Source organism: Moorena sp. (assembly GCF_982860115.1).
Genome location: NZ_CEYLVT010000003.1, coordinates 1 through 48,990, shown reverse-complemented (window position 1 = coordinate 48,990; position 48,990 = coordinate 1). Strand labels below are relative to the sequence as shown.

General features: G+C 42.6%; 37 protein-coding genes and 1 pseudogene. 23 read left to right on the top strand and 15 right to left on the bottom strand.

From position 1 onward, the window contains the following. Positions 1-88: 88 nt before the first annotated feature. The 5 genes and pseudogenes from AC4II3_RS01150 to AC4II3_RS01130 all read left to right on the top strand — a co-directional run. A pseudogene (locus AC4II3_RS01150) lies at positions 89-163 on the top strand (pentapeptide repeat-containing protein); the annotation flags it as partial. 200 nt (positions 164-363) lie between these two features. Continuing rightward, positions 364-2,628, top strand: a complete 2,265-nt coding sequence (locus AC4II3_RS01145; RefSeq protein ID WP_488029088.1) for a transglutaminase TgpA family protein — start codon at positions 364-366, stop codon at positions 2,626-2,628. Between the two features lie 105 nt (positions 2,629-2,733). Beyond that, complete coding sequence (locus tag AC4II3_RS01140) at positions 2,734-3,621, top strand: AEC family transporter (RefSeq protein WP_488007163.1); 888 nt, start codon at positions 2,734-2,736, stop codon at positions 3,619-3,621. Positions 3,622-3,873: 252 nt separating this feature from the next. Next, on the top strand, positions 3,874-4,113 hold the full coding sequence (locus tag AC4II3_RS01135; protein ID WP_488007161.1) for a hypothetical protein: 240 nt from the start codon (positions 3,874-3,876) through the stop codon (positions 4,111-4,113). A gap of 390 nt (positions 4,114-4,503) precedes the next feature. Continuing rightward, on the top strand, positions 4,504-5,418 hold the full coding sequence (locus tag AC4II3_RS01130; protein ID WP_488007159.1) for an MvdC/MvdD family ATP grasp protein: 915 nt from the start codon (positions 4,504-4,506) through the stop codon (positions 5,416-5,418). Positions 5,419-5,490: 72 nt separating this feature from the next. Here the strand turns inward: AC4II3_RS01130 and AC4II3_RS01125 are convergent, their stop codons facing one another. Then, positions 5,491-5,931, bottom strand: a complete 441-nt coding sequence (locus AC4II3_RS01125; RefSeq protein ID WP_488007157.1) for a surface-adhesin E family protein — start codon at positions 5,929-5,931, stop codon at positions 5,491-5,493. A gap of 98 nt (positions 5,932-6,029) precedes the next feature. After that, positions 6,030-7,166, bottom strand: coding sequence for an SGNH/GDSL hydrolase family protein (locus tag AC4II3_RS01120; protein ID WP_488007155.1), 1,137 nt, complete (start codon positions 7,164-7,166; stop codon positions 6,030-6,032). A gap of 360 nt (positions 7,167-7,526) precedes the next feature. Here AC4II3_RS01120 and AC4II3_RS01115 point away from each other — a divergent pair, with 360 nt between their 5' ends. From AC4II3_RS01115 to AC4II3_RS01075, 9 genes are all read left to right on the top strand, one after another. Further along, on the top strand, positions 7,527-7,775 hold the full coding sequence (locus AC4II3_RS01115) for a hypothetical protein (RefSeq protein WP_488007153.1): 249 nt from the start codon (positions 7,527-7,529) through the stop codon (positions 7,773-7,775). After that, a complete protein-coding gene (locus tag AC4II3_RS01110) occupies positions 7,772-9,841 on the top strand; it encodes an AAA family ATPase (RefSeq protein ID WP_488007151.1) in 2,070 nt (689 codons plus the stop codon). The genes AC4II3_RS01115 and AC4II3_RS01110 overlap by 4 nt, the downstream gene beginning before the upstream one ends. Positions 9,842-10,323: 482 nt before the next feature. After that, positions 10,324-10,950, top strand: a complete 627-nt coding sequence (locus tag AC4II3_RS01105) for a hypothetical protein (protein ID WP_488007149.1) — start codon at positions 10,324-10,326, stop codon at positions 10,948-10,950. A 383-nt stretch (positions 10,951-11,333) separates the two neighbouring features. Next, the gene (locus AC4II3_RS01100) at positions 11,334-12,734 is read left to right on the top strand and encodes a TldD/PmbA family protein (RefSeq protein WP_488007147.1); all 1,401 of its coding nucleotides are present in this window, start codon (positions 11,334-11,336) and stop codon (positions 12,732-12,734) included. Positions 12,735-12,906: 172 nt separating this feature from the next. Next, positions 12,907-13,713: a 16S rRNA (uracil(1498)-N(3))-methyltransferase gene (locus tag AC4II3_RS01095; protein ID WP_488007173.1), complete on the top strand. Its 807-nt coding sequence runs from the start codon at positions 12,907-12,909 to the stop codon at positions 13,711-13,713. Between the two features lie 496 nt (positions 13,714-14,209). Then, entirely contained in the window at positions 14,210-14,644 is a 435-nt protein-coding gene (locus AC4II3_RS01090; RefSeq protein WP_488007145.1) for a helix-turn-helix domain-containing protein, read from the top strand. After that, entirely contained in the window at positions 14,637-14,819 is a 183-nt protein-coding gene (locus AC4II3_RS01085; RefSeq protein ID WP_488007143.1) for a hypothetical protein, read from the top strand. The genes AC4II3_RS01090 and AC4II3_RS01085 overlap by 8 nt, the downstream gene beginning before the upstream one ends. A 1,356-nt stretch (positions 14,820-16,175) precedes the next feature. Beyond that, positions 16,176-20,594, top strand: coding sequence for a two-partner secretion domain-containing protein (locus AC4II3_RS01080; protein WP_488007141.1), 4,419 nt, complete (start codon positions 16,176-16,178; stop codon positions 20,592-20,594). A 1,071-nt stretch (positions 20,595-21,665) separates the two neighbouring features. Next, positions 21,666-22,775, top strand: a complete 1,110-nt coding sequence (locus tag AC4II3_RS01075) for a tetratricopeptide repeat protein (protein ID WP_488007139.1) — start codon at positions 21,666-21,668, stop codon at positions 22,773-22,775. A gap of 8 nt (positions 22,776-22,783) precedes the next feature. Here the strand turns inward: AC4II3_RS01075 and AC4II3_RS01070 are convergent, their stop codons facing one another. After that, a complete protein-coding gene (locus tag AC4II3_RS01070; RefSeq protein ID WP_488007138.1) occupies positions 22,784-23,278 on the bottom strand; it encodes a hypothetical protein in 495 nt (164 codons plus the stop codon). Positions 23,279-23,762: 484 nt separating this feature from the next. Here AC4II3_RS01070 and asnS point away from each other — a divergent pair, with 484 nt between their 5' ends. Beyond that, the gene (asnS, locus tag AC4II3_RS01065; RefSeq protein ID WP_488007136.1) at positions 23,763-25,151 is read left to right on the top strand and encodes an asparagine--tRNA ligase; all 1,389 of its coding nucleotides are present in this window, start codon (positions 23,763-23,765) and stop codon (positions 25,149-25,151) included. A gap of 95 nt (positions 25,152-25,246) precedes the next feature. Here asnS and gifA read toward each other — a convergent pair whose 3' ends face one another. The 4 genes from gifA to AC4II3_RS01045 all read right to left on the bottom strand — a co-directional run bounded on the left by gifA (position 25,247) and on the right by AC4II3_RS01045 (position 29,323). Beyond that, complete coding sequence (gene gifA / locus AC4II3_RS01060) at positions 25,247-25,447, bottom strand: glutamine synthetase inactivation factor IF7A (RefSeq protein ID WP_488007134.1); 201 nt, start codon at positions 25,445-25,447, stop codon at positions 25,247-25,249. 123 nt (positions 25,448-25,570) lie between these two features. After that, positions 25,571-26,662, bottom strand: a complete 1,092-nt coding sequence (locus tag AC4II3_RS01055) for a glycosyltransferase family 4 protein (protein WP_488007132.1) — start codon at positions 26,660-26,662, stop codon at positions 25,571-25,573. A 164-nt stretch (positions 26,663-26,826) separates the two neighbouring features. Beyond that, the gene (locus tag AC4II3_RS01050) at positions 26,827-28,062 is read right to left on the bottom strand and encodes a HEAT repeat domain-containing protein (RefSeq protein ID WP_488007130.1); all 1,236 of its coding nucleotides are present in this window, start codon (positions 28,060-28,062) and stop codon (positions 26,827-26,829) included. 283 nt (positions 28,063-28,345) lie between these two features. Continuing rightward, the gene (locus AC4II3_RS01045; protein WP_488007128.1) at positions 28,346-29,323 is read right to left on the bottom strand and encodes a DMT family transporter; all 978 of its coding nucleotides are present in this window, start codon (positions 29,321-29,323) and stop codon (positions 28,346-28,348) included. A gap of 330 nt (positions 29,324-29,653) precedes the next feature. On the opposite strand from AC4II3_RS01045, the gene sppA reads away from it, so the two are divergent. Beyond that, the gene (gene sppA / locus AC4II3_RS01040; RefSeq protein WP_293020347.1) at positions 29,654-30,478 is read left to right on the top strand and encodes a signal peptide peptidase SppA; all 825 of its coding nucleotides are present in this window, start codon (positions 29,654-29,656) and stop codon (positions 30,476-30,478) included. Positions 30,479-30,553: 75 nt separating this feature from the next. After that, on the top strand, positions 30,554-30,940 hold the full coding sequence (gene aroH, locus AC4II3_RS01035; protein ID WP_488007171.1) for a chorismate mutase: 387 nt from the start codon (positions 30,554-30,556) through the stop codon (positions 30,938-30,940). A gap of 214 nt (positions 30,941-31,154) precedes the next feature. Here aroH and crtR read toward each other — a convergent pair whose 3' ends face one another. From crtR to AC4II3_RS01015, 4 genes are all read right to left on the bottom strand, one after another. Continuing rightward, positions 31,155-32,057 (bottom strand): beta-carotene hydroxylase, encoded by a 903-nt coding sequence (gene crtR / locus AC4II3_RS01030; RefSeq protein ID WP_488007126.1) that lies wholly within the window; start codon positions 32,055-32,057, stop codon positions 31,155-31,157. Between the two features lie 487 nt (positions 32,058-32,544). After that, positions 32,545-32,688 carry a hypothetical protein gene (locus AC4II3_RS01025; RefSeq protein ID WP_488007124.1) on the bottom strand — a complete coding sequence of 48 codons (144 nt, stop codon included), beginning with the start codon at positions 32,686-32,688 and terminating at the stop codon, positions 32,545-32,547. Between the two features lie 622 nt (positions 32,689-33,310). Next, positions 33,311-33,478 (bottom strand): hypothetical protein, encoded by a 168-nt coding sequence (locus AC4II3_RS01020; RefSeq protein WP_488007122.1) that lies wholly within the window; start codon positions 33,476-33,478, stop codon positions 33,311-33,313. An 82-nt stretch (positions 33,479-33,560) separates the two neighbouring features. After that, on the bottom strand, positions 33,561-33,830 hold the full coding sequence (locus AC4II3_RS01015; RefSeq protein WP_488007120.1) for a 1-acyl-sn-glycerol-3-phosphate acyltransferase: 270 nt from the start codon (positions 33,828-33,830) through the stop codon (positions 33,561-33,563). A 560-nt stretch (positions 33,831-34,390) separates the two neighbouring features. Here AC4II3_RS01015 and metG point away from each other — a divergent pair. The 3 genes from metG to lptC all read left to right on the top strand — a co-directional run bounded on the left by metG (position 34,391) and on the right by lptC (position 38,696). After that, positions 34,391-36,007 (top strand): methionine--tRNA ligase, encoded by a 1,617-nt coding sequence (gene metG, locus AC4II3_RS01010; RefSeq protein ID WP_488007169.1) that lies wholly within the window; start codon positions 34,391-34,393, stop codon positions 36,005-36,007. A 106-nt stretch (positions 36,008-36,113) separates the two neighbouring features. After that, a complete protein-coding gene (locus AC4II3_RS01005) occupies positions 36,114-36,716 on the top strand; it encodes a LabA-like NYN domain-containing protein (RefSeq protein WP_008182130.1) in 603 nt (200 codons plus the stop codon). Between the two features lie 837 nt (positions 36,717-37,553). Then, positions 37,554-38,696 carry an LPS export ABC transporter periplasmic protein LptC gene (lptC, locus tag AC4II3_RS01000; protein ID WP_488007117.1) on the top strand — a complete coding sequence of 381 codons (1,143 nt, stop codon included), beginning with the start codon at positions 37,554-37,556 and terminating at the stop codon, positions 38,694-38,696. Positions 38,697-38,975: 279 nt separating this feature from the next. Here the strand turns inward: lptC and AC4II3_RS00995 are convergent, their stop codons facing one another. Continuing rightward, positions 38,976-40,307, bottom strand: coding sequence for a D-alanyl-D-alanine carboxypeptidase (locus AC4II3_RS00995; protein WP_488007115.1), 1,332 nt, complete (start codon positions 40,305-40,307; stop codon positions 38,976-38,978). Between the two features lie 298 nt (positions 40,308-40,605). On the opposite strand from AC4II3_RS00995, the gene plsX reads away from it, so the two are divergent. Then, positions 40,606-41,655, top strand: a complete 1,050-nt coding sequence (plsX, locus tag AC4II3_RS00990; protein ID WP_488007113.1) for a phosphate acyltransferase PlsX — start codon at positions 40,606-40,608, stop codon at positions 41,653-41,655. A 201-nt stretch (positions 41,656-41,856) separates the two neighbouring features. Then, positions 41,857-42,855 (top strand): beta-ketoacyl-ACP synthase III, encoded by a 999-nt coding sequence (locus tag AC4II3_RS00985; protein ID WP_488007111.1) that lies wholly within the window; start codon positions 41,857-41,859, stop codon positions 42,853-42,855. A gap of 98 nt (positions 42,856-42,953) precedes the next feature. On the opposite strand, the gene AC4II3_RS00980 is transcribed toward AC4II3_RS00985, so the two are convergent. The 3 genes from AC4II3_RS00980 to AC4II3_RS00970 all read right to left on the bottom strand — a co-directional run bounded on the left by AC4II3_RS00980 (position 42,954) and on the right by AC4II3_RS00970 (position 45,898). Further along, positions 42,954-43,718, bottom strand: coding sequence for an energy-coupling factor ABC transporter ATP-binding protein (locus tag AC4II3_RS00980; protein WP_488007167.1), 765 nt, complete (start codon positions 43,716-43,718; stop codon positions 42,954-42,956). A gap of 372 nt (positions 43,719-44,090) precedes the next feature. Next, positions 44,091-44,927 (bottom strand): energy-coupling factor transporter transmembrane component T family protein, encoded by an 837-nt coding sequence (locus tag AC4II3_RS00975; protein ID WP_490722756.1) that lies wholly within the window; start codon positions 44,925-44,927, stop codon positions 44,091-44,093. 806 nt (positions 44,928-45,733) lie between these two features. After that, positions 45,734-45,898, bottom strand: a complete 165-nt coding sequence (locus tag AC4II3_RS00970; protein WP_488029089.1) for a hypothetical protein — start codon at positions 45,896-45,898, stop codon at positions 45,734-45,736. A 289-nt stretch (positions 45,899-46,187) separates the two neighbouring features. Here AC4II3_RS00970 and AC4II3_RS00965 point away from each other — a divergent pair, with 289 nt between their 5' ends. Continuing rightward, complete coding sequence (locus AC4II3_RS00965; RefSeq protein ID WP_488016107.1) at positions 46,188-48,896, top strand: ABC transporter transmembrane domain-containing protein; 2,709 nt, start codon at positions 46,188-46,190, stop codon at positions 48,894-48,896. Positions 48,897-48,990: the final 94 nt, after the last annotated feature.

The following is a 48,990-nucleotide window of genomic DNA, read 5'->3' as shown; positions in this document are numbered from 1 at the left end:
TTAACAGGTTGCAGGTTAACAGGTTGCAGGTTAACAGGTTGCAGGTTAACAGGTTAACAGGTTCCAGGTTAACAGGTTAACAGGTTCCAGGTTAATAGGTTGCAGGTTAACAGGTTGCAGGTTAACAGGTTGCAGGTTAACAGGTTGCAGGTTAACAGGTTAACAGGTTCCAGGTTAATAGGTTAACAGGTTGCGTATTAATAACTTAATAACTTAATAAGTCGCAGGTTATAACCTTGGCCAAAAGGCCACGCTACGCGAACAACATTCCAACCTTCAACATTCCAACCTTCAACATTCCAACCTTTAACATTCTAACCTTTAACATTCCAAACTTGACATATAACCTATCACGCATCTACCATGGTGAGTCAGTTTTGGCAGCGTCTTGAGGCGAAGCCATTGCCTCCTATAGAGGAGTCGATTTCGTTAAGGGTGTTGGTACAGGCACTGGTAGTAGTAGGAATTGTGGCTGTTGATGTTGCCGCATCTACCTTCTGGAGTCTTTGGGCAGTACCCTTAAGTATTGTGGGAGCAACCTGGAGTTGGTATCGTCGTCGCCAACGTAACATTGCTCTGAAATTCTTGCTGGCATTGGGGATGTTGCTGGCATTGGGAGCCTTTTTGGGCAATGTGTTCAGTCAGCTCAATGATACCCGTTTGGCTCTAGCTCAGTTGTTAGTTCAGCTGCAGATTCTCCATAGCTTTGACTTGCCCCGCCGCAAGGATTTGGGCTATTCGATGGTAATTGGGCTAATCCTGTTGGGGGTCGCTGGTACTGTGAGTCAGACTCTGGCGTTTGCCCCTCTGTTGTTAGTATTTTTAGCGATCGCATTACCGGTTCTTGTCCTGGATTACCAGTCACGCTTGGGTATATCTACGGTTAAAAAAAGTAAAAAATTCTACGGGTTTAGTCCCAACTCCTCACCCATACCCCTAAAGCGTCTCATTTTATTTATCGGGGTAATTATGGCGCTAGGGTTAACGATTTTTGCTCTGATGCCTCGTTTCCCTGGCTATCAAATCCAGATGTATCCCGTCAGTGCTCCTGGGGAAATGGCAAACAGGAGATTTGATTCACAAAATAGGTTAATTGTTAACCCTGGCTATGTGAGTGAAGGTAAACAGCAAGGGGAAAATGGTAGCGGTGGCTCTCAAAACGCTACGGGCTCCGGTGAGTTGGATGAGACATTTTACTATGGGTTTAATAGCAAGATTAACCAGAATCTGCGGGGAGAACTGAAACCTAAGGTAGTGATGCGGGTGCGTTCTCAAGCAGCAGGATTTTGGCGAGTGCTAGCGTTTGACCACTACACGGGTCAGGGTTGGGAAATTTCTCGGGATAATCAGGTCCAGAAAATAACTCGACCAAGCTGGTCCTATCGCTTCCAACTCTTACCTGCATTGATCACAGGTCAAACCAAAAAGATAATTCAAACCTATACAGCTGTATCAGAACTGCCCAATCTGATTCCCGCTTTGGCGTATCCTAGCGAATTATTCTTTCCGTCCCGGGAAATCGGTATTGGGCCAGAAGGCAGTTTGCGATCGCCTTTAGGTTTAGTAGAAGGACTGACCTATACCGTAATATCAGAAGTTCCATTTCGCGATCGCACTAAGTTGCAGCAAGCTGGCGATAACTACCCCAAGTCGATTCAAAACTACTATCTGGATATTTCCCCCCAAATTGCAGTGAGGGTCAGGCAACGTACTGAAGAACTCCTAGCCACTTCAGAGAAACCTCTTACCTCTTCCTATGAAAAAGCCTTGTATCTAGCCCAGGCGGTTAAGCAGCGTTATCGCCTCCCCCAAGACCCCTCACAATTCCCTTTTCTAGAAGAAAATCAAGATTTGGTGGAAGCCTTTCTCTTCAAGTATCAAGGTGGTTATCCCGACCACTTCTCCACCACCCTCACGATGATGCTCCGTTCCATAGGCATCCCAGCCCGATTAGTGGCTGGATTTGGCACTGGCGAATTTAACCCCTTTACCGGGTTTTACATCGTCCGGAATACTGATGCCTATGCCATGACTGAGGTTTATTTCCCTAAATACGGTTGGTTTGCCTTTGATCCCATCCCAGGTCATGAATTGCTGCCCCCCTCCGTCGAGCAATATCAAACCTTTAGTGTCTTGCGGCAGTTTTGGCAGTGGGTAGCAGGTTGGCTCCCCTCACCAATAACTGGTTTACTCAGCAACCTATGGCATTTCACCATTGGTACCATTATCCGAATATTTGTTGGATTGTGGAAGATGGTATCTAGTGGTTGGTTAGGTATGTTTAGCGGCTTGATATTAGCGATCGCATTTGGTTTTCTGAGCTGGCTAGGTTGGCATCAGTGGAAAAACTGGCGCTATCGTTTCTGGTTGGCAACATTGCCACCAATGGAACAGATTTACCAGCAAATGATCAAGATTTTAGCAACCAAAGGGTATGTCAAACATCCGACTCAAACTCCCCTTGAGTACGCTAGCCGTATAGGTCAAGACCAGCCTCAAGCATCCGCTGAGGTCATTGAGCAGATTTCCCATGCATATATCCGTTGGCGTTATGGAGGTCACAGACCTAATATTAAACAACTGCGGCGGCGACTGAAGCAGTTTAGCAAAAATAGGTTTAAGGTTTAAGGTTTAAGGTTTAAAGTTGAATGTTAAAGGTTGCTTGAAAGTCAACAGTCAACGGTTAACAAAAAGACTTTTGCTTTAATGGGGTTCATCTAAAGTATTTATAGAATGACTGTTCTTCTACCTGCTGTTGTTTCGGTCGGTTTAATTATCCTGATTGGATTTATTGCTGGTCGCAGGTTGTCTGTGGACAAGCAAACTCTTTCTCAGCTATCTCTTTATATTCTCGTACCAGCGTTGATAGCAGACAGCTTGTATCGGACAACACTGTCTACCGAAAGCACCACTGGTTTAGTCGCTGGGTTGATCATTACCGCTGTGTTGCTTTACCTACTGAGTTGGGGATTAGGCAAACTGTTGAAATTACCAGCAGTTGTCCAAAAAAGCTTTATGGTTGCTGCTATTTTTCCCAATGCTGGAAACCTCGGGCTTCCTCTCAATTCCTTTGCCTTTGGTACACCGGGTTTAGAACGCGCTATAGTATACATGATCACAGCTGCCTTGTTGATGTTTGCTATTTGTCCCGCCTTACTTAAAGGGGGTAGTATTAGTTCTGGAGTGCGCTTAACCCTAAAACTACCGCTACTCTGGGCAATGCTGGCAGGATTAACCTGGCGTTTATTGCGCTTAGAACTACCATTAGGGCTAGATAAGGGTATTCACCAGTTGGGTATGGCAGCAATCCCTATCGATTTAATTGTTTTGGGGATACAATTGTCTCGCACCCCTTTGGTGATAGGACGGTATGAGGTGCTCGCCACTACCTTGCGTTTGTTGGTAGCTCCCTTCATTGCCCATACCGTTGGTCAAGCATTGGGACTGGAGGGATTAAATTTACAGGTGTTGGTGTTACAAAGTGCCATGCCTGTAGCAATTAGTACGGTAGTGTTGGTCACTGAGTTTGGGGGAGATGCTCCCTTAGTAGCACGGACAGTGGTTTTGTCTACCTTAGTCAGTTTCTTGTCTCTTCCCCTAGTTTTGTGGGCCACTACTTAGTTAGTATTTATCCATGAATAAGAGCTAAACTAGAGAATTCACGGACATATAACTGTAAAAGATTTAACAGGATCAGTAATTATCTGGATTACGAAAGCTAGGTTATTTTGTCATGGTTACATACAGAGATTATTTCTCTGACCATCTTTTTGAACTAGCGCTTTCAGCCATTAAAAGCAGTCATGAATACTCAACTTGCCAGTCCACCTGCTCAATACGACAGTTTAAATATCCCTACTCCCCAAACCTGATATGAAGAAAGAGGTATTGTTACCGATACCATTGGGAAGGATGGCAGTATTACCACCTTCGCCATCGGGGAAGAAGGGGGTGCAAGCACAAAGCGCCTTGTTAGAAGAAGGGGCAGACCTGCTCGAAGCCTTGAGTAACAACCTAACTGCTATCGAACACAAACAACATCTCTCAGGTATTGACCTTAAACCATTACCAGTCGAAAGAATCTCAATATTGGCACACTTGCCAATTTTTTAGTAATTATAAAGATTAGGGAATATAGCAATTTGATAGGATTGCTATAGGGAGAAATGTTGCTCTCAAGGGCTAAGCAATCTACTAACAACTCCCTGACCCATTAGCAGTGTCTTGCAGCATTTAGGCAATTTGTCAACAGGGTGTACTATATTTTCGGAGTAATATCAGGATGCATTTAACTATAAAAATTACCTGTTATCAGGTAAATATAGCTTATAGTATACCAAAATTAAATTGGCTTAGATGGTGTTTTAAAATACCAATTTTTAACCAAAAAAAGTATGATATTGACTTGATTAGCCACACTATTATCTAGTAAACCGAAACAAAAAAAGAACTTGGGTAATCAGCAGAACAGTATAAATACTAGTTCGTTTTGTTTGGCAATAGATGAATATTTTAATTTTGGGCAATCCTGAAGATACTCACGCTGCGCATATCAACCATGCTCTGACTAAGGCTGGAGGCAAGACAAACTATCTTGACACTTCTCTGTTTCCTACTAAATTACGCCTATCTTGGCAGCCACACACTAAAGATGGAATTCTCACCCTATCCGATGGTTATCAATTACGTCTAAGAGATATTCGTAGCATCTTTTGGCGTAATTTTTCTGGAGTTCAAATTCCCCCAATAAAAAATAGATTACAGCAGAGAGTTGCTTTTAATGATGCGATGAGTACCCTAAGAACCTTGATGCAAGGAACCTCAATTCACTGGGTAAACTCATGGCAAGCTTATCAATTGCATAAGGAAAAACCTCTACAATTGAGTAAAGCTGAACAAATCGGTGTATCTATTCCCCATACTCTCATTAGTAATGATCCAGACGCTATCATTAAGTTTACGAAGTCTTGTAATCAAGTCATTTTTAAGCCAGTCTATGGTGGTGCTCATGTCCAGTTTTTAACAGAACAACATTTAGAACCTGAACGACTAAACTTAGCCCTGCGGCTTTCTCCTGTTACTATACAGGAGTATATCCCTGGTACAAATATTCGCACCTATGTAATTGGGGACTCGATGTATTCGGCAGAAATTCGCTCCAAGTCACTTGACTTTCGAGAAGATATCGATGCTCAATTGATTCCGGTCAGGCTGCCAAAGACCGTGCAAGAGCAGTGTAAAGCTATCACTAGAGCGTTTTGGCTCCAGTGGACGGCCATTGACTGGCGTTTAAAGCCAAATGGTGAATACGTGTTTCTTGAAGCTAACCCCAGTCCGATGTTTTTACACTTTGAGCAACAAACTGGTTTCCCTATCACCCAAGAATTAGTTAATCTTCTGATGAGTGATATCAATTGATTCCTGAGTCGGAAAGTGCAGAGTTCCGACTCAACAGTAAACAGTCAAAAATTAACAGTTCACAGCTAACAGTCAACGGTTAACAACATTAGTATTAGACTTACAAGCTAAGGTGTGAAAACCATTCATGACATGAACCGTTGGAGTATCGGGCATGGGTATTGTGTACCAATCATTCTCCGATTCTTCTCGGCTGATTATACTACCCTGGGAATCGTATTGTTCAAAACGCAATGTACGTATGGAACGCTCAGGGCAATTAACTTGAACCGTGATAATGGCAGAATACACTCCTGGTTCGAGAGGATTACCAAATACTATTCTACTATCAAAGGAGTGGATGGGATTGCCCATTTCATCAGTGGTGCTGACCAAAGAATCCACATCGAAGTAGTGGATATTTCCTGTCTGAGCATTTGACATGACTCTGACCCAACGCCTAGATTGTGCCTGAGCTATAGCAGTCTGAGACAGGTAAGCGATCGCAGATAAGATTAACAGAAATTTACCCATAGAATTTACCAATAGTAGTATCAAACGATTAAGTATAAATTTAGTATCAACGGTGACAGCTTAGAAAGGTGCCACTGTGTTATAATAGATGATATTACCTAAATGGATTTATTCAACTGTTTCCGAGACAACCACGCAACCCCTATAACTCCTAAGGAGGCAGAAGACACTGCTTCTGGTACAGACTTAGTCTTAGCCTTAGTATCAACCTTGTCTTGGGACTTTAGTGCTGTTATTGCGAATTCTGCTAGGATCTGATGGCCAGCTGTGGTTGGGTGGGTGCTATCCCAGAATAAAAACTCGTCTGGATTAGCACAAGCAATAAACGTTGTTCCATCTAAGCACTCTTCCGTCACATTCGTGAAACCAAAGTTTCCAGGATTGGTCAAAATCTGATTAAATAGGTCATACTGATCAACGGATATCAAGTTAATGTCAGGTAAAGATTGCCTCAAAATGTTAAGGGTGGAGTCCAATACAGAGTTATGCTGCTCGGTCAAATCTGTGAGGCTAGACGATAATACACTATCTAGTCTCAGTGATTGAGGTATCTTTCCCAAATCTGGTAAGTTAAGCACTAGGAAATTGCGAGCACCAAAGTTATACAGGGAGTTCAGGGCTGTCTCTATATTGCCCACGACCTGAGTAGGATTAGGAATATCCATACTCTGATAATCATTGCCACCCAACCACAGAATATATAGGGCGTTGGGGTCAGCCATCTGATCAGATAGGATTAGGTCATTGGTGAACCCTGCTACTTGGGTCAGTAATCCCGGGGACAATGCTTCGAACTCACCAAGGCCAGACACTCCGGTTTGAGCACCACCAACAGCAAAGTTTACGCTTTGATTAGTCGTCGCACCATTGAAGAAAAAACTCACCCGAGGACTATCGGGAGTGATACTGATTGGAGAAAGTGTCGGGGAATCTGGTAAAACCAACGACAAATCAGTAGATCGCTTCACCTCTATCTCCAGAGCATCTGCTAGATAATCTACCCAGATCGGACCATTGCTAAAACGGCCCTGAAAGTAGGGTGGACTCTGGGGGATTATGGAAATGGTGGGATTTAGCTCATTCCCTGCCTTAGTGATATTGAAGGTATTGCCAGAATCCGATAGGCTATCACCAAACACATAAAGATTAGTGAACTCTAAATCATATGCCCTAGCTTCACAGGGCAATATTAAAGTGAATAGAGAAAATCCTAAGGCCGTAATTGTGTTTTTCATTTTTGATTGTCTGTGATTGTGGGTAGCCCTTTCAAGACAAACCTAACAACCTACAGACATAGAGTACTGCTTTGGGTGACCCTCTTTATTAAGAGCTGGCAAAATTTTTGAGTTATAGTATAAATAAACAATAAAGTCTTACAATAAATTTAATCAGGCTAGATCTGGTATTATGTCCGGTAACATCGATAGTGTAAAGCGTGGGTAATTGATAATTGGTAATCGGGAATTGGTAAGCGTGATTACTACCAAGCTATTCCCTATTTACCCTTACTGATTCCTAAAATAAACAACAAATAACACTACCGAAACAACCGGACACGATCTGACAGGTTAGTCGCTTTTTCCTAAAATACGGTTATGGCATTTAGATACTCTACCAGTGGTGCTACATCAGTCATTTCCAGAAGAGTAGCTGAAAAATATTCTACTTATTCTCCTAGCAAGAATGAACTCCATGATGTCCAGGAGCCGATTATCACTGCTCCCCTAGAAGTGCGCCGAATTATAGAGCGAGTATTGCAAGCAGAAAAGGATAAACTCTATATGAAAACTCCCCGTAATATTAATGATGATATCTTGAGAATTGTCAAGGAAGAAGTGCAATGAAGCTGTTATCGATTCAGCTATGTAATTTTCGTCAGTTTTATGGTAAAACTCCAGTGATTGTGTTAGCCAGTGGCGAGCAAAACACTACGATTATTCATGGAAATAATGGTGCTGGTAAGACTACCATACTGAATGCTTTTTCGTGGGTGCTCTATGAAAAGTTTAGTGCTGCTTTTGCTTCAGAAGACCAACTGCTGAATAAGCGAGCTCTTGCTGAAGCTCAGTTCAATAAACCAGTAGACTGTTGGGTAGAAGTGGCATTTGAACATAATAATAAACGCTACCAAGTCAAACGTCTATGTCGTACTTACAAAACTGAGGTAGGAGTCGAGCAAGGTAACACAGAATTGTATCTACAAATCGCTGGAGATGATGGACGCTGGTTATTGCCTCAACAACTACCTGAGGATATTATTGGTCAAATTTTACCAGCTAGTTTGCACCAATACTTCTTTTTTGATGGAGAACGAATTGAACAACTGGTACGCTCGGATAAAAAGTCGGAAGTTGCGGAAGCAACCAAGACCTTGCTAGGGGTAGAAGTTTTAAATCGCTCCATTAAACATTTAAGGGAAGCGAAAAAAACCTTAGACTATGAATTGTCTTTAATTGGCGACTCGGAAACTAAGCAATTGCTTAAACAACAGCGAAAATCGGAAAAGACGAGCCAGAGTCTACTAAAGCGTCAAAGGGAAATCAAGCAGGAGTTAGAGGATCAAGATGAGCTAAAGAAGACAATTGGTCAACGGTTATTAGAACTCGGTGGCGCTCAGGAGTTACAACAGCTGCGGGATGAACTAGAAGCTAGGGAAAAGTTAATTAGAGAACAGCTAAAACAAAGCCAATATATTTTGAAACGAGCTATATCAACTCGTGGCTATACCGTGCTGCTCTCAGAGGTAAGCTCAACTTTTAAAGAAATTGTAAAAGATTTAATCACCGAAAGAGGGGAATTACCTGTTGGAATTAAGCGGCAATTTGTTGGGGATTTACTTAAACACAAGCGCTGTATCTGTGGTGTAGAATTAACTGAGGGAACTCATGCTCATCAGCAAGTAGCAGCCTGGATGGATAAAGCCGGAATGGCTGAAGTGGAAGAAACCGCAATCAGGATGGGTTCCCAGGTTGATGAAATTAACCAACAGGTGCCTGAGTTTTGGCAAGATGTTGACCAACAACAAGATACTATTGCTCAGGGCAGAACTGAGCTTTCTAGAATTGAGACCCAACTAGATGATATCAAGAAAAAGTTACGTAACTTTCCCGATGAGGATATCAGTCTGCTCCAACAACAGTTGGATGAGATAGATACTAGGATTCGGGAGCTAACTCTAGAACAAGGAGGGAATCAACAACAACTTGAACAGTTGGATACAGACATTGACTTAAAGGATAAGCAGATTGCTAAGCACAAAATGAATGAAAGTAAGCAGGCGTTGATACAGCGACGGATTGCTGCTGCTCAAGATTCTATTGAACGGTTAATTGAAGTTAGGGAACGTTTAGAAACTCAGTTTCGGACTTCTTTGGAAAAGCGGGTACAGGAGATATTTATCTCAATTTCCTTTACACCTTACATCCCTAAGTTGAGTGATAAGTATGAGTTAACCTTAGTAGAAAGTACTCTTGGGTTAGAAAACCTAGTTGCTGCGTCTACGGGAGAAAATCAGATTCTAAGTTTATCCTTTATTGGGGGAATTATTGACCGAGTTAGGGATTGGAGTCAAGAGCATTCTTTGATGGGACCTGATAGTAGTACTTTTCCTATTGTAATGGATTCTCCCTTTGGAAGCTTGGATGAAATCTATCGTCGGCGAATTGCTAATATCTTGCCTAGACTGGCGAATCAATTAGTAGTTTTAGTGACTCAGACTCAGTGGCGAGGAGAAGTGGCTGATGAGATACTTCCTTTTCTTGGTAAAGAGTATGTGTTGACTTACAATTCTCCTAAGTCTGATTGTGAAGAAGATGTTATTGAGCTAGCTGGAAATCGTTATGATTTGGTAAGACGTAGTCCAAATCAGTTTGAATATACTGAGATTGTCGAGGTCGATTATGATAGCTAGTTTGTTGAAGCTTGTTCGCGTAGCGTTGCCTTTTGGCCAAGGTTGATTACCCAAGTCAGTGGGGAGTTTAGCTTGAATTAGACTGTGCTTTAAGGTGATACCGTTTTTTTAAACTAATTCTCCCTCTATCTATTCGGCATTATCCCGGTAATCCTTAAGCCAGTCTTATAAAGAGATAATTTTTTATCTATGACCAACTAATGTTGATGCTACCATAATTAGTGACTATTTTGTTAGTATATAAAGTGAGTGTGATGCTCTTTAAGAGCCGCTACGCGATTGGCCGTAGGCCACGCTACGCGAACGCATAAAGTAATCCCATCTAGTAATCCGATTTGTTTTGTCAATAATACTACCCTTGACAATAGGTCAAATTTATGAAATATGAATCCTGACTCCCTACTCCCTAAAAACCATAATCCATAACTTTCTGCATCAACCGATAACAAACAGCTATATATAGAGATATATAAGCTAATAAAATGTCTTACAGTGAATTTACTCTAGATACACTCAAACATCAATTTAACTTATCGATTCAAGAAAGAGTTAACTTGTTTGAATCAGTTGAACCAGTTACTCCTAGCCCTTTATTAAAAGAGATTCTAGCAGAAAATCTACCTCTAGGATTGGAAATCGATACGGAAAAAGCTCGCTCTGAATTAATTGTTGCTCCTATTTTAGTGGAAATTCGCAAGCAATTTAGCCGTAAAATCAGCCTTTTCTCTGGAACAGAGTTTACGATAGATAAAAGTAAAGGGCTAAACGGTAGGTGTGATTTTATTATTAGTCATTCACCTGAACAGTTGGATGTTACTGCTCCCATTGCTATTCTAGTTGAAGCAAAAAACGATAACCTTAAATCCGCTATCCCTCAGTGTATTGCTGAAATGGTTGCTGCTCAACTTTTTAATGAGCACAAAAATAATCCTATTCCGTTTATCTATGGTGGAGTAACAACTGGCAGCCTCTGGAAATTTATAAAATTAGTCAAAAATTCGGTTTCTATTGAGTCAGAAGAACACTTTATTGGTAATTTAGAGTCTCTGCTCGGTATTCTGTCATATATTATTAATAGCACTCGCCCTCAATCTCTTGCTGAAACCTAGTGATAATTATGGGAGGGTGGCTAGAAAATTCGGTAAGTATAATAGAGACTCAATCAAGGGTAAGCAATATTTAGTTTATTATTGTTATGATTATCATTATAAATAAGAGTTATGATGCTATTTTGAGATGTTGATGATACTTCTGTATAATAGCGGGAATTGTAACAACTGGTAAATAGTATTGAAATGACTAGGGTTGAGCGTTACCTTGCTGCTTATGTTGACTAATATAAGGAATGAATTGTGCTATAATAGTGTAAATTTGAATATCATTTCACGTAAAACTTAGAACTTAAGCTGATAGCTGACGGCTGAATGCTTACAATAGCAATCGATCGCGTAATCATTGCACAATAGAATAGTTATTTGCTATTTCCTCTACTATGTCCATTGTCCTAACCGATACCAAAAACTTACTCTCTGAGCTAATTGCTCAATATGGCTCCCGTGTCGATTACTTAGCTATTCGCTTAGAAGAAGCCGAAGGAACTAGCATTTTATTACGGGGTGACAAGATCGAAACCCTTAGTGAAGGTCTTTCTATCGGTGGACAAGTAAGAGCATGTTATAAGGGAGGATGGGGTTTTTCGAGTTTTAACCAGCTTAGCGCTATTAAAGAACGAGTCGAAGATGCGATCGCAGCAGCTCGGATTGTGGGTAATCAAGAAACCACCCTTGCTCCCATTGAACCAATACAGGATGTTTGTCAGTTACCCCTGACTGGTACAGACCCTAGGCAAATTCCGTTGGCGCAGAAGAAAGCATTATGCGATCGCTACAATCAAATTCTCAGAAGTTATGACAGTAGCATTGCTACTACTTCTGTCCGGTATGGGGATGTTAACCAGCGCATCATCATTGCTACTTCCGAAGGTACCTTGATAGAGCAGTCTTGGGCAGATCTGGAAATGCGTTTTGCTGCTACTGCTCGTAATGGCGATACTGTCCATACTGGTAGAGAAACCATTGGCTCTCGCCAAGGCTATGAAGACCTAACCAATCTTGATCAACAAGTCCATGGAGCAGCTCAACGTGCGATAGATGCTCTGTCATTACCACCAGTTACGGGTGGTAACTATACAGTAGTCATTGACCCCATCCTGACTGGTTTGTTTGTCCACGAAGCCTTTGGACACCTATCTGAAGCTGACATGGCTTATGAAAATCCTGACTTACTAGAAGTGATGAGTATAGGGCGTCGTTTTGGCCCAAAAGAATTACAAATCTTTGATGGAGCTGCTCCCCAAGGACACCGGGGTAGCTATTTCTACGATGATGAGGGCACTCCAGCCACTACCACTCAGTTGATTAAAGATGGTGTATTAGTTGGACGTCTTCACTCCCGTGAAACTGCTGGTAAGTTAGGCGAAACCCCTACTGGTAATGCTCGTTGTCTCAATTACCACTATCCTCCAATTGTTCGGATGACTAATACTTGGATAGGACCCGGAGCTACTCCAGTAGCAGAGTTATTCGATGATATTACAGTAGGGGTCTATGCTCGAAATTGGCTAGGAGGTATGACTAATGGTGAAATGTTTACCTTTAGTGCTGGAGAAGCGTGGATGATTCGCAATGGTCAAATTGCTGAACCTGTCCGAGATGTCACTCTTTCTGGTAACGTGTTCAAGACTTTAGCTGATATTGAAGCTATTGGTGATGATTTCTATTGGGATGAATCCGGTGGCTGTGGTAAAGGTGGACAAAGTGGCTTAGCTGTAGGCTGTGCAGGACCAAGTTTAAGGATTCGGAATGTGGTAGTTGGTGGAGAAGCTGAAGGTTGAAGGTTGTCTGTTAGAATGCAGAATTTAGAATGAAGAATGAAGAATGAAGAATTTAGAATGAAGAATTTAGAATTATACATTCTCGTTCTTCCGTGCTTATTATCCTAAATAAATAGTCTGTTAAGAGGCAAAAGCGGCTCTGGGAAAAGATAACAGTGGTCAGATAATGAGTATGCAACGGTTGGTGATATCACCTACACAGTGTCAAGACCAAGGGATTGTTTTAACTGATGCCCAACAGCATTATCTAATTAGAGTGTTGCGGCTGAAAAAAGGCGATCGCTTTATTGCTATGGATGGAGAAGGTGGCTGGTACGTTAGCGAGCTAGAAGGTGATTTGACTCAAGCTAAAATTGTTGCATCTGAGCACATTCAGACCGAATTGCCTAAACAGGTAACCTTGATGGCGGCTATGCCTAAAGGGAGTGGATTTGAGCAAATTTGTCTGATGGCAACGGAGTTGGGAGTGACTCGGATTGTGCCTTTGAAAAGCGATCGCACGTTACTCAATCCTAGCCCTCAAAAGGTCCAGAGGTGGCGACGGATTACCCAAGAAGCAGCAGAGCAATCAGAACGGGAAGTTGTGCCGAAAATTCTTGACCCTGTAGACTTTTGCGATAGTCTTCAATTACCGCAAACCCTAGAAGCCTATCGCTATATTTGTGTAGCTCGGGGAAAGGCTCCCCATCTACTCAATTGCTTATTAGATTTACGATTAGGATTGGATACTGGTCAAACAGACCCTGCTCAACATCCTGACATTGTAATTGCTACGGGACCGGAAGGTGGTTGGACAACTCAAGAGCTAGAACAAGCTACTGCTGCTGGATTTATCGCTGTTTCTCTAGGAAGTCGTATTCTTCGAGCTATCACTGCTCCTATTGTTACCTTGTCTATAGTAGCAGCAGTGGCCGAGTCATCCGTTAAGGCAAAAGGTGATAATTTTGCTTTAACTTATGACAACATGATCGACAACTGACCCAATACACTACCTTTCTCCATGGTTCAATTCGATTACTATAGCGCTAGTTTAAGGTTGAAATTAACTCTAATCATCCCATACAACCCTTAACCAGTCTCAAAAGGTAGCGCTAGTAAAATTTTTGATCACCGAATTTTCTAAAACTATAACGCTATAGTAAGCTAACTACGCTAAAAATAGCGCTAGATAATTTTCGTTCCAAATAAATATAGCGCTATTTTAAAAAGAAAAATTAAATTAAATTCAATTCTTTATATACCCCGTAAGCTCTGAATAAGGTTAGCGCCATGGTATAGCTTCCATGAATCCCACAATTAAATTAGCGCTATAGTAAAGCCGTCAATCCCAATCATCCCATACACTCTTTACCACCCCTAAAAAAGTAGCGCTATTAAAATTTCCGGTATCACTTTGTAAATTTTTGTAACAATTTTGCACAGACAGAAATAATGTGTTATAATAAGTATAGCGCTATTTAAAGGAGCAAAAAAAAATGACAGTGGTCGGAACTACCCAAGCAGCTTTTCTTCTAGGAATTTGTGTCCAACGAGTCCGTCAACTTCTCAAACATGGCAGAATTAAGGGCGCTCAAAAAGTTGGCAGATTTTGGCAAATTCCTCTATTTAATGGCTTGCCCAAGGTCAGTCCCGGTCGCCGTGGACCAAAGGGAACCTGGAGAAGAGGTTTCCAAAAGGTGGCCACTTACGTTCATGTCAACCAAAACGTCATTAGGCAAAATAAAAAGAACAACACCTACGAGCCTGTCCTAACCGTCAAACAAGGTAATCGCAACACCTACGGTCATTATGTAGAAATCAAAGGACCGTCTCGGTTGGTTTATCAACCTAATTGTCCCAAGGATTGTGGAGCTACAGTGTGGCTGGAAGTTGATCCTTCTGTGGAAATTTTGACTAAACGTTTTGGCTAGTTGGAAATTTCAGCAATTTTCGTTGGTGATGCGATTGGGCTACGGCCACGCTACGCGAGTCACCCGAAGCTTCCGCGCTTATGCGATGCTCGGTACGAGCCGCTACGCGATCGCGTTAAACCTTTTTGATCGCGCTATCATTGACATTGTTGTTTATCACTATAGAGTTAACTAAATAAATTTCCGTCCAATTCGTTGGCTATCGTGAATTTCAGCAATTTTTGATTACTCTCAGATTGGGTAACACTATCATTGAAATTGATTAGTAAAAGCGGTTGATCACTATGGCAGCAGTATTGAATTTTTCCCCTCAATCCTTTGATTGTCGTAAATTTCGGCAATTTTCGATTATCCTGAATTCCAACAATTTTGGATAATCACGATAGCGCTAGCTTGAGCAACAAAGCCGTGAAAATCCTTTACTGTCGGAAATTTCAGCAATTCGCGATCACGTTAGCTTGAGCAACTTCGGTAGTTATCGAAAATCACAGCAATTTCGATAATAACCTTCGCGCCTTGTTGAGCAACAAAGCGTGAAATTTGTTTACTGTCGGAAATTCCAGCAATTTGAAATAATCAAGATAGCGCCTTGTTGAGCAATTTCGGTAGTTATCGAAAATTCCAGCAATTTCGGATGATCACGATAGCGCTAGCTTGAGCAACAAAGCGTCAAATTCGTTTACTGTCGGAAATTTCAACAATTTTGGATAATCGCGATCGCCCTAGCAACAGCAGCAAAGCGTGAAATTCTTTTACTGTCGGAAATTTCAGCAATTTTCGATAATGTTGACTGTCGGAAATTTCAACAATTTTGGATAATCACGATCGCGCCTTGTTGAGCGATTTCGGGAGTTATCGAAAATTCCAGCAATTTGGGATAATCACGATACTGCGTTGGTTAAGCAACGCCCGATAGTTATCGAAAATTACAGCAATTTGGGATAATCATGATGGCGCTAGCTTCAGCAATTTCGGTGAAATTCGTTTACTTTCGGAAATTACAACAATTTTGGATAATCACGATAGCTCCTTGTTGAGCAATTTCTTTAGTTATCGGAAATTCCAGCAATTTTGGGTAATCACGATACTACTAGCAACAGCAACAAAGCCATGAAAATCCTTTACTGTCGGAAATTTCAACAATTTTATAAATAATGCTTTCGCGTAGCGGCTCCTACCGAGCATCGCATTATTAACTATAGCGCTAGCATTATGAGTTTCAGGCTAATTGATTCACTGTTGGAAATTGCAGCAATTTTGGATATGATTGGATGTTTTTTATCAGCAACTTTGGAGCAGCATTACCTGTAGCACCGGTTAACCTAATTTAACATAATTAACCTAATTTAACAAAAATTTATATCAAGAGTGGCAGGGATAGCTTTATAATTATAAATCATTCCTTGAACAAGGAATAACACCATCAAGTAACTATTAATAAAACTGATTAGCTATCACTAGGTTAATCAAAATCCGGTTAATCAATACTAACATAATATATCCCTGCCCAGGATCAGGATAAATCCTTGCCATGGCATTAAATGTCTTGAAACGGTATAACAGTCAGTTAGGTTTAGCGCTATGCTTAGCTATTAGTGGAGCCTACGCATTTTCAGTAAACCAAGCTAATGCCCAGATTACTCCTGATACTACTTTACCAGCAGCCGAAAGGTCTTTGTTTGATCAAAGCTCGGGTCAGATAAATGGAGAAATTGTTGATTTAATTAAAGGAGGAGCAATCCGAGATATAAACTTGTTCCACAGTTTCCTAGAGTTTAATGTGGGAGACGGTCAAAGGGTTTATTTTGCTAATCCAGCTGGGATTGAAAATATTCTGTCTCGGGTAACTGGTGCTAATCCCTCTAATATTTTTGGCACCTTGGGTGTGGATGGTGGCGCGAATTTGTTCGTGATTAATCCCAACGGTATTTTATTTGGGGATAAGGCGAAGCTAGATGTATCGGGTTCATTTGTGGGCACTACTGCTGATGGGATTGGGTTTGGAAATCAAGGAGTGTTTAGTGCGTCTAACCCAGAGCCTCCGTCACCATTGCTGACCGTTAATCCTAATGTGTTTTTCTTTAATCAAATTCCCGGCAATATTACCAGTCAAGCTAAGTTGGAGAAGCTAGCAGTTGATAACTTGTTGTTACTCGGTGGTGATATTGAGGTTATCGAAGATAGCAAGATTAGCACCAATCAAGGTGGTAATATTCTGTTAGCAGGATTGAGCGCACCGGGAGAAGTAGCATTAACTAAAAATGATAACAAGCTGGGTTTGGAGTTTCCGGATGCTGTCAAGAAAGGGAATGTTGTTATTAAAAATAGCGCTATAGAAACTATAGTAGCTAAAGATAGCGATGTTGATGGTGGCGACATTGGGATTATTACTGATTCTTTGGAAGTAGAAAACTCTGAAAAAGAGAAAGATAGGGGAATTTTTACTAAAGCTGATAGGAATAGTAAGAAAAGTGGTGATATTAGTATCAGTGCTGATAACTCGGTATTGATTAAGTCTACTGCTAGAGAAGAGCGCCAGGGAATCTTTTCGATAACAGAGAAAGAAGGTGGAGAAGGCGGAAAAATTACTATCGACGCTGACTCGTTGACAGTAGAGACGGCTCGAAGAGAGCAGGGAATCTTCACTATAACTAAGGTCAATGGTCAGAAAGGGGGTGATATTATAATCACCGCTGATGACTCAATTTCCATTATTGCTTCTCGTGACGGACGTCAGCATGGAATCTTTACCTTAACTGATCCTGAAGGTGGCACAGGAGGAAGTATTCAGATTACTGCTGGCTCCCTGACGGTAGAATCCAAGAAAGAAACACCAGGAATTTCAGCAATAACAAAGGGAGATGGTGATAGCGGTAGCATTACCATCAATGTCAGTGGTGATGTAGAACTGAAAAAGAAAGGTACCATTAGAACAGAACAAATTGAAAATAAAAAAGTAGATAAAAACGATAAAAAAGGCCGCCCCGGAGATGTCTTATTAAATGTCTTGGGCAATGTTACCCTCAATGATAGAAGTAGAATTCAGATATTTAATGGAGGCGCAGCAGATGGGGGGAAAATTACCATCTTGGCTGGGGGAGTAGTTGAGGTAAAATTCAGCAGCAAAATTGAGAATGTCGCTAAACAAAAATCTACAGGATCGAGCGGGGGTATTGATATCCAAGCTAAGTCCCTATTACTTGATTCTCGCAATCCGAGTGATCCTGAATCTAGGAGAGGTCAAGTCCAAATTACGGCTAAGACCGACAAAAAAACTAAGGGTAACGGCGGTCCGATAGACATCCGTGTGGGGTCACTGACGATGATTGGACCAAATAGAGCAGGCTCTAGTGGTATAAGGGCTAATACATCAGGAGCTGGAAACGCGGGGGCGATCAAAATCATAGTTGAAGGAGACTTCATCATGGAAGATCGTGCCAAAATTGAAGCGAAATCCCAAAGGGACGCTATAGGTGATGGTGGCAAGATAATCATTGAAGCTGGTTCACTTTTCTTGAGCAATATAAGCTTTATCACTGCTGAGGCTAAGAAGAGAAGTAAGGGAAACCCGGGAAGTATTCAAATAAAGGTTAACGATAAAATTGAAATTACTGGCCAAAGCAGCGCAATTAAAACTGATATAGATGAAGATGCGGGAAACAATCAAACCCTAGAGGAAGGAGGCGCTGCTAATATTACCATTGAAACTCGCTCTCTATCCATTAAAGATGGAGGAAGAATATCAGCTTCTACTCAGGGCAAAATTAAAGCAGGTGATATTAGAATCAATGCTAGGGATTTTGTGGAAATTTATGGGATTAAAAGAACCAGTCGCATATCCACGGAAACTAGAGAAGAATCTGAGGGTAAAGGAGGGCGTATTGAGATCACAACATCGAGCTTACGTCTATCAAATCGTGCAAGATTAGATGCTAAAAGCGAAAGTGACTTTCGTGGTGGTGATATCGAAATTGATGCCGATGAAGTGCAACTAACCGATGGTGCTGAAATCATCGCGACTTCCCAAAAAAAGGGAAATCCGGGAAATATCGAGATAGCAGCTAAAGATAAGATTGAGATTACCAACAGCGACATCCAAACTGTGGTAGAATTTGATGCAGGAAACCCAGAGCGCGCGGAAAACACCCCAGGAGGCGTTGGTAACATTACTATTAAAGCTCGCTCTCTATCCCTCAAAGATGGGAAATTAGAAGCTTTGAATCAGGGCAACCTTCCAGCAGCTAATATTACAGTCAATGCTACCGATTTTGTGGAAATTTCTGGGGTTAAAAGGCTCAGTGGCATATTCACTGAAACTAAACTAGGAAGCCAGGATCTTAGAGACAATAAGTCTACGGGAGGAACGATTGAGATCACGACGGGTAAATTAACCGTATCCAATGATTCATTTATAAGCACTCGCGGTATTGGTGGATTTCCTGGGGGTGATATCATAGTCGAGGCTAAGGAAGTAGAAGTCACCCAAGGTGCACAAATTCTTGCTAATGCCTTGAATACTAATGATGAGAATGATGGTAATGTTAGCAATGCTGGCAACATTAGGATCAATGCTTCAGAGCAAGTTATTGTTAGTGGAAGTGATCCAAACTCTTCACCAACTGTTGATAGGATCAAGGATAGACGGAAACAAAAACAAGAAGAGCTGGATAGGGAAGATCAGGAAATTAAAATAGAAACTGGTAAAATTCTCGCTCAGCGCGTTCACCTGGCTCAACTGGAAGAACAAAAGGATAAACTACCCGAAGAAGAAATAGAACAAAGAAGAGAAGATGCAAAACAAAGAAGAGAAGATGCAAAACAAAGAAGAGAAGATGCAAAACAAAGAAAAATCGAAATCGAACTTGAAGCTTCCAATGATATCCTTCTGATCCAAGATGATATCCCCCAGAGCAGGATTGCAGTTGCCGCCATTGGAGGTAACAATGCTGGAGACTTGACAGTAACAACCAAAAACCTTACTGTCGAAGATGGAGCACAAATATCAGTAAGTGCTGTCCCCTTAAATCAAGATAGTTTTCCAGATACCGAGGTGCCTGATAGTGAGCGAGGAGTAGCTGGCAAACTGACCATTAAGGCTGAGTCTCTCACCCTAGACAACGGCAAACTTCTAGCTGCTACTGGAAAAAATTCCGACAACAACCAACAAGATCAGGAAGCAGCAACTATCGATATCAATGTATCAGGATTGACAACACTTGATAACAATAGCCTAATCTTGGCTGATGCTACAGGTGATAAAGTCAAAGGAGGGAACATTACTATTGAAGGTGGATTTCTGATTCTATTACCCTCCGATGGTGAAACGGGTAACGATATCGTTGCTAATGCTCAACAAGGCCAAGGTGGAGAGATCAAAATCACCCTGCAAGGCTTATTCGGAAACTTCACCTCACAGCAAGGTCTGACTCGATTTAATGATATTTCTGCTATTAGTTTGACCGGGGATTTGTCTTTATCTGGATTGCTGGAGATCAATTCCGCAATTAATCCTGGCGATGATCCTGAAAACCTACCAACATCAACAGTTGACCCCTCAGAATTAATTGTTGCTAACTGTCCCAGGAGTGGAAAAGTAAGTGTAGATGAACTGGGTGAATTCATTGTTACTGGACGAGGTGGCTTACCCCCGAGTCCTCTAGACCCAATCAATCAACAGTCTATACTGGTAGATTGGATTACCCTTGATACTGAATCAGACAACATCGAAGAAGCTACCTCTACTCCTACTCCTGAAGTTAGTTACTTACCAATGAGAGGAAAACGTCGCACTGCCAATACTCCCACTCCTACTCGTCCTAAGAAGAAAATAGTGGAAGCTCAAGGTTGGACTGTTGGCGAAGATGGTACGATTATCCTGACGGCTGAACCGAATACTGTTACTCCTAAGAGTAATTGGTATAGTCCTAGGTCTTGTGGTAGCAAGGGTTGAGCCATCGAATAGATGTTGATTTTGGCGTTAACTTCAAGAAACGGGCAAGATGCCCATTCCACCTCTTAATGTTGGAAATTTCAACAATTTTCTAAGTTAGAGTTATTGATAAATAAGTATAGCGCTATTCAATCTTAACCAGATCAAGCGGTTGATAAGTATAGCGCTATTGTAATAGCTTCGAGGCCAATTGATGCACTGTTGGAAATTGCAGCAATTTTGGAAATGATCGGATTGACCTTAGGCCACGCTAAAAGCGATCACTTTCGATCTTACTCCTCAGATTCTTGATCCGTAGGCTCAGGTAAATCAAAAATAATAATAAATTTCCCATCAGGCATCAGTCGTTTGAGTGCCTGCAAGTGACCTTGACCAAAGGTCACGCTACGCGAACAGCATCAGACCGGTTCCGGTAACGACCAACAACGACCCGTTGCATTTGTGGCAATAGGTGAATGACCGCCCATGGATAGAGGCGTTGGGAGTAGGTCATAATTTTAGGTATCTCCTTAACTGGGGGACTAGAGCCAGCCCCAGAGCTTGCAAAATCCTGGCTGGCTCTTAACGTTTTCACGTCTATAATACTACTATAGCATATAAATAATCTTTTATTATAACATATTTTAAAAACTTTTGTAACAAACTTGTGAGGGAGCAGGGAGTAGGGAGCAGGGAGTAGGGGAGATAAGGGAGGTTTTAATTAGCGCTAGATAAATTCGGCCAAAGTATAGCGCTAATTAAAATCACTAACTTAATTATCCCAAATATCCCTTAAAACTTTAAAAAAGTCAGCGCTAGATAAATTCGGCCAAAGTATAGCGCTAATTAAAATCACTAACTTAATTATCCCAAATATCCCTTAGCCCTTAAAAAAGTCAGCGCTAGATAAATTCGCACAAAGTATAGCGCTAATTTAAATCACTAACTTAATTATCCCAAATATCCCTTAGCCCTTAAAAAAGTCAGCCCCTTAAAACCATAAAACTAGCGCTATACTATTAACAGGGTTCCAGTAGCGTATCCCTAGGAGCTACCTAATGTCTAACACTTGGTGATATCACACCTAACCCTATGCTTAAGCAAATTGCTGATGCCTTTGAGCACCATGATTATCAAACTGCTGCGCGATTAATTAAAAAACTTCTGAAGCAAGAGCCCAATAATCCCTGGACACAGCTTTATCTAGGACGGCTCCAGGAAGTCAGAGGTAAGCTACAAGCAGCCGAAAGAATCTATCGACAGTTACTGAAAGGAACACCTGTTCCTAAAATTATGGCGCAAGCTCGTCAGGGACTAGCACGCTTAGAAGCTAAAGCAAAACAACAGCGCCGAGAAGCCTTAGCCCAAGCAACTGCTGACCCTGATAGTAATCAATTGGGAGTATTAGTCCTAAAGCCGATCAGCCAACAAGACAAACCAAAAGCAGCTCAAAACTTAGCTCGCATCCTGGGGATAGACCCCTACACCGCAAGGCTACAGCTACCTACTAGAGGCTGGCGTTTATATCGCACTGGACCTGTGGGAGAACTTAAGTATTATGGCTCCTTACTGCGAGAAGCATCAATAAAATGTTTGTGGGCATCTGTAGCAGATATCAAAAGAATTAACATTTATCAAGTTAAGTATTTTTCTGACAGTAGTGACCAGGAAACTACTGTAGTATGTCACAACTCTCAGGGACAGTTGGGTTCTTTTAGCTTTAACTGGTCGGAAGTTACCCAACGAGTAGACGGACGGTTGCCTTTGTTTGAGAAGGTAGTAGACTTAGATGCGCGACGGAATTTAACTCGTAAAACCCAAACCTTAGACTATGCCATGGTTTGTGACTTGCATTTACCACAGCGCCACAGTATTCTCAGACTATGCGATCGCAATTATCAATTTCAGCAAGGAATTGCTCTAACCCTCAAGCCAGTTTCTCGTCAGAACAAGCAATCCCAAGACTCTCGTATACACCAAAGCACTACAAGAGTCAACTGGAACAACTTAGCTGATTATTTAAATGTTCGGCTACTTGAGAAACCAGTATGGTCTGACTTTACCACCTTTGCCCAAACTGCTCTAGACTACCAAGACCTGCTAGAAAAACTGGAGTCTCATATCGACTTATTTCGCCTGGTCGAGACTCCTTGGGATCCAGCATTTCAGTTGTATAGTGGATTAGTATTTCTTCAAAAATAACTAATCTATTAACGAGGGGTCTGCATCTGAGCAGCCATGTCCATAAACTTATTCATGCTAGGACCAGGACGACGACGAGGCATAATCATTGGTACGTATTTGGTGGCAAAGGTCGCTTCCGGTTGTCCTTTTGCCTTGTTATTCACAAGTGCTGCTGCTGAAGTGATTGCCGCTACTGGTGTTGGCTCAGGAGCAGCTGCCTTTTTTTTAGCTTCTGCTTCAGCTTGCTTCTTAGCCTTTGCTTCAGCCTTAGCCTTTGCTAGTTCTTCTTTCTTGGCTTGACGAGCAGATTTGGGCTTAGGAGCTTCAGTTGTTGCTACTGGGGTCGTGGTTTCTGCTGCTGCCTCAGCTGTTGCTACTGGGGTCGGAGTTTCCACTGTTGCCTCAGCTTTAGCCGGTTCTGGCTTCTGTTCTACCGCTGCTTGCTGGGGGGTGCTAGTGTCGCTTTCGTCTAGCTCCAGGTAGAAGCCCTTGGATTTTTTGCCCTTAAAGAAATTTACCATTTACAAATACCTCTCTAAATTAGTTTTAATGGAAGCTATTACCAGAGTGCGATGAAGCAAAGCTTCCGCCAAAGGCGATTAGCCCGAAGGGCTACGCTACGCGATCGCAACTGGGGCTACAAGCTTGGCGCAGGACACTAATCGGTAATCGGTAATCGGTAATCGGTAATCGGTAATTGTGCTTAATCCTTACTGATCACCTTTACCAACTAACCATTTACGACAAACCCAACTCTGTCCTGGCTTAAGTGAATAGCCTCACTAGTGATTTTGGGTGACTAGTCGTTTGATGAAACTTAACCAAACGTTGCATTTGTATAGTAATTATGAGTGAATCCTTCACTTATTGCAACAATTTAGAAACTTTTGTTCATCAAACTTTACATTAAGCCCTTGATAAGTATATTTACTTAGATATTTAGAGCTAAAGACCACCAGGTAATTTAGAAAAGTTTACGATTCTCTCAGAATTTTGGGGTAAGCTATGGAAATTCGACGGATTGCTGAAGTTTTGCGCAATGGTCAACCAGATCAGTCTTTGACCATTCAAGGCTGGGTACGGACAAAACGGGAATTAAAGGACTTTGCCTTCATGGAAGTCAACGATGGCTCCTCCATGGCAAATTTACAGGTAGTGCTCAATCCAGACTTGTCAGATTATGAGACTATCGTGAAGCAGCTTAATACTGGCTCATCAGTAGAAGTCACTGGTATACTAGTAGAGTCTCTTGGCAAGGGACAGCGAATTGAACTCAAAGCATCCTCGGTGACAGTGTATGGGGAAGCAGATGCCAATTATCCCCTACAGAAGAAACGCCACTCCTTTGAGTTTTTGCGCACCATTAGCCATTTGCGATCGCGTACCAATACCCTAGGTGCAGTGTTCCGAGTGCGGAATGCCTGTTCCAGTGCCATTCATCAGTTTTTTCAAGAACGAGGCTTCTTGTGGGTTCATACCCCAATTATCACCGCTAGTGACTGTGAAGGAGCGGGGGAGTTGTTCAGTGTCACTAACCTAGACTTAAACAACATTCCCAAAACCGATAATGAAGCAGTCGATTACACTCAGGACTTTTTTGGACGACCGACTTACCTGACTGTCAGTGGTCAATTACAAGCAGAAATTATGTCAATGGCGTTTCGGGATGTGTACACCTTTGGTCCTACATTCCGAGCCGAGAATTCTAATACCTCTCGACATCTAGCAGAATTTTGGATGGTGGAGCCTGAGATGGCATTCTGCGATTTGAAGGGGGATATGGATTTAGCAGAAGCCTTTCTCAAGCATGTATTTAAGTCAGTATTGGAAAACTGTCCAGAAGATCTGGAATTTTTCAACAAGCGGATAGATAACAATGTTCTCGCTACTGCTGATAATATTATCAATAATCAGTTTGAGCGGATTACTTATACAGATGCGATCGCATTACTGGAGAAAACGGATCGTAAGTTTGAGTATGAGGTAAGTTGGGGTGTAGATTTGCAGTCAGAACACGAACGGTATCTAGCCGAAGAGTTGTTTAAAAAGCCCGTCATTGTCACGGATTATCCAGTAGAGATAAAAGCCTTTTATATGCGCTTAAACGAGGACGAAAAGACTGTAGCAGCAATGGATGTGCTTGCGCCTAGGATTGGGGAAATTATCGGTGGTGCTCAGCGGGAAGAACGGCTGGATATATTAGAGAAGCGAATTCAGAATCAGGGCATGAATCCAGAAGATTTATGGTGGTATTTAGATTTGCGACGTTATGGTACAGTGCCCCATGCTGGATTTGGTTTGGGATTTGAGCGATTGGTGCAATTTATGACTGGTATGGCAAATATTCGGGATGTAATTCCGTTTCCCAGAACTCCGTTGAGTGCGGAGTTCTAAAAAATAAAACTATGGTTGGTTCTGCCCACAGCCATTGATGCAAATATGGGTAGTGCTAAAGATTTAGCACTACCCAAAACTATATTGACAGAGTACTAGCTAAGTGAAGCATTGCTACGATCATAAGTAGAGCGGAAACTAGGATGGGGTTTACCTTGGATAGTACCCCAGTAGTCAGGATCTAAGCTATCTAGTCCTACTTCGGAAGCCACGCGACCGAGCATAGATTGCTGACGATTTTTGATCATGTGATGGTGATTCATCATCAGAGCCCTAGCTTTTTCTTGAGTAGACATTTTCCTTTCTCCGATTGCTTATAGAAGATTGTGATGGAATTAATTTCCCTTACATTTATAACTATATCACTTATTTCTGTATCAAAAACTACAAAATTACTTTTATTTACAAATCTTAAGAAACTAGCCACTATCACCACTGTCCTTCAAAATATCCCAGAGCCACTGCTCTACGCGATCGCCCATGGCCTGATTAGAGTATTTAACTTCCAGGAGGCGACGGCATTCACGGCGGTCAATTCTATCCAAGTTTCCCAAGGCTTCTACCAAGCCTTCCACAGAATCGGGTTCTACCAAAAAGCCATTTTTACCATCTTCGATAATTTCTGCTGATCCACCACGGTCATAGGAAATGACTGGCACTCCACAAGCGAGGGCTTCCATTGCCACAGTACTAAATGCTTCCACCCAATGAGGGGTCATAAGTAAAGCTCGACACTGGCGCAAGTGTTTTTGGAGTTGATCAGTTGGCAGAAAACCCAGGTATTCTAGAGGGGCATTGGGGTAATCTTGAAGAATCTGCTGCCAATACAGTTTATTTTGTATAAGACCCATAATTTTTAGTGGCGTAGCCGTGAAATCGGATGCTGCCACTGCATCTTCTAAGCCTTTTTCTGGAGAAATTCGACCCACCCAGCCGACCCAGGGTGAGGGAGAGTCACAAAAGGAATAGACAGACAAATCAATGCCATTTCCCAAACAACGACAGCGATTCTTGAAGGAAAATGTTGCCCCTTGAGCCATTGAATGAACCCCGATTCTGCCAGGGAAATTAATGGCAACTTGTTCGATGATCTGATCCATCGCCTCGGTTAATGAACCCATACTCACTAGGTGAGCAATGGGACAACTGAAAAAGGGGGTTAGGTAAAACGGTAACCAGTCGTAGGCAAAGTTGACAATCAAGTCATAGTGGGTTTGAACTTGTCGCCCATAGTCCCACATATTAGCCAATACCGAGGATGGGGGGATGATAGTAGGAGTCTCTCTTGTTTGAGTTTGAATACTAGTTTCGAGAACACCATCAATTTCTACCAGAGGCATTCCCCAAGCTGTAGATCCTTTAGTTGCCACAATTGTGATCCTGTGACCCCGATTAATCAATTCCGTAGCAATGTTACGTACAGTCAACTCAACCCCACCACCTAACCCTGAACCCAACGGACCAACTGGGGTGGAAACTAATAGCAATTTCAGGGAATTTAATTGGCTCATTAATTTAAAATTAACCCTGGTAATTTGATAATTAAAACTATAATTATCAACTTTAAATTAATTAATCAAACGTTGATTTTAAATCTCTTACACCACGATAAGTAAAGCTTATGAAATTTTTATTACTTCCAATTATAACACGTTAATTACCCGAAGTTCCCTAACTAGTCGCTATTATCTTGGTAATGGTTTGACTGATTTTCTGATGAATTCAGGGAATGTTGTGCTGGTGGCAAACTATCCAAATTAGCGGGAGGGCGCATTTTATTAAACTGATCGATTGCCCATTTTGCCGTTTCTCGCACTTCTGAATCCGGGTCATCCGTAGCGTGACGCAACATATGTAAGACTTGATTTAGTAATTCATAAATTCGCGTTGCATCCCGAATCGCATTTTTCCGCACTTGGGGGTTGTCATCCTGCAAAGAAATGGCTAGGGCTTTGTTAATCGGTTTGAGGGTTTTGGTGCTAATTTGGGATAAGGCTTCCAAAATCAAGCCACGCTGCTTAGAATCAGAATCTAGCATTAAGTTGACTAGGGGCTTTACTGCCCTCGAATCCCCCTTTTGGGCTAATTCCCAGATAGCTTGTTGTCGCTTTTGTGGGTCTGGGTCTTCTAATTCTCTGATTAATTCCTCAACGATACTAAATTTAGTCAGACGAGTGGTGTTTTTGACATGTAAGGAATCAGCTAACGACTGAGGTTGGGAATTACTAGGATTGGCCACATCATAACTAACGCTATGGTTATCATCCCTTTGAAGACGGTGGTTTTGGGAGTCAGTTGACACTGGGACTTTGAGGTTATTGAGTCTAGGATCTTGTAAGACGTGATTTTCTGTGGAGGGCGCTAATTGTGAGTCTACCGGTCGTTTTGGTTTAGTGAACCACTTGAATAGGAAAAAACCACCACCAGCGATGATGATGGCTGGGATAATCAGCCATGATGACAGGCTCTTTTCCTCGGTGGAAGGTTCCGTAGTAGTCGGTTCGTCTGGGACTGATTGACCTGAGTTTGGAGCTGAACTCGTGCTGCTGGTTGCTGAACTCGTGCTGCTGGTTGTCGTCTTAGCACCGTAGGCTTGCTCTAATTCCTTCCTAGTAACCGAATCAACAATACCCAGTTTTCTCAATCCAATAGATTCTTGGAATAAAGCGACTGCTTTCTCTGTATCTTCACCATAAACACCATCTTCAAGTCCATCGTAGAAGCCAAGATGCTTGAGCTTGGCTTGCACAAGAGCCACCTCTTTGCCCCGACTCCCTTTGAGCAGAATTGGCTGGTCAGTTTCTGTGGCAGAAGTGGAAGATTGAGCGATTAGCAACGGCTCAGGGACGTTGTTGGGTGAAAATGCGTTCCCGTAGCGGTTCTTATGGAAAATCGCTTTTTCTAATTTCACCGCTAGGCTGGGTGCTGGGAACCAACCTAGGCAGTTCAAACATGTAGCTACAAGTATGATAGACCAATGGCGAGTCATAAAATTCTACAGGACTCGAATGTGAACGCCAATTCTAGCTTACGCACTTAACACACAACGCTCAATCCCATGTGTTTTAGTCGTTCGAGCAACAGAATTTCATCTCAATTGTATCCTGAACAGCTCAAGGAATGGGTTTCTGGTAGGATAGTAATACCTTCAATCAGGCTCACTGGTTGTTTCCACTGCCAGTTTTCCGCTCTGGCTAGCCGCTGTTGTTTGCCAGCCTTGCTTTGATCCGACTTGCTATTTGTTCGCGCTGATTGACTAGATAAATGCTAAGCAATGTCACGCACACACCAGTCCACTGTAGAGCACTGAGTACCTCAGACAACACTAAATTCCCAAATAGCAGGGCAAATACTGGTGTCAGAAAGGTTAAGCTACACAGACTAGTGAGATTCCCCTTGGAGGCAAAGTAGAAGAATATACCGTATGCGATCGCACTCCCGAAAACAGTGGAGTAAGCTAATGCGATCCAGCCAACTCCATCAATATTCACCCATTGCTGGGATTCTATGAGACTAGAGAGGGCAAATAACGGTAATCCTCCTAAGAGCATGTGCCAACCAACCGCAGCAACTGGGTCTGCATAGCGGCTGATCATGGGAACCATTACTGTTCCTACTGCCATGGAAAGGGATGCTAAGAGCATCAGCCACTCTCCATGATCAAACAGCTGTTCCCAGCTTAATTCTATAGCGTGAGCGTTGCCAGTAAAAAGGCTGAGAATCCATTGATCGGGGAAGCCAATCAAGCTGATTCCTACTATACCAAATCCTAGTCCTAACCAACCCCACAGTCCAATAAGTTCACCAAAGAGCAATGCTGATAGCAGGGCGACCACTAGGGGTTGACTATCAATCATCACCGAACCCAAACCCGCACCAGTGCTAACCAATCCCTGGGCTAGGAAACCCTGAAACATTGCCCCATCCACTAAGGCAAATACGCCAATCCACAGCCAGGCTAACCAACCTTTCGGCTGGGGGCGACCCATCACAGTTGCTGCTACTAATACTAAAACTCCTGCTGGTACTAACCGCACCCCAGCCATAAACAGAGGGGTTGTGTTAGGGATCACCCCTTTCATGGCTACCATAGCTGTACCCCATAGGAAAAAGGGGGAAATCAGCAGTAGTGACCCTATCGGTGGCAGTATTGTGTTGGCTTTGAGTTGCATAATCCTGATTTATGGTGAAGAACGAAAATAACCGACACTCAAGCAGCTTTCATAAATTTGATTTAGATATTGACTTTAGATATTGACTTGGCTCAGGAGCAGGGGGCTCAGGAGCACAGGCGTGAGTTTTGGAGTTTTTCGAGCTTACTGAATAACATACAATTTCAATGGGCGACAGATTAAACGAGCTTTTTCTATTTGCTTAAACACTTATTTACTTATTTACTTATTTATAGCCCCTGAGTAGCTAACCGTTTGAGAAAATGATGCAAACTATATATACAAGCTCCAGTAATCAGTTAAATCTAGACTAGATACTCACAATCACCTATGCCTTGGCCGTTTAAACGCAAATCTCTCAAACAAATTGCTCGAATTGAAATCACGGGGGCGATCGCTGGTGGTACCCGTAAACGGGTCCTCGAAGCCCTGAAAACTGTTGAAGAGAAGAAATTTCCCGTTTTACTATTACGGATTGACAGTCCTGGTGGTACAGTTGGGGATTCTCAGGAAATCTATAGCGCCTTGGTGAAGTTGCGAGAAAAGGTGAAGATAGTAGCTAGCTTTGGCAATATCTCCGCATCCGGGGGTGTTTACATTGGCATGGGAGCGGAACATATAGTAGCGAACCCTGGTACAATCACTGGAAGTATTGGTGTGATTCTGCGGGGAAACAATATAGAGCGCTTGTTGGATAAAATCGGTGTTTCCTTTAAGGTCATTAAGTCAGGTCCGTACAAAGATATATTGGCGTTTGACCGGGAACTGACTGAGCCGGAAAAAACTATTCTTCAAGAGTTGATCGATACCAGTTATCAGCAGTTTGTACAAACTGTTGCCCAGAGTCGCAAGCTAGATGTAGATGTGGTAAAAAGTTTTGCTGATGGTAGGATTTTTACTGGTGAGCAAGCACATAACTTGGGGGTGGTTGATCGCCTGGGAACTGAAGAAGATGCCCGTTGCTGGGCAGCGGAATTGGTGGGTCTTGACCCAGAGAAAACCAAGTCTTTCACCATCGAAGAACCCAAACCATTGTTGAGTCGCTTGCTACCGGGTAACCTTATTCGCAATAGATCTCAGATATCTGTTGGTATAGATTGGTTAGAGTTTGAACTATCAACTAGCGGTCAGCCCCTATGGTTGTACCGACCATAAGATAACATGGAGATTTGAGATTTTACACGCTTTGTGAAATCTCAAATCTCCCAGGGAAATTCGGAGGATCTTACCTTGCACTGGAGAGTTAGAGCAATTCGAGGCGCAACAACTGCCTCAGAAAATACAGTAGCAGCGATTCGAGAAGCAGTGATGGAACTGCTAGATGAACTCGAAGCTCATAATGAAATCGACCATCAAGAAATTATTAGTGCGATTTTCACCACGACCCGTGATTTGGATGCTAAATTTCCAGCTGCGATCGCACGAGAACGTCCGAATTGGGATCATGTTCCTTTACTTGATGTCCAACAGATGCATGTCGAGGGTAGCCTAGAGCGTTGTATCCGGTGTTTAATCCAAATCAACACTCCTGTTTCTCAACTTGAAATTTATCATCCCTATTTACGTCAGGCAAAAAATTTAAGGCCTGATTTGATCTTAGCTCAAGTCAACCGTTAGTTATCAGGTTATTTCTAATAACCACGCGGCTTCTAGCAATTAGCCAGTCGTAATTTAAAGTTGTCATTAGTCAAAATAAAATTGTTAATGGTCAATGGTCAATGCTTAATTAACAATTAACAATTAACAACTAACAATTAACAGCCATGGGATTTGATTTCCTGAAATGTATCAATGGTCAACCGTCCATGGTCAACCATCAACATAAAGATTTTCAGGTTGATTCCGTTTGTCTATCAGATGATTTGTGGTGGAAACGAATTCCTAAAAAGATGTCGTATATAAAGTTCCAAAAACTCTTTCGAGCCAGAAGTCCTAGAGATTGATCACAACCTTTTTCATCTAAAAGGGGTTTAACAGCACGGTAGGCGGGCTGATACTTGTACCAGGGTATGGTCGGCCACAGGTGATGAATTAGATGATAATTTTGTCCCATAATTAGCAGGTTGATGATGGGACTGGGGTAAATTCTAGCATTTTTCCAGCGATCACGTTCTTTAAATGGACGATGGGGCAAATAATCAAAGAACAATCCTAGGGCTATACCTACAACTAATGCTGGCACAAACCAATAGTTCATGATGTAGTCTAAAAAGCCGTATTGACAAGCAAGATATATGATGATGGCGATGAATAGACGGCTAAAAAACCACTCCCAGAGCTCATACTTACGCCACAAACGGCGCTTGAAAAAAAATATTTCGTGATAAAAAAAGCGAACTGCAATTAACCACAGCGGACCACCAGTGGAAACAAAATGATCGGGATCATTTTCGGGATCGTTAACATTGGCATGATGCTGCATATGAACCCGCGTGAACACTGGGAAGGTAAAACCTAACATCAGGGCGCTACCATGACCCATCAGGGCATTGACGTAACGGTTTTTGTGGGCAACATGGTGAGAGGCATCGTGAATGACTGTTCCTACCATGTGTAAGGCAAGGACATTAATGCTAAAGCAGCAAGCGTTAGGCAAATCCCAAAGCCAGTAACCACTGGTGGAACAGACCACCAAGATGATCGCCGCCACAAACATAAGTAACGTTAAGTTAAACTTATCCGGGGCACCCAAGAACTCCTTGGGTACTGTCAGCGGCTTGATGGCCTCCGACATACTTGTTTTTTCTCCTTTCTACTGTCTTTTGGTAGTATAAGGTAAAATTGCTAAATCATAAAGATTTGTTAAGATTAGAACTTCTAATCAGAAACTAAAGTCAATTTCAGGAAAACCACTCTCTTCACCAGGGGAGTCACCCTCCGGCACTGCTTGTGATACCCTTCTGCTTCTGCGAGGCACAGGGGTTTTCAACTGTCGAGCTGATAATCTTCTACAAGTTAACCTCTGTTTCAGCTAGCGATGCAGCAAGGTAACAGGGGAGCAAGTGTGCTCAAAGGGAGGCAGCGCTGACCTATGGGGGTTTCCACGGGGCTTTCAGCGATGCAGCGGTGTCAAATCAATTACCTTAATAAGAGGAGAGGCTTGTCTTGATGCAGCCCCTCCCCACTCGCGCTTTGCATCAAGAAAGCTCGTTGGTTAAAACAAGTAGCTCGGTTACTCAAAATAATCCGGTCAATCATATGGGGGGTTTTCAGAGCTACCTTCACGCACCAGACAGACTTCCTTTCGACTCACCATACAGATAAACGTCCTGTGAAGCTCCCTCGTTTAGTTCCGCTTCAATCAGGTTAACCACTACCCCTGCCAACTTCTCCAAGTTGCTTAAATCATCCGTTGGGTACCCCAAACAACGGAAATCAAAACCAGTTTCTCAATGTTGAGCCTGTACTGCCAACAGCTGACCCATTGGAACCATCTCTGGTAAATAAACAAATAGTGGATAATCACCGATTAGATTGTCCCGGACTCAATAAACACGAACAACTATTAACGTTTGGCATTGTTTACTTTCAGTATTAAGTCTTATAGCCATTAACATTTTTTTTCGTAATTATAACGAATAATGCTTCATATCAAAACAGCTTCATTATTGAATTATTAGTACATTTTATTGTATTGATTATATCTGCATTAAACTCAATAAATATTCACTATAAATATTATGTATAAAATTGGTAGTTTAAATTATGGTTATTGAGCAAGTTTTTAGTCAAGCATAAGTGAGACACTAACAAGCCCATTTTCTCCTTGAGTCTTAATACTTGATACTTCATACTTTATCCTTGATCCCCTGTACTAATCTAGCAATTTAATACCGGTAGATCTTACTAATGGAGCACATAATCTGTTTCCCTTGATAGTTCCGCTGTTTCTGTGTAATCCAATAGAAATGTCCAACTAATACTGCCAAACAGCGATGAATTACCATCGGATGCCAACTCATTTGTTCAAATCGGGGTTCAGATGGGTCAAACAAACGTAACGATCACAGCGGTATCACTGAGTGTACGATTTCTTCTTGGGAAGCGATCGCGCTTTAGGCGCGGCGCTGCCTGTTTAACTGATGTCCACAAAGCTAAGTGGGTAAAGCCTTTATGAAAGTTGCCTATTTCCAAAGGCTGAGTAAAATTCACCATTGGTTAGGCTCGGAGTATACAAACCCCAACCCAATGATCATGTTCGCGAAACTGACTTGCCTGTTGTAACAACGCCCACAGTCTATATTCTGGTTTTTATAGACAGAAACAACCCATCTGCTTGACAACCCACCCGCATCACTGGTGCTTGTCCCATGTCATGATCACAAGCAATGGGGATTCGTTGCCCCAAGGCTACCATCAACAACGGGACATCTAGAAAGCCACGATGGTTACTCACTACTACAACAGCAGATTTATGAGGAATGCGATCCTCATCGATATTGGAACAATTTATTCCCATTGCAGCAAGAAGGGCATCAGAAACCTGTAGTGGAAGATGGTCAGACATCAGTTTCAGTCATCAATTTCTAATATAGATTAACATTTCTTAACATTATTTTAAAAATATATCTATTGACAGATGCCTTAAAGTAGAGATAATCAGGTGCAAAACAACTAATGGTGATAGACTGCCAGTGACTACAAGTGTGTAGCTTGACACATTAGGCATTAAGCCAGTAGTAGAAAAAGCCTGTTAAATCTAAACTAGACTACTAACTTATGTTAATAATTAATTTTCCTTATAATCAAGTGACAGAAGGTGGCCTTGATTCCATTCCTTCAAGGGAGTGGGATAACTTATCGGCTGCTTATCATTACTCCTTACTCATAAGTAACAGACTAAGGAGTAATGACTCGAAACCCCACAACTAAAATAGGTGGAATGAGTTACAAGATAATAAACAATTTTGAGTAACGTCAACTAAAAAGTAGCGACAGATACTTTTTATAAAAGGTTAAAACTTAAGTACATCTGATTAGATAAATACTACATAAACTAACAACTAAAATTAATACTAGTAGCCATACACTAGGTTGTAAATCACTTAAATAAGTTAAATCAGTTGGCTGGAGGGCGTTTTTAACACTCATATGATTCATACGAATACTACTAAAAATACATTTGCCATTACAACACCCCTTTACTATGTGAACGACTTACCCCATATCGGCAGTGCCTATACCACCATGGCATCTGATGCAGTAGCTCGTTTTCAACGGTTACAGGGCAAAGACGTACTGTTAATTACAGGTACAGATGAACATGGACAAAAAATTCAGCGGACTGCTGAAACTAAAGGGGTAGATCCTCAAGTACATTGCGACAAGATAGCTGCTGGATTTGATGTCCTCTGGCAAAAGCTCAATATCCAGTATGACCGTTTCAGCCGCACTACTGCTAACCGCCACCAAGCCATTGTCAAAGAATTTTTCATGCGGGTTTGGGATAAAAGTGACATTTATCTGAGTCAACAACAAGGGTGGTACTGTGTCTCCTGTGAGGAATTTAAAGAGCAACGGGAACTTCTACCTGGAAACCGCTGCTCGATTCACCCCAATCAAGAAGCGGAGTGGCGGGATGAGCAAAACTACTTTTTCCGGCTCTCTAAATACCAAAAACAGCTAGAAGAACTTTACCAACAGCGACCGGATTTTATCCAACCGGAAAGTCGCCGTAATGAAGTGTTGAGTTTTGTCAGTCAGGGACTACAGGATTTTTCGATTTCCCGATTGAATGTCGATTGGGGCTTCCCAGTACCGGTTGATCCCAGCCACACCATCTATGTCTGGTTTGATGCCTTACTAGGCTACGTGACTGCCCTATTGGATCCCGATAGTGAACCAACTCTTGATAATGCCTTACAAAAATGGTGGCCGATCAATTTACATCTTATCGGTAAGGACATCCTGCGCTTTCATGCTGTATACTGGCCTGCCATGTTAATGTCAGCCTCTCTACCTGTTACAGGTCAAGTATTTGGTCATGGCTTTCTGACCAAAGATGGTCAAAAAATGGGAAAAAGTCTAGGCAATACCCTAGACCCAGTGGAGTTGGTAGATAAATACGGTGCTGATGCAATTCGCTATTATTTTCTAAAAGAGATTGAATTTGGGCGAGACGGGGATTTTAGTGAAACCCGTTTTATAGATATCGTCAATGCGGATTTAGCCAATGACCTAGGTAATTTGCTCAATCGCACCTTGGGGATGGCTAAAAAGTATTGTCAAGGTATTGTTCCAGGTTTAACTGGCTCAGATATTTCACAGGTCAATCCTCTGCTCGAAATTGGCTTAGATCTCGGTTCACAAGTCGCTAGGGCTTATGAATCCCTAGCGTTTAGCCAAGCTTGCCAAAAAATATTTACTCTGATTCGAGCCAGTAACAAATTTCTAGATCACCAAGCTCCCTGGAGCTTGTATAAACAAGGAAAACAGCAAGAGGTTGAACAAGTGTTATATACAGTTTTAGAGTCAGTGCGCTTAGCTGCCTATCTATTATCACCGATTATTCCCAGTATTAGTACGGAGATTTACCAACAACTAGGTTTTGCCATCGACTTTAGCCAAAAAGAACACATCTTTTTGGCTGCGCCCTATGTATCCCATGCATGTTGGGGGGTTTTACCTCAAAACCAGAAGCTAGGAAAACCCAAACCGGTATTTGCACGACTGGAACTCACCTAATTTGGTTCCGTCTTATTAACCAAAAACTTAATCGGCATATTACCTTAATGCTGATTAAGTAAAAAGTTTTTTAATTTTTTTTTTTTAACAAAGAGGTATAATAAAAATGCTGAGCCATTATAATCATGACCCAATTTTTACACCTGAACAAGTCTTAGAAAACCGTGGTCGTGTTGCCATCTTTATCGATGGTTCAAACTTATTTTATGCTGCCCTACAACTAGGGATTGAAATTGACTACACTAAGCTATTGTGTCGTTTGACAGCAGGATCTAGGCTACTACGCTCTTTCTTTTACACTGGTGTTGATCGTACGAATGAGAAGCAGCAGGGCTTTCTGCTCTGGATGCGTCGTAATGGTTACCGAGTAATTGCCAAAGATTTAGTGCAGCTACCAGATGGCTCAAAAAAAGCTAATCTGGATGTAGAAATTGCTGTTGACATGATGGCACTAGTGGGTTCCTACGACACAGCAGTTCTAGTCAGTGGTGATGGGGATCTTGCCTATGCAGTCGATTCTGTCAGTTATCGGGGAGTTCGGGTTGAGGTGGTCAGCCTACGCTCCATGACCAGTGATAGTCTAATTAATGTAGCCGACCGCTATATTGACCTTGATACCATCCAAGAAAGTATCCAAAAAACACCCAAACAAAACTATACTTACCGTCCGTTATCTGGGTTCAATGTGATGGATGAACAGCACAAATAGTTTGGTGATTAGTGATTAGTAATTAGTAATTGGTGATTAGGGCCTGTCTGATGGGGTCCAAACTACGATTTAAGTGTGTGGGGGTTTCTTTCTCATGTCTTGTAGCATTCGGGCAGTAATTAGTGGCTGAAAACCTATAGTTTATGTCCGATGCTTTGCCCTCCTATAGTTTAAATACAGACTTTATTGGAGTAGGGTAAACCATCTAAAAACTGAAAGCTAAGCAACTAAGTCAAGTATAGCTGAGGGGGTAACAGGTCACCTATAATCATTAACTCATCTGGGTTTGGTCAATTCAGTTACAAAACTTATATCCAACTTGAAGGAAATAATCAGGAATTGAATTCTCAGTAATTGAAAATATGCTCATGATTGTCTAGGTATCGTTTGGGATCATAGTGACCTTAAACCTAGAGCTGGTAAAAACTTTGGGGGGCTTGTCGCCCCCCAGGAACTATAGAGGTTATAAAAACTTCAATAACTAAGGAGTAATAACTATAGCAATCCTAAATAGGTTGTGGTAATTTTCCGAAACGTGATCCTTGTTATACCTGGGTTTCAACCCGCTCACTTGTCACAAATCCTATAGGGTTGCTATATAGCAATCCTATAGGATTCGTGAAATATATTCGGCGAAGCTATCGCTATAACCCTTGCCCAGTAAGGATTTACGATTTTGCATATTTTACAAATGATTCAGGATTCCTATACTATAGCATTTCCTAGAAAGCAATTTTTATAAAAATTACTTTTTTAAATCGATACAAGTCTTTCTGAGTAAGCTTTGTATCGATTATTTTATAGTCATTTATCCTAACCACACGCTCCTTTTGCCATATGTTTTTATACTCCAAGAGATGTCTGAAATTTTTTATTTTGATTTTCACGGTTTACTCATTATCTGCTTGTAATAGTGAGCCGAAATCATTAAATCAAGTTCAGGAAGACACTAAAGTTACTGAAAAAATTGAAGGAAGTCTAGTCTTTAAAAACGTTACTCTAGATCAGTCAGATAAGCAAGGTCGTCCTCTATGGAAAGTTACAGGAGATAAAGCGACTTACTCTCCAGATAGAAAAATCGCTTACATTGACAAACCCAATGGGGATTTGTATCAAGATGGGAAACTGATTTTACAGGTGTCAGCCGAGAGTGGTAAAATCCTAGAGAATGGTGAGATAGTGTTTCTCAAAGGTCAGGTCACGGCTACTGATCCCCGTAATGGTGCTGTGTTACGAGGTGATGAGTCTGAGTGGAAACCTAAGGAAGATTTGTTAGTTATCCGCAATAACGTTAAAGGTAATCACCCTAAACTACAAGCATCCGCAAAGGAAGGGCGTTACTTAAGTCGAACCCAGAAGTTGGAATTAATTGGTCAAGTAGCAGCGATATCGAAAGACCCAAACTTGCAAATGAAAACAGAACGTTTGCTCTGGCAAATCGAACAACAGAAGGTAATTAGTAACAAAAGGATACTTATTGAGCGCTATAAAAATAAGATAGTAACAGAACGAGTGGAAGCAGATAAGTCTGAGGTAAACCTTAAGGCAAATATAGCAACTCTCAAGAAAAATGTGCAGTTGACTTCGGTCGAACCACCGGTCCTGATATCGACTAATTCAGCAGTTTGGAATTTGAATGATAAAACTGTTGTGTCCGATCAGCCGGTTAGAATTGTTCACCAGAAGGAGAAATTAATGGTAACAGCTAACAGGGGACGGGTAGATTTGGGTAAGAAAGTAGTTCGGTTAACTGGAGGAGTACAAGGGGAGGGAAGCCGTAAGCAAGCCAAACTATACGCTAATCAGCTAACTTGGGATATCCCCACCCAACACATGGAAGCCTCAGGTAATGTAATATATGAACAAGTTTCACCCCAATTTAATACGACTGGTGATAAAGCAGTGGGTAACCTTGAAGCTCAAGATATTGTTGTAACTAGTGGTGTTGGGGAAAGAGTGGTAACAGAAATTATTCCTTGAGCTGGTTTAAAGTTGTTAGCGTAGCGTGGCCTTTTGGCCAAGGTTAAAGGTTGAAGGTTAAAGGTTGAAGGTTAAAGGTTGAAAGTTAAAGGTTGAAGGTTAAAGGTTGTTCGCTTAGCGTGGCCTTTTGGCCAAGGTTGACTGTAGCCTAAATTAATTTATTGCTGAGACTGGATTTGGAGCCGTTGCTCAACCCTTGACCGTTGACTGTTGACCGTTGACCGTTGACCAAAGTTGACCGTTGACCGTCAACGGTCAAGCCAACTCGATATCTATTTGCTATTTTTTCTTTTCAATCAGCAAGGCACTGCTGATTTTTTCAATACGCTTGGGATCACCAATGATCAATGGTTTATGGGTTTGATTGCTACTCTTTTGGGTCAGGGCACCCCACTCGACAGAAAGGCGTTGCAGTAGCTGATCCTGTTTTGCCCGAAATTCTAGGATATCGTTGCCACCATTAATGATGGCAAACCACACTAAACCGCGATCGCGTGTTGGGACAAAACCAGCTAGAGCACTAACTTCTCTGAGAGTTCCGGTTTTAATCACAGCCCCTGGGGGAATGTTACGGTCGAGCATGGTTCCCTTAGTATCCCGTCCAGCTAGGGGAAAAACATCCCTAAGATTAAGCTCGTAAGGCTGTAAAAAGCGCTCAATAGCCATGAGCATAGCACAAGCAGCACGGGGGGAAATTCGATTCTCCATACCTAAACCAGAGCCATTAATCAACTGAATTTCGCTACCGGGTACACCAGCTGACCTAGCCGCCAAGCGAGCGGTTGTCTGAGCACCCCCAATGGCTTGAGACAACATCTGAGATACGTCGTTGTTACTGTAGATGTTCATCTCTCTAAGAATATCTACCAGGGGCAAAGACTTGTGGAGTAACAGATATTCTTGCTTCGGAATGGGAGTATCAGATACGACTACATTACCAGCAATTTCTAATTGGGGTTTCTCGGTTCCTTTGGGCATGGATTGATACTGGCGGACAATCTGCCAAGACCAGCTGCTGGATTTTAAGGCTTGCTTGAGTAGGCCACCAGCAATTTCTGGGTTATCCTTATCATTCATAGTGAAATTGCCAATGATGACTAAATTCCCAGTGACGCGGCGGATTCCCAGTTGATTTAGGCTATTACCCAATGCGATCGCTTCTTCCCACACAAAAAACGGGTCGCTACCACCAGTAATTACCAAATCTCCCTGCAATACCCCATCTTTAACTATTCCAGTGGCACTGACTCTAGTTTCAAATTGATGAGCTGGTCCCCATTGCTGTAATGCCGCTAGACTAGTGGCAATTTTTGTGATTGAAGCTGCGGGTATTGGAACATTTCCCCGGTGGGTCGCGAGTCTAGTCAGTCCCGATTGAATCCATACTCCTTGCTTAACTGCTGAACCTTGAACACGCCATTTTTCTATGAATTCAGCCACAATCGCTTCAGCAGACGGGTCTGGTTCAGCTGGCAAGCTAAACAAAGAGGTATCCCGCCAAGCCATCAGTTGAGCTTGATCAAGGTTGATCGGTTGTAGACTTCTCCATAGTTTCACAGATATAACGACAAACGCACCGGCAAGGATCCCAGCAGCAAGTTGTTTTAGCATTCACTACACCACATTTGTTTGTTGAGGCTGCTCTATTTTAGATAGTCAATGCTGCTACTGAACAGTTCTGTTGAGAAGACGAAACCTGATTAATAGTGGAGCCTTTATGGTTGGTCGGCTATGGTAAAAGGGTTAAAACTGTTGTTATAAGGCGACCCTATTCTTACGGTAACTTTAAGAACATGTCACCATCCAAGGCTTAACCGGTCCCAAACCTCAAGTCAAACAGATCACATTGTTTACTTATTCCAGGTAATGGTTCTGGTAAGATGTGGAAGGTTTCTATAAACTTTGAGCAATGGCATCGACTGGCGCACGAATCGCAATAGACGCTATGGGCGGGGATTATGCCCCCCATGAAATAGTTGCTGGAGCTATTAGAGCACAAGCTGAATTAGGGGTAGAGGTATTGTTGGTAGGGGATCCTGAGCAAATTAGATCCTCTATTTCCCAACACCACGGATCAAGTCAGATAGAAATTGTAGCTGCTGATGGTGTCGTTGCCATGGATGAAGAACCCTTGGTGACCTTGAAGCGTAAGCCCAAGGCTTCTATTAACGTAGCCATGGACTTAGTCAAGCAAGGACGTGCTGACGCTGTAGTCTGTGCTGGGCACTCTGGGGCAGCCATGGCAGCGGCTCTATTGCGCTTAGGGCGTCTGCCAGGGATTGACCGTCCCGCAATTGGCGCAGTGTTTCCTACCATCATGGCTGGCAAGCCAGTGATTATAATGGATGTGGGGGCAATTGTGGATTGTCGCCCTAAATATCTAGAGCAGTTTGCCATCATGGGGTCAGTATATAGCAAGTATGTCTTGGGCATGGAAGAGCCTAAGGTGGGTCTGCTAAACATTGGTGAAGAAGAGTGTAAAGGCAATGATTTGGCCATCCGTACTCATCAACTGCTACGAAAGAATTCCAGAATAAACTTTATTGGCAATGCTGAGGGTAGAGATGTACTCTCAGGTGAATTTGATGTAATTGTGTGCGATGGTTTTGTGGGCAATATACTGCTCAAGTTTGCCGAAGCAGTAGGGGAGGTGATGCTGCAAATTATCCGAGAAGAACTGCCTCAAGGGATACAAGGTCAGCTAGGTACAGCGTTGTTAAAACCCAACTTGAAGCGGATTAAGCAGCGTATGGATCATGCCGAACATGGCGGTGCTCTACTCTTGGGGGTGGCAGGAATTTGTATTATTAGTCACGGTAGCTCCCAAGCCCCATCGATTTTTAACGCTATTCGGTTGGCTAAAGAAGCCATTGATCACCAAGTACTAGAGCGGATTAAAGCTAATCACTTCAAAAGATCTAAGAAATCAGTCGCTACTAATTCCAGCAGTGAGGAGTAAGGCATGATCGGTTCCGTCATAATGGCAGATTGTTAGCTTGAGCGTCTCACAAGCCTCACAACATAGTTGTTTAAGGCTTGTGTGCTATAGTTGAGTGTGGCATTGATGGCAAGATAGACCAATGACCAGTCTTTTTGTCTTCTCCCTAAGCAGCGAACTTGGGAAGAGAAAAACATGGGATGCAACTGATGGAGAAGAGCCTTGAATCAACTAGGAACAGGCATTGCTATTACCGGAAGTGGTTCCGCAGCGTCAGAGGTTACCCTCGATAACCATCAACTAAGCCAGATAGTTGATACATCGGATGAGTGGATTACCAGCCGTACCGGAATTCAGAAACGGCATCTGATGGATGCACAAGGGAGTCTAAGTGAGATGGCTGCTACGGCAGCTCATAGTGCGATCGCTATGGCTGGAATTGCTCCTGAAGACCTAGATCTGATTATCCTAGCCACCTCAACCCCAGATGATCTGTTTGGTAGTGCTAATCAAGTTCAGGCACACCTGGGAGCATCAAAAGCAGTTGCCTTTGATATAACCGCAGCCTGCTCTGGGTTCGTCTTTGGACTGGCTACAGCGTCCCAATTTATCCGCACTGGCCTGTACCAAAATGTCTTACTGATTGGTGCGGATATTCTCTCAAGGTGGGTGGATTGGTCAGACCGAAGTACTTGTGTACTATTTGGAGATGGTGCTGGGGCTGTAGTTTTGCAGGCAAATCAATCCGATCGCTTACTGGGATTTGCACTGTGTAGTGATGGTACCCAAAATAGCTGTCTTCAGTTAGCCTATGAACCACAAGACCAGGAAATTGTCAAGGGTTTGACTGTTGCTAAAGGGACTTATCAACCCATTACCATGAGTGGCAAAGAGGTTTATCGCTTTGCGGTGCAAAAGGTACCAGAAGTGATTGAAAAAGCATTATTCCGAGCCGATATCACCACTGAACAGGTGGATTGGCTGGTCTTGCATCAAGCTAATCAGCGGATTCTGGATGCAGTTGCCCAACGTCTGAATATTCCTAAGCACAAGGTTCTAAGTAATCTCGCCCAATATGGTAATACCTCAGCGGCTTCTATACCTATAGTGTTGGATGAAGCAGTGCGGCTTGAGAAAATTAAATCAGGAGATATTATAGTTACCTCCGGCTTTGGTGCAGGATTGACTTGGGGAGCAGCAGTTTTTAAGTGGGGAAGGTAATTGATATACTCCAGCACCATATACTCCAGCACCATCCTGACCAAGTTAATCATTGTTGACGGTTAACAGTAAACAGTCAACCGCCAACGACTAACTTTTCAAGGGTTACTGATAACAGACACTATAGAGTGAGGCTTTTCCAAACCATGAGCCTCCATCAGCTGCTGATTAGCCATCACTTGTTGAGGAGGACCGTCAGCAATAATTTGTCCTTCGTCAAGTAGCAAAACGCGATCGCATACTTCTAAAATCAGTTCTAGGTCATGGGAAGAAATCAGTATTGTCTCCTCGGACCCTTTCAAAAAGCTAATCAAGCGACGCCGAGAACGAAGGTCAAGATTGGCACTGGGTTCATCGTAAAGCACTAGGGATGGACCCATGGCTAAAACCCCTGCGATCGCTACCATACACTTCTGACCCCCAGACAGGTTGTGGGGAACTCGAGCCGCTAAGTGTTCCACACCCGTCACGGATAGGGCTTCTTGAACTCGCTGCTCCACGTCAACCGCTGGTAACCCCATATTCTCTGGTCCAAAGGCTACGTCATCCCAGACCGAGGGGGAAAATAACTGGTCATCGGGATTCTGAAACACCAGACCAATTTCTGGACGAAACTCACCCACTACCACGGGTTTGCCAAATAACAGCATTACTCTTGCCCTAGTTGGTTTTAAAACGCCGCAGATGGTCAGGAATAGGGTAGTTTTACCAGCACCATTTGGACCAATCAAACCTACCCGTTCCCCTGGCTTAATGGTGAGATTGATATTGCGTAAACTATCCGGTTGCTCTGGGTAGGAAAAATACAGATTATCAATGGCAAGGGCGTAGTGTAAGGAAGTAGGTGACTGATAGGGTTCAATGTAATCTTCTCGGTAAAAAAATTCTTGTTTTTGCTGGGTCACGGTAAAAGTCTGAAGGATGAAGTCTGTTCGCGTAGCGTGGCCGTTCGCGGAGCGTGGCCTACGGCCTTAAGGCCAAGGATGAAGTCGGTTCGCATAATAGCGTTCGGTGTAGGCTAGGATAAATTCTCAGCCATATTAATTCCGGTTAATCACTTATAGTCGGGGTGAGGGAATTTTGTTAAGTGTTAATTTAAATGTTAATTTAATTAAATTTAAATTAACAAAACTCCAACCCAAACCCTAAACTTATAAGTCGTTAACCGGAATCAATATTACCTTGATTTGATGACCATTAATTATTCATCATTGATCAGTCTGAATTCCCTTCGGTCATGGTTCTGTTAAAAGAATTTCTGCGATCACAAATCCTACTGAAATCAAGCTAGTGAGTGCCAAAGCAATGTAGTGGTGGAAACCAGCAGTGTTTGTACTAGACGACCTACGCTTTCCCCTAGGAAGGGGTAATGAAAAGCTCTGTGTTCTACTCCCTATTGTCACACCAGAACTCTCAGAAACCATAAATTGAGAGGTGTGACTATACCCTCGTAAAATCATCGCTTGATAGACTTGCTGGGATTGCTGGTAACTGCGCACCAAAAGTGTTCCGGTTAGGGACGCTAAAACTCTAAGGTTACGGTAACTACGGGCGAAGAATTCCAGTAACGAAGCAACTGGGTGACCTCCAAATTCCTGCCATGAAAGCTTTGGTCCTTTGCCACGAAAACCTCGCAGCTGCATTGCCCGCTTCATTTTAGCTAGGTCGTTACTAAATTGCTCAATATAGCGGTAAGACAACAGAGTCATATCCGCAACCAGTGAGGGCAGACCAAGCGATCGCATAGCTTTGATGTTGGTCAAAAAGGGTGCAGTGCCAAATAAAATCACACTAATGGTGAGAATACATAGGAAACGGGTGGCAATCAGCACTAAGGTTAGCAGTCCTTCCTGTCGCAGGGCGATTGGACCAAACTGGATGATCACGGTAGTGCCTACTGTGAAGGGGAGTAGCAGTGTAATCCCTAACAGAAACAATCCCGGATAGCGCAACCGATTCAACAGAAAGGACAGTGGCAGGCGAGAGACTCGATAAAAAATTAGGGTCAGAGCCACCATCGGTGGTAGCACTATCAAATGCTGTACAAAGGAAAACGCGAAAATTAGGGTCAATAGGGCAATTAGCTTGGCACGAGGTTCCCAACTGTGGATGGGGAGTCCAAGTGAGCGTAGGCATCAAGTCCATGTTTCATTTAGTGATTGATTGTAATTGGTGATCGCTAATTGGGTCTAATTAACATAGGAGCCATAGGTTCTATCGCTCCACTTCACCCTTGATACTTCATACTTGATACTTCATACTTGATACTTCACCCTTCATCCTTCATATTTTCTCCATGACCTATGACTCAGTTAGGATCAATCCCTAAGCTAATCAAAATTTAAAGACTATGCTTTACTATATTGGGGTAAAAACGTCAATACCTCTTCCCATGCCCCCATGCCCCCATCTGCCCATCAGCTTAGATAGGCAAATTAGATTCGCCCACATTAGATTAGTCCGCTGACTGGCTTCTGTGATAGTCTTGGTTTTTTGCCTAGGGATACTAAAAACGCTTTTCACAGAACAATCTTCTGTTATATAATACCCAGACTACCGGTAAGAATAGGATTATTCTTCCATCTTGGTTATTTAATTTCCTTTAAATTGGTTGATATTGACATCTTAACGGGTTAAAACAGTGTTGATTCTGTGGTTAGCCCAACGCCCGAGGGTTAAAACCACGTTGACTTTAACCCTGTCAACAGACTCCTACATCCGGCAGGCTCTTCTTAACAACTGTGGGTTTACTTCAATTTTTAATTTCGCGCCTTTCTGTTGGTGCGCTTTCCAGTAGGCGTTTCAACCTCACGCCCTGTCGCACCGCAACCATCATACTTTGATTGATTAGTTTGGTGGTGGCAAAACCCTACAAAAATTATGTTGTTTCGGTATGAAGCTCGAATGGCAACCCAAATATAAAGCGATGCAGAGGTTCGACCCGTGGCGAATTTTCGCCTAGGTCAAGGGCACCATTACGGTCTTGGGGAGCCAGTGCCGACCTGCGGGGGTCTCCCCCATGAGCAACTGGCTTGGTTTCCACGGGGCTGGAGAGCGATGCAGAGGTGCGACCCGTGGCGAATTTAATTCGCCAACGGAAAACGCACCATTACCGACCTGCGGGGGTTCCCCCCACTCGCGCTTTGCATCAAGACAGGTGCGGACGCAGGTTCCGCACACAGACCCATGCGCCACTCGCTATTGCATTAAGACAGTGAGTTTTTGATCACTTTACATTGCCTTCATATTACCACAGGATTTTGCCTGGATATAGCGACCCTGCCATCTAGCACGCTAACTCTCCCTCGAAGATTTTTTAGGTTTAGAGGATTATGGTTCAAAATTTAGCCCCAATTTCTTCTCAGCAGCTGAGGGATACCCTAGGGCATTCCTTTAATGATGCCGAATTTTCCCGGATTCTCAAACAGATAAAATTTATCGAACCAAAAGTCGGCCAGTTTTGGCAAGCTGAACAAGCGGAAGCTGGTATTTATATCGTGATTACCGGCAAGGTCAGATTACTCAACAGTGCTGGCGAAAAATTTGCCACCTTGACAGAGGGAGACTCGTTTGGGGAATCGACGTTTTTTCCCGATGCATCCTTTTTGCCTTACTCAGCGAGGGCTTCTCGGAATCTTCAGCTTTGCTATCTCACCCCTGAGTTGTTGTTTCCACTAATTAGCAAATATCCTAAGATCCGAGACCATCTGTATGAGTACGCCCGTAGGCAAAATTCAGTACTGGTTGACTCCGACACCCAGCCCACTCCATCACCCCAACCCATCAGCTCATCACCTCCTCCCCCATCCACACCTGCCAAAACGATTAGTAAAGCCTATTTTCCCAATCCTAAGCAACGAGTGGGACATTTATGGCAACGGGTAATCCGACGCTATCCATTTTTTGCCCAGCAGAGTGGTTCTGACTGTGGTGCCGCCTGTTTGGTAATGGTATCTCGCTATTGGGGAAAACGGTTTAGTGTCAATCGTTTGCGAGATATCGCTAATGTAGACCGTAATGGTGCATCACTGCGGGGATTATCAGCAGCAGCAGAAAGTATTGGCTTTTCTACTCGTCCGGTTAAAGCTAGTCTTGACCAGCTAGCCAAACAAAAACTACCAGCCATTGTTCACTGGGAAGGTAAACATTATATTGTTGTTTATCAAATAACCAAAAATTCCGTTATTGTTGCTGACCCAGCCATTGGTCAACGTACCCTCAGCCACCAGCAATTTAAAGCAGATTGGAGCGGTTATGCACTGCTGCTACAACCGACTGCGTTAATCAAGGATGCTAAAGAGACCACTACTACCTTCTGGCAATTCTTTGAGTTAATGAAACCCCATGGGGTAGTGGTGCTCGAAGTGTTTATCGCTTCCTTATTTATCCAGATATTTGGATTAATTACACCTTTATTCACCCAGCTAATTTTAGACCGAGTGGTGGTGCAGCGCTCTGGGCTAACCTTAATGGCAGTGGGGTTAGGGCTACTAATGTTTAGCCTATTTCGAGTGGCTATGATGGGATTGCGACAGTATCTACTAGACCACACGGCTAATAAAGTAGATGCAGCGCTGATTGTAGGATTTATTCGCCATACACTGCGGTTGCCTCTCTCGTTTTTCGAGTCCCGCTATGTTGGTGACATTATATCACGAGTCCAGGAAAACCGCAAGATTGAGCAGTTCCTTACCGGAGAAGCCTTATCAATTCTGCTGGATTTACTAACAGTATTTATCTATGTAGGATTGATGTTTTGGTACAGTTGGAAAATGGCGTTGTTGGCCTTAGTGATTGTGCCGCCATTTTTCCTACTAGCGTTAATCGCGACACCGTTTTTAAGGAGAATTTCTCGGGAAATATTTCAGGCTTACGCCAAAGAGAATAGCTATCTGATTGAAACCATTTCTGGTGTCCGAACGGTTAAATCCACAGCAGTAGAACAAACAGTACGTTGGCATTGGGAAGAGTTATTAAATAAAGAGATAAAACAGGGATTTAGTGGGCAAGTTATCAGTAATAGGCTACAAGTTTTTAGCAATGCTATTGAAGCCGTAGCCACAACAGCCCTACTTTGGTACGGAGCGTGGTTAGTAATTCAAAATCAGCTAACGATTGGGCAATTAGTGGCCTTTAATATGCTGCTAGGAAATGTGATTACTCCCTTCCAGCGGTTAACGGTGTTATGGAATGAATTCCAGGAAGTAGTAATTGCTATGGAACGGATTAATGATGTGTTGGATGCCGAACCAGAGGAGGATTTGCAGCAGCAGGCCCGTCAATCCTTACCACCAATGAAAGGTCACATTTGCTTTGATAAGGTAACGTTTCGCTATCACCCAGAAAGTGAGGTGAATGTACTGGAAAATCTTTCCTTTGAAGTTAAACCAGGACAAATGGTAGCCCTAGTGGGACGCAGTGGCTCAGGAAAAACCACGATTTCTAAATTGATATTGGGATTGTATCCACCTACGGATGGGAAAGTATTGATTGATCAACTCGATATTACGAGTTTGTCCTTAGGGTCTTTGCGATCGCAAGTGGGAGTAGTAGACCAAGATACGTTTTTGTTTGGTGGAACCATTCGGGAAAATATTAGCTTAGGTCATCCCGCTGCTAGTTTAGACGAGATTATGGAAGCAGCACGATTGGCTGGTGCTGATGAATTTATTAAACAGTTGCCCATGGGGTATGAAACCCAGATTGGCGAAGGCGGAGGAATGTTGTCTGGTGGACAACGGCAACGGATTGCGATCGCACGGGCTTTGTTAGGGAATCCCCAGTTATTGATATTGGATGAAGCCACCTCCCATTTAGATGCCGAATCCGAACGGATTATTCAGAATAATTTAAATCAGATTCTCAAAGGGAGGACAACATTAGTGATTGCTCATCGGTTGTCTACAGTCCGGAATGCGGATTTAATTTTAGTGATGGATAGAGGAGTATTGATTGAAAGGGGAACCCATAAAGAGTTAATGGCAAAACGGGGACATTATTATTATCTGAATCAACAGCAATTTAAGGCTGAGGAAGTTTAGTGATGAGTTATAAAATAATGTCTAACAGTTTTGAGGAATAACTAATCACTAGTTCCCTAGTCCCTAGTCCCTACTCCCTACTCCCTACTCCCTA

Excerpts from the sequence above, each read along its gene's own strand:
- AC4II3_RS01145 (WP_488029088.1), top strand. The coding sequence starts at position 364 with ATGGTGAGTCAGTTTTGGCAGCGTCTTGAGGCGAAGCCATTGCCTCCT.
- AC4II3_RS01140 (WP_488007163.1), top strand. The coding sequence starts at position 2,734 with ATGACTGTTCTTCTACCTGCTGTTGTTTCGGTCGGTTTAATTATCCTG.
- AC4II3_RS01135 (WP_488007161.1), top strand. The coding sequence starts at position 3,874 with ATGAAGAAAGAGGTATTGTTACCGATACCATTGGGAAGGATGGCAGTA.
- AC4II3_RS01130 (WP_488007159.1), top strand. The coding sequence starts at position 4,504 with ATGAATATTTTAATTTTGGGCAATCCTGAAGATACTCACGCTGCGCAT.
- AC4II3_RS01125 (WP_488007157.1), bottom strand. The coding sequence starts at position 5,931 with ATGGGTAAATTTCTGTTAATCTTATCTGCGATCGCTTACCTGTCTCAG.
- AC4II3_RS01120 (WP_488007155.1), bottom strand. The coding sequence starts at position 7,166 with ATGAAAAACACAATTACGGCCTTAGGATTTTCTCTATTCACTTTAATA.
- AC4II3_RS01115 (WP_488007153.1), top strand. The coding sequence starts at position 7,527 with ATGGCATTTAGATACTCTACCAGTGGTGCTACATCAGTCATTTCCAGA.
- AC4II3_RS01110 (WP_488007151.1), top strand. The coding sequence starts at position 7,772 with ATGAAGCTGTTATCGATTCAGCTATGTAATTTTCGTCAGTTTTATGGT.
- AC4II3_RS01105 (WP_488007149.1), top strand. The coding sequence starts at position 10,324 with ATGTCTTACAGTGAATTTACTCTAGATACACTCAAACATCAATTTAAC.
- AC4II3_RS01100 (WP_488007147.1), top strand. The coding sequence starts at position 11,334 with ATGTCCATTGTCCTAACCGATACCAAAAACTTACTCTCTGAGCTAATT.
- AC4II3_RS01095 (WP_488007173.1), top strand. The coding sequence starts at position 12,907 with ATGCAACGGTTGGTGATATCACCTACACAGTGTCAAGACCAAGGGATT.
- AC4II3_RS01090 (WP_488007145.1), top strand. The coding sequence starts at position 14,210 with ATGACAGTGGTCGGAACTACCCAAGCAGCTTTTCTTCTAGGAATTTGT.
- AC4II3_RS01080 (WP_488007141.1), top strand. The coding sequence starts at position 16,176 with ATGGCATTAAATGTCTTGAAACGGTATAACAGTCAGTTAGGTTTAGCG.
- AC4II3_RS01075 (WP_488007139.1), top strand. The coding sequence starts at position 21,666 with ATGCTTAAGCAAATTGCTGATGCCTTTGAGCACCATGATTATCAAACT.
- AC4II3_RS01070 (WP_488007138.1), bottom strand. The coding sequence starts at position 23,278 with ATGGTAAATTTCTTTAAGGGCAAAAAATCCAAGGGCTTCTACCTGGAG.
- asnS (WP_488007136.1), top strand. The coding sequence starts at position 23,763 with ATGGAAATTCGACGGATTGCTGAAGTTTTGCGCAATGGTCAACCAGAT.
- gifA (WP_488007134.1), bottom strand. The coding sequence starts at position 25,447 with ATGTCTACTCAAGAAAAAGCTAGGGCTCTGATGATGAATCACCATCAC.
- AC4II3_RS01055 (WP_488007132.1), bottom strand. The coding sequence starts at position 26,662 with ATGAGCCAATTAAATTCCCTGAAATTGCTATTAGTTTCCACCCCAGTT.
- AC4II3_RS01045 (WP_488007128.1), bottom strand. The coding sequence starts at position 29,323 with ATGCAACTCAAAGCCAACACAATACTGCCACCGATAGGGTCACTACTG.
- sppA (WP_293020347.1), top strand. The coding sequence starts at position 29,654 with ATGCCTTGGCCGTTTAAACGCAAATCTCTCAAACAAATTGCTCGAATT.
- crtR (WP_488007126.1), bottom strand. The coding sequence starts at position 32,057 with ATGTCGGAGGCCATCAAGCCGCTGACAGTACCCAAGGAGTTCTTGGGT.
- AC4II3_RS01020 (WP_488007122.1), bottom strand. The coding sequence starts at position 33,478 with ATGGTGAATTTTACTCAGCCTTTGGAAATAGGCAACTTTCATAAAGGC.
- AC4II3_RS01015 (WP_488007120.1), bottom strand. The coding sequence starts at position 33,830 with ATGTCTGACCATCTTCCACTACAGGTTTCTGATGCCCTTCTTGCTGCA.
- AC4II3_RS01005 (WP_008182130.1), top strand. The coding sequence starts at position 36,114 with ATGCTGAGCCATTATAATCATGACCCAATTTTTACACCTGAACAAGTC.
- lptC (WP_488007117.1), top strand. The coding sequence starts at position 37,554 with ATGTTTTTATACTCCAAGAGATGTCTGAAATTTTTTATTTTGATTTTC.
- AC4II3_RS00995 (WP_488007115.1), bottom strand. The coding sequence starts at position 40,307 with ATGCTAAAACAACTTGCTGCTGGGATCCTTGCCGGTGCGTTTGTCGTT.
- plsX (WP_488007113.1), top strand. The coding sequence starts at position 40,606 with ATGGCATCGACTGGCGCACGAATCGCAATAGACGCTATGGGCGGGGAT.
- AC4II3_RS00965 (WP_488016107.1), top strand. The coding sequence starts at position 46,188 with ATGGTTCAAAATTTAGCCCCAATTTCTTCTCAGCAGCTGAGGGATACC.